General features: G+C 70.6%; 50 protein-coding genes, 1 tRNA gene and 1 pseudogene (2 of these 52 cut by a window edge). 11 read left to right on the forward strand and 41 right to left on the reverse strand.

The features are described 5' to 3' along the window. Positions 1–1153, forward strand: partial view of a DEAD/DEAH box helicase gene (locus WFJ01_RS08715; protein ID WP_336628826.1) — the 3' end only. Its footprint begins 1784 nt before the window's first position; 1153 of the gene's 2937 nt are visible here — the last part of the coding sequence; its start codon lies off the left edge, out of view; it ends in the stop codon at positions 1151–1153. Between the two features lie 87 nt (positions 1154–1240). On the opposite strand, the gene WFJ01_RS08720 is transcribed toward WFJ01_RS08715, so the two are convergent. From WFJ01_RS08720 to WFJ01_RS08730, 3 genes are all read right to left on the reverse strand, one after another. Then, a complete protein-coding gene (locus WFJ01_RS08720) occupies positions 1241–1909 on the reverse strand; it encodes a DedA family protein (protein WP_336628827.1) in 669 nt (222 codons plus the stop codon). Between the two features lie 98 nt (positions 1910–2007). Beyond that, entirely contained in the window at positions 2008–2904 is an 897-nt protein-coding gene (trhO, locus tag WFJ01_RS08725) for an oxygen-dependent tRNA uridine(34) hydroxylase TrhO (protein WP_336628828.1), read from the reverse strand. A gap of 64 nt (positions 2905–2968) precedes the next feature. Beyond that, entirely contained in the window at positions 2969–5299 is a 2331-nt protein-coding gene (locus WFJ01_RS08730; protein WP_295035262.1) for a transketolase-like TK C-terminal-containing protein, read from the reverse strand. A 225-nt stretch (positions 5300–5524) separates the two neighbouring features. On the opposite strand from WFJ01_RS08730, the gene WFJ01_RS08735 reads away from it, so the two are divergent. Continuing rightward, positions 5525–5980 (forward strand): Lrp/AsnC family transcriptional regulator, encoded by a 456-nt coding sequence (locus tag WFJ01_RS08735; RefSeq protein ID WP_292883980.1) that lies wholly within the window; start codon positions 5525–5527, stop codon positions 5978–5980. 31 nt (positions 5981–6011) lie between these two features. On the opposite strand, the gene WFJ01_RS08740 is transcribed toward WFJ01_RS08735, so the two are convergent. Next, entirely contained in the window at positions 6012–7409 is a 1398-nt protein-coding gene (locus tag WFJ01_RS08740) for an LssY C-terminal domain-containing protein (RefSeq protein WP_336628829.1), read from the reverse strand. Between the two features lie 114 nt (positions 7410–7523). On the opposite strand from WFJ01_RS08740, the gene WFJ01_RS08745 reads away from it, so the two are divergent. Continuing rightward, positions 7524–7611, forward strand: a tRNA-Ser gene (locus WFJ01_RS08745). A 124-nt stretch (positions 7612–7735) separates the two neighbouring features. On the opposite strand, the gene WFJ01_RS08750 is transcribed toward WFJ01_RS08745, so the two are convergent. The 5 genes from WFJ01_RS08750 to WFJ01_RS08770 form a co-directional block, all read right to left on the reverse strand. Continuing rightward, a complete protein-coding gene (locus WFJ01_RS08750) occupies positions 7736–8344 on the reverse strand; it encodes a GNAT family N-acetyltransferase (RefSeq protein ID WP_292883976.1) in 609 nt (202 codons plus the stop codon). A 65-nt stretch (positions 8345–8409) separates the two neighbouring features. Then, positions 8410–9057, reverse strand: a complete 648-nt coding sequence (locus tag WFJ01_RS08755; protein ID WP_292883974.1) for a phosphatase PAP2 family protein — start codon at positions 9055–9057, stop codon at positions 8410–8412. Positions 9058–9200: 143 nt separating this feature from the next. Then, the gene (locus WFJ01_RS08760; RefSeq protein WP_251445932.1) at positions 9201–10169 is read right to left on the reverse strand and encodes a carbohydrate ABC transporter permease; all 969 of its coding nucleotides are present in this window, start codon (positions 10167–10169) and stop codon (positions 9201–9203) included. Further along, positions 10169–11512 (reverse strand): carbohydrate ABC transporter permease, encoded by a 1344-nt coding sequence (locus WFJ01_RS08765; protein WP_292883971.1) that lies wholly within the window; start codon positions 11510–11512, stop codon positions 10169–10171. The genes WFJ01_RS08760 and WFJ01_RS08765 overlap by 1 nt, the downstream gene beginning before the upstream one ends. Before the next feature lie 117 nt (positions 11513–11629). After that, positions 11630–12961 (reverse strand): ABC transporter substrate-binding protein, encoded by a 1332-nt coding sequence (locus WFJ01_RS08770; RefSeq protein ID WP_292883969.1) that lies wholly within the window; start codon positions 12959–12961, stop codon positions 11630–11632. Positions 12962–13194: 233 nt separating this feature from the next. On the opposite strand from WFJ01_RS08770, the gene WFJ01_RS08775 reads away from it, so the two are divergent. Further along, positions 13195–14214 (forward strand): LacI family DNA-binding transcriptional regulator, encoded by a 1020-nt coding sequence (locus tag WFJ01_RS08775; RefSeq protein ID WP_336628830.1) that lies wholly within the window; start codon positions 13195–13197, stop codon positions 14212–14214. A 177-nt stretch (positions 14215–14391) separates the two neighbouring features. Here WFJ01_RS08775 and rplL read toward each other — a convergent pair whose 3' ends face one another. The 3 genes from rplL to WFJ01_RS08790 form a co-directional block, all read right to left on the reverse strand. Next, the gene (rplL, locus tag WFJ01_RS08780) at positions 14392–14775 is read right to left on the reverse strand and encodes a 50S ribosomal protein L7/L12 (protein ID WP_251445916.1); all 384 of its coding nucleotides are present in this window, start codon (positions 14773–14775) and stop codon (positions 14392–14394) included. Between the two features lie 49 nt (positions 14776–14824). After that, the gene (gene rplJ / locus WFJ01_RS08785) at positions 14825–15313 is read right to left on the reverse strand and encodes a 50S ribosomal protein L10 (RefSeq protein WP_251445913.1); all 489 of its coding nucleotides are present in this window, start codon (positions 15311–15313) and stop codon (positions 14825–14827) included. 392 nt (positions 15314–15705) lie between these two features. Further along, positions 15706–16746, reverse strand: a complete 1041-nt coding sequence (locus WFJ01_RS08790; protein ID WP_336628831.1) for a hypothetical protein — start codon at positions 16744–16746, stop codon at positions 15706–15708. A gap of 277 nt (positions 16747–17023) precedes the next feature. Here WFJ01_RS08790 and WFJ01_RS08795 point away from each other — a divergent pair, with 277 nt between their 5' ends. Further along, positions 17024–17701: a YqaJ viral recombinase family protein gene (locus WFJ01_RS08795; RefSeq protein ID WP_295035164.1), complete on the forward strand. Its 678-nt coding sequence runs from the start codon at positions 17024–17026 to the stop codon at positions 17699–17701. 25 nt (positions 17702–17726) lie between these two features. Here WFJ01_RS08795 and WFJ01_RS08800 read toward each other — a convergent pair whose 3' ends face one another. From WFJ01_RS08800 to WFJ01_RS08835, 8 genes are all read right to left on the reverse strand, one after another. Continuing rightward, positions 17727–18236, reverse strand: a complete 510-nt coding sequence (locus tag WFJ01_RS08800) for a hypothetical protein (RefSeq protein ID WP_336628832.1) — start codon at positions 18234–18236, stop codon at positions 17727–17729. Next, the gene (locus tag WFJ01_RS08805) at positions 18233–18877 is read right to left on the reverse strand and encodes an LPXTG cell wall anchor domain-containing protein (protein WP_336628833.1); all 645 of its coding nucleotides are present in this window, start codon (positions 18875–18877) and stop codon (positions 18233–18235) included. The genes WFJ01_RS08800 and WFJ01_RS08805 overlap by 4 nt, the downstream gene beginning before the upstream one ends. Beyond that, positions 18864–19613 (reverse strand): signal peptidase I, encoded by a 750-nt coding sequence (locus WFJ01_RS08810; RefSeq protein WP_336628834.1) that lies wholly within the window; start codon positions 19611–19613, stop codon positions 18864–18866. Before WFJ01_RS08810 ends, WFJ01_RS08805 begins: the two co-directional genes overlap by 14 nt. 82 nt (positions 19614–19695) lie before the next feature. Further along, the gene (locus tag WFJ01_RS08815) at positions 19696–20280 is read right to left on the reverse strand and encodes a SipW-dependent-type signal peptide-containing protein (protein WP_336628835.1); all 585 of its coding nucleotides are present in this window, start codon (positions 20278–20280) and stop codon (positions 19696–19698) included. A gap of 52 nt (positions 20281–20332) precedes the next feature. Beyond that, the gene (locus tag WFJ01_RS08820; protein ID WP_295035154.1) at positions 20333–20959 is read right to left on the reverse strand and encodes a SipW-dependent-type signal peptide-containing protein; all 627 of its coding nucleotides are present in this window, start codon (positions 20957–20959) and stop codon (positions 20333–20335) included. Positions 20960–21199: 240 nt separating this feature from the next. After that, a complete protein-coding gene (locus WFJ01_RS08825; RefSeq protein ID WP_336628836.1) occupies positions 21200–22360 on the reverse strand; it encodes an SseB family protein in 1161 nt (386 codons plus the stop codon). A 27-nt stretch (positions 22361–22387) separates the two neighbouring features. Then, entirely contained in the window at positions 22388–24874 is a 2487-nt protein-coding gene (locus WFJ01_RS08830; protein ID WP_251445889.1) for an ATP-dependent helicase, read from the reverse strand. Between the two features lie 52 nt (positions 24875–24926). Then, positions 24927–25949: a glycerophosphodiester phosphodiesterase family protein gene (locus WFJ01_RS08835; protein WP_336628837.1), complete on the reverse strand. Its 1023-nt coding sequence runs from the start codon at positions 25947–25949 to the stop codon at positions 24927–24929. Between the two features lie 87 nt (positions 25950–26036). On the opposite strand from WFJ01_RS08835, the gene WFJ01_RS08840 reads away from it, so the two are divergent. Next, positions 26037–26960 carry a Bax inhibitor-1/YccA family protein gene (locus WFJ01_RS08840; RefSeq protein WP_336628838.1) on the forward strand — a complete coding sequence of 308 codons (924 nt, stop codon included), beginning with the start codon at positions 26037–26039 and terminating at the stop codon, positions 26958–26960. Positions 26961–27061: 101 nt separating this feature from the next. On the opposite strand, the gene WFJ01_RS08845 is transcribed toward WFJ01_RS08840, so the two are convergent. Together WFJ01_RS08845 and WFJ01_RS08850 are read right to left on the reverse strand one after the other, a co-directional pair. Next, entirely contained in the window at positions 27062–28336 is a 1275-nt protein-coding gene (locus WFJ01_RS08845; RefSeq protein ID WP_336628839.1) for an RNA polymerase sigma factor, read from the reverse strand. Positions 28337–28341: 5 nt separating this feature from the next. Then, entirely contained in the window at positions 28342–28767 is a 426-nt protein-coding gene (locus WFJ01_RS08850) for a YciI family protein (protein ID WP_251445877.1), read from the reverse strand. 117 nt (positions 28768–28884) lie between these two features. Between WFJ01_RS08850 and WFJ01_RS08855 the strand changes: the two genes are divergently transcribed. Then, positions 28885–29559 carry a DNA alkylation repair protein gene (locus tag WFJ01_RS08855; protein WP_336628840.1) on the forward strand — a complete coding sequence of 225 codons (675 nt, stop codon included), beginning with the start codon at positions 28885–28887 and terminating at the stop codon, positions 29557–29559. A gap of 107 nt (positions 29560–29666) precedes the next feature. On the opposite strand, the gene WFJ01_RS08860 is transcribed toward WFJ01_RS08855, so the two are convergent. The 4 genes from WFJ01_RS08860 to WFJ01_RS08875 form a co-directional block, all read right to left on the reverse strand. Continuing rightward, the gene (locus tag WFJ01_RS08860; RefSeq protein WP_295035546.1) at positions 29667–30605 is read right to left on the reverse strand and encodes an L-lactate dehydrogenase; all 939 of its coding nucleotides are present in this window, start codon (positions 30603–30605) and stop codon (positions 29667–29669) included. Between the two features lie 219 nt (positions 30606–30824). After that, positions 30825–32411 (reverse strand): glutamine-hydrolyzing GMP synthase, encoded by a 1587-nt coding sequence (gene guaA / locus WFJ01_RS08865; protein ID WP_251445867.1) that lies wholly within the window; start codon positions 32409–32411, stop codon positions 30825–30827. Then, positions 32408–32893, reverse strand: a complete 486-nt coding sequence (locus WFJ01_RS08870) for a DUF3817 domain-containing protein (protein WP_336628841.1) — start codon at positions 32891–32893, stop codon at positions 32408–32410. Before WFJ01_RS08870 ends, guaA begins: the two co-directional genes overlap by 4 nt. A gap of 118 nt (positions 32894–33011) precedes the next feature. Next, positions 33012–36929 (reverse strand): ExeM/NucH family extracellular endonuclease, encoded by a 3918-nt coding sequence (locus WFJ01_RS08875; RefSeq protein WP_336628842.1) that lies wholly within the window; start codon positions 36927–36929, stop codon positions 33012–33014. Positions 36930–37261: 332 nt separating this feature from the next. On the opposite strand from WFJ01_RS08875, the gene WFJ01_RS08880 reads away from it, so the two are divergent. Further along, positions 37262–37516, forward strand: coding sequence for a hypothetical protein (locus WFJ01_RS08880; RefSeq protein WP_336628898.1), 255 nt, complete (start codon positions 37262–37264; stop codon positions 37514–37516). Positions 37517–37641: 125 nt separating this feature from the next. On the opposite strand, the pseudogene WFJ01_RS08885 reads toward WFJ01_RS08880, so the two are convergent. The 5 genes and pseudogenes from WFJ01_RS08885 to WFJ01_RS08905 all read right to left on the reverse strand — a co-directional run. Continuing rightward, positions 37642–38046 (reverse strand): annotated as a pseudogene (locus tag WFJ01_RS08885) (lamin tail domain-containing protein); the annotation flags it as partial. Positions 38047–38404: 358 nt separating this feature from the next. Further along, positions 38405–39169, reverse strand: coding sequence for an SURF1 family cytochrome oxidase biogenesis protein (locus WFJ01_RS08890; protein ID WP_336628897.1), 765 nt, complete (start codon positions 39167–39169; stop codon positions 38405–38407). A 91-nt stretch (positions 39170–39260) separates the two neighbouring features. Then, complete coding sequence (locus WFJ01_RS08895; protein WP_292883936.1) at positions 39261–40382, reverse strand: GuaB3 family IMP dehydrogenase-related protein; 1122 nt, start codon at positions 40380–40382, stop codon at positions 39261–39263. 140 nt (positions 40383–40522) lie between these two features. Next, on the reverse strand, positions 40523–42211 hold the full coding sequence (locus WFJ01_RS08900) for an ABC-F family ATP-binding cassette domain-containing protein (protein ID WP_336628843.1): 1689 nt from the start codon (positions 42209–42211) through the stop codon (positions 40523–40525). 101 nt (positions 42212–42312) lie between these two features. Continuing rightward, positions 42313–42957 carry a TetR/AcrR family transcriptional regulator gene (locus tag WFJ01_RS08905; protein ID WP_292883932.1) on the reverse strand — a complete coding sequence of 215 codons (645 nt, stop codon included), beginning with the start codon at positions 42955–42957 and terminating at the stop codon, positions 42313–42315. 97 nt (positions 42958–43054) lie between these two features. Here WFJ01_RS08905 and WFJ01_RS08910 point away from each other — a divergent pair, with 97 nt between their 5' ends. Continuing rightward, positions 43055–44539, forward strand: a complete 1485-nt coding sequence (locus WFJ01_RS08910) for a DHA2 family efflux MFS transporter permease subunit (RefSeq protein ID WP_292883930.1) — start codon at positions 43055–43057, stop codon at positions 44537–44539. A gap of 101 nt (positions 44540–44640) precedes the next feature. Here WFJ01_RS08910 and guaB read toward each other — a convergent pair whose 3' ends face one another. The 3 genes from guaB to groES form a co-directional block, all read right to left on the reverse strand. Then, a complete protein-coding gene (gene guaB / locus WFJ01_RS08915) occupies positions 44641–46143 on the reverse strand; it encodes an IMP dehydrogenase (protein ID WP_292883928.1) in 1503 nt (500 codons plus the stop codon). Between the two features lie 102 nt (positions 46144–46245). Then, entirely contained in the window at positions 46246–47202 is a 957-nt protein-coding gene (gene rarD, locus WFJ01_RS08920; protein WP_292883926.1) for an EamA family transporter RarD, read from the reverse strand. A gap of 180 nt (positions 47203–47382) precedes the next feature. Next, positions 47383–47679, reverse strand: coding sequence for a co-chaperone GroES (groES, locus tag WFJ01_RS08925; RefSeq protein ID WP_045250571.1), 297 nt, complete (start codon positions 47677–47679; stop codon positions 47383–47385). A gap of 177 nt (positions 47680–47856) precedes the next feature. Here groES and WFJ01_RS08930 point away from each other — a divergent pair, with 177 nt between their 5' ends. Further along, positions 47857–49047 (forward strand): class I SAM-dependent methyltransferase, encoded by a 1191-nt coding sequence (locus tag WFJ01_RS08930; protein ID WP_292883922.1) that lies wholly within the window; start codon positions 47857–47859, stop codon positions 49045–49047. On the opposite strand, the gene WFJ01_RS08935 is transcribed toward WFJ01_RS08930, so the two are convergent. From WFJ01_RS08935 to WFJ01_RS08965, 7 genes are all read right to left on the reverse strand, one after another. Then, complete coding sequence (locus WFJ01_RS08935) at positions 49048–50193, reverse strand: hypothetical protein (RefSeq protein WP_292883920.1); 1146 nt, start codon at positions 50191–50193, stop codon at positions 49048–49050. It lies immediately after the preceding gene. A 4-nt stretch (positions 50194–50197) separates the two neighbouring features. Further along, entirely contained in the window at positions 50198–50638 is a 441-nt protein-coding gene (locus WFJ01_RS08940) for a hypothetical protein (RefSeq protein WP_292883918.1), read from the reverse strand. Between the two features lie 2 nt (positions 50639–50640). Further along, positions 50641–51720 carry a tRNA (adenosine(37)-N6)-threonylcarbamoyltransferase complex transferase subunit TsaD gene (tsaD, locus tag WFJ01_RS08945; protein ID WP_292883916.1) on the reverse strand — a complete coding sequence of 360 codons (1080 nt, stop codon included), beginning with the start codon at positions 51718–51720 and terminating at the stop codon, positions 50641–50643. Beyond that, complete coding sequence (rimI, locus tag WFJ01_RS08950) at positions 51713–52294, reverse strand: ribosomal protein S18-alanine N-acetyltransferase (protein WP_292883914.1); 582 nt, start codon at positions 52292–52294, stop codon at positions 51713–51715. The genes tsaD and rimI overlap by 8 nt, the downstream gene beginning before the upstream one ends. 37 nt (positions 52295–52331) lie before the next feature. Further along, complete coding sequence (tsaB, locus tag WFJ01_RS08955; protein ID WP_292883912.1) at positions 52332–52952, reverse strand: tRNA (adenosine(37)-N6)-threonylcarbamoyltransferase complex dimerization subunit type 1 TsaB; 621 nt, start codon at positions 52950–52952, stop codon at positions 52332–52334. A gap of 112 nt (positions 52953–53064) precedes the next feature. Continuing rightward, on the reverse strand, positions 53065–54516 hold the full coding sequence (locus tag WFJ01_RS08960; protein WP_292883910.1) for a polysaccharide biosynthesis tyrosine autokinase: 1452 nt from the start codon (positions 54514–54516) through the stop codon (positions 53065–53067). Positions 54517–54678: 162 nt separating this feature from the next. Then, complete coding sequence (locus WFJ01_RS08965; RefSeq protein ID WP_292883908.1) at positions 54679–56508, reverse strand: DUF4012 domain-containing protein; 1830 nt, start codon at positions 56506–56508, stop codon at positions 54679–54681. A 367-nt stretch (positions 56509–56875) separates the two neighbouring features. Here WFJ01_RS08965 and WFJ01_RS08970 point away from each other — a divergent pair, with 367 nt between their 5' ends. Next, on the forward strand, positions 56876–57539 hold the 5' portion of the coding sequence (locus WFJ01_RS08970) for an O-antigen polymerase (RefSeq protein WP_292883906.1). 545 nt of this gene lie beyond the right edge of the window; only the first 664 of its 1209 coding nucleotides appear in the window; the start codon lies at positions 56876–56878; the stop codon falls past the right edge of the window.

A 57539-nucleotide genomic window follows, 5' to 3' on the forward strand; every position in this document is an offset into this window, starting at 1 on the left:
CGTGAACACGCTCATCGACCTGACGACCGTGACCACGGCGACCGGCACGCCGCAGCTGCGCGGCCGAACGCTACGCCTGGATCCCGCGTGGACGGAGAAGGTCGCGCACAACTGGTCGGTCACCTGCCTCATCCCGGCCGACGTCGCGCTCGACGATGCGACCGAGCACCGCCGTCTCGTCCGCCGGCAGGGGCGCCTGCTCGGGCTTTCGGCCGACGACGATGCGGAGGGCCGGATCGTGCGCGGCCTGGGCAACGCGCTGAGCCGTGGAGCGCGGGAGCTGCTCGCGGGAGTGCTCGGGAAGGATCCCCGCGCCTCGATCGGCGCGCTGCAGGAGCAGGTGCGCGCCGACCTCCGGCCGCGGTCGCTGACGCGCACGCAGTGGCGGATCGGCGAGCCGTACCGATCCGAGGAGCGCGAGGTGCTCGCGGTGCGGCGCTCGTCGGCGGTGGCGCTGATCCCCACCGGGCGCATCCTCGCGACGGCCGTCCCCGGGGCCGCCCTGTCTGCTCTCGGCGTGGGCGCCGTGATGTCTGCGGCCGTCACGGGTCTCGTCCCGATCGATCCGGTCGGAGCCCTCGTGGCCTTCGGCTGCGCCGGGGTCGCGCTCGTGCTCAGCGGGGCGATCCGGCCGCTGACCGCCGCGCGCCGCCGCCGGGCGGATCCCGCGGGCATGTTCCGGGGAGCGGCGATCGCCGTCGCCCGCACCCTCGCCGATGCCGGGCGGATCCCTCCCATCGATGAGACGGCGATCACGGTCGCTGCGGACGGTGACCGGATGCGGATCGAGCTCGCCGGATCCGGTCGGCGTCTCGTCGCCGAAGCGGTCGAGGAGCTCTTCGCCCCGCCGGTGTCGCCCCGCTTCCTGCTGCGCACCGATCGGGCCGACGTCGGCCGCTCGGCCTCCCTCGTCGCGATGATCGCCTCCCTTCAGGCGCGGGATCTGCGCCGGGCCACGCTCCTCGCGGTGCCCCGGATGATCGCCCGCCGCCGCACCGACGCCGAGACCTTCGCCCGGCACTGGCGGGAGCAGGTCGGGGCGGGGCAGCTCATCGAGCTCGAGGGATCCCGCGGACTCGCGCTGCTCGCCGTGGCACGGCGCACGCCGCGCGTGCTCGACTCCGCCGAGCCGCGCACGACGCTCTGGGGCTGAGCGCGGCCCCGCCGATCGGAGCCGCCCGCGCCGAAGCCGCCGATCGGCGCCGCGAGGCGGGAGGGAAGCCCGTGCCCGGGATCTCGGTCAGGACGCGTCGCGCACCTCGGCGGCGACCGCCTCCCCGTCGTGTCGTGCGGGCGGGACCGGCTCCGCGTCCCCGCGACGACGGTGCCACCAGCGCAGGACATGGTCGATCACGAAGCCGACGACGACGGCGAACACCACCGCGATACCGACGCCCAGCAGCGGGTTGTCGTGCACCCACTGGCCGGCGACGAGGCCGATGACGATCGCATAGGCGACCCAGGTGATGCAGGCGAACAGGTCGAACAGGAAGAACCGCCGGTGCGGGAACCGGGTCTGGCCCGCGACGTAATTCACCGCGACCCGCCCCCAGGGGATGTAGCGGGCGGTGAAGATGAGCGCCGCTCCGCGCTTGTCGAGCTCGAATCGCGCCCACTCGAACATCTTCTGCACGCGCGGCCGGCGCATCCAGCGCCAGCGGTCGGTGCCGATCGTGCGGCCGAGCAGGTACGCCATGTTGTCACCGGCGACCGCACCCACCAGCGCCACGAGCCCGAGCACGATCAGGTTCGGCTGCCCGCTCTGCAGCGAGAGCGCCGACAGCGCGACGAGCGCGGTCTCGCTCGGCAGGATCGTCGCGAAGCCGTCGACGAAGAAGAACACCAGCAGCACCGGGAACAGCCAGAGCTGTCCTGCGGCGTGCAGCAGCCAGGCGTTCAGCAGGTCCATGCGCACCACGCTACGGCGCGGATCCGGCGCCGTCGTCATCCCCGGGAGTGATGTTCCGAACTGTTCACCGGGACCGCGGTACCGGGCCGGATCCCGGATCAGACCGCGGCGGAGTGCTCCCTGCAGGGCACGGCGACGCAGTCCGCGCAGACCACGTCCTGCCGGCGGCACGACGGATCCGGGCAGTTCGCCGTGCGGTTCGTGGCGGCCCCGCAGCCGGCGCACACGCCGATCACGGCGGCGTGGTCGGAGAAGTCCACGGATCCGCGTCCGTCGAACACGTACAGCGAGCCGTCCCACAGCCCGTCGTCGCCGAACCGCTCGCCGTAGCGGACGATCCCGCCCTCCAGCTGATACACCTCTCCGAAGCCGCGCGCCGTCATCAGGCTCGACAGCACCTCGCAGCGGATCCCCCCGGTGCAGTAGGTCACGACCGGGCGTCCCTTGAGGTCGTCGTAGGCGCCGGAGTCCAGCAGCCCCACGAAATCGCGCGTGGTCTCCGCATCCGGCACAACGGCTCCGCGGAACCGGCCGATCCCCGCCTCGAGGGCGTTGCGTCCGTCGAAGAACACCACCTCGTCGCCGCGTTCAGCGACGAGGTCATGCAGTGCATCCGGGCTGAGCCGGGCGCCGCCGCCGACGACCCCGTGCTCGTCGACGCGCAGCTCGCCGGGTGCGCCGAACGAGACGATCTCGTCGCGCACCTTGACGCTGAGCTTCGGGAAGTCCGCGCTATACCCGTCGGCATCGACCGCGGTGCCCTCGCTCCACTTCACGTCGGCCTCGCGGAAGGGGGCGTAGGAGCGGAACGAGCGCAGCCAGGCCTTCACCGCGGGGAGGTCGCCGCCGAGCGTGCCGTTGATGCCGTGCGGCGAGATCAGGATCCTGCCGCGCAGGTGCAGCGCCGCACACAGGTCGCGCTGCCAGAGGCGGAGCGCCTCCGGGTCGGCGAGGGGCGCGAAGGCGTAGAAGAGCACGATCTTCGGTGTGGGCACCAGGAGATTCTAGGCGCGCCCTCGGCGCCCGCGGCGGTGGTCGCGGCGCCGAAGGCGGCCAAGGTCAGTCCGCGAGGTCGAGGGCGGCGCGGACGATGCTGTCGACGTCGATGCCGTGATACCGGTACACGTCGTCCAGATCCCCGGCCTGCCCGAACCGGCTGACGCCCAGGTGCCGCGCCGGCACGCCGCGCACTCCGGCGAGGAAGGCGAGCGCGTGCGGGTGCCCGTCCAGCACGGTCACGAGCGGAACGGCGCGCTCTGAGGGCAGGATCTGCTCGAGGATCCAGCTGTCGGCGTCGCCGTCCCCGTCGCGGGCGCGCAGCGCCTCGAAGAGCAGGCCGGGGCTCGTGACGCACACGACGTCGGCGGCGCACCCCTGGGCCTCGAGCCGCTCCGCCGCGGCGCATGCCTCCGGCACCATCGCCCCCAACGCGGCGATCGTCACGCGCGGCGCCTCGGCCGAGCGCAGCCGGAAGCCGCCCGCGACGACCTGCCGTCGCCGTCGCTCCCGCGCCGCCGGGTCGGCGGGGATCGCGGCGAGCGCCTGATCGACGGGCTTGGTCGACAGGCGGAGATAGGCGGACCGCCCGCCCGGGCGCCCCATCTGCGCCATGGCGGCGAGGAGCGTCCATTCCACGTCCTGCACGAAGGCGGGCTCGTAACTCGTGCATCCCGGCTGCTCCAGGCCGATCGACGGCGTCTTGATGGACTGGTGCGCGCCGCCCTCGCCCGCGAGGCTCACCCCCGACGGCGTGCCCACCAGGATGGACTGCCCGCCCGCGTAGATCCCGTACGACCACGGCTCCAGGGCGCGCTCCACGAACGGGTCGTAGAGCACGCCGATCGGGTAGAGCGGCTGCCCCCAGCGGCTCCACGTCGCGCCCAGCTCGCCGATGAGGCTGACCAGGTTCACCTCCGCGATGCCGAGCTCGATGTGCTGCCCGGTCGGACGCTCGCGCCAGTGCATGATCGTCTCGCCGTCGTCGTCGAACCAGTCCGGCCGGTCGTCGGTCGACCACACCCCGACCTTGTTGAGCCACCCCGCGAGGTTGGTGCTGGAGCTGACATCGGGGCTCGCGGTGACGACGCGGCGCGCCACCTCGGGCGCGGACCGGGTGAGATCGAGCAGGACGCGCCCGAGGGCGGCCTGGGTGGTGCCGGCCCCCGCCGGCGTGCGGCCGAAGTCGACGGGCACCGGGTGCTCCGCGGCCGCCGGCACCGCGGGCCGGCGGAGGCGCTCGGCGCTCTGCGTGCAGAGGGCGCCCTCCGCGGTGCCGGCCGCGAAGCGCCGCCACGGCTCGGCCGGATCCTCGCCCAGACGCTCGGCGAGCTCGGCGTACTGCGCCGCGGTCAGCAGCGAGGAGTGGTTCTGCGGGTGCCCCTCGGTCGGCAGGCCGTTGCCTTTGATCGTGTAGGCGATGATCACGGTCGGCCTCGTGTCGTCGATCCGCGCGAACGCCTCGCGCAGCGCCTCCAGATCGTGGCCGCCGAGGTTGCGGATCGCCGCACGCAGCTCGTCGTCTCCGATCCCGGCCAGCAGCGCACCGATCGCGGCCGCATCGGGCCCCGTGCCCGGCAGGCGCCGGCGCAGTTCGTCGACGGGACAGCGCAGCAGCCGCTGGTACTCCGGATTGGGCATGTCGAGGATCCGGCTGCGCAGCGCCCCGCCACCCTCGCGGGAGAAGAGCTCGTCGAGGAGCCGCCCGAAGGCGACGGTGATCACCTGCCAGCCGACCGCCGCGAACATGCGCTCGAGCTTGCCGGCGGCCATGTCCGGCACCACCCGATCCAGGGACTGCCGGTTGAGATCGACGATCCAGACGATCTCGCCGAGATCGTGCACGTGCGGATCCAGCAGCGCCTCCCAGACCGCGCCCTCGTCGAGCTCCGCATCCCCCACCAGCGAGTACTGCCGACCCCGCGGGGACTCCCCCGACAGCGAGGAGGCGTAGCGGCGGGCGATCGCGCCCCAGATCGGTGCCGTGGCGCCGATCCCGACCGATCCGGTCGAGTAGTCGACGACGTCGGGATCCTTCGTGCGGCTCGGGTAGCTCTGCACGCCCCCGAACTGGCGGAGGGTCGTCATGTGGCGCTCGTCGAGGCCGCCGAGCAGGTAGTTGATGGCGTGCAGAACGGGCGAGGCGTGCGGCTTCACCGAGACGCGGTCCTCAGGATGAAGCTGCTCGAACCACAGCTCGGTCATGATGGTTGCGATCGAGGCGCTCGATGCCTGGTGGCCGCCCACCTTGAGGCCCGAGGGGTTGGGGCGCACGCGGTTCGCGTGGTGCACCATCGAGGTCGCGAGCCACAGCACGCGCTGCTCGATGCGGGTCAGGGCGGCGAGCCGGTCGTCGGTCGCCACGGCGGGCGCGGTCGCGGTGAGCGGGGTCATCGGGATCCTCCTCGGGACGGGTGCGCGGCGTCCTCGCCGCACCGTCGATGCCGGCCCTTGTGGGGTCTCGCACCGGCACATCCGTCGCGGACCGGGGCGAGGCATCTGTTCAGACGCAGATTGTCGCCCCATTGCACCAGCGCGGCATCACGGTGACAATAGATCGACCTGATGTTGATCAGATCAATCAAGATCGACCCACTTCCGAGAGGGGACGTGATCAGGATGACTCCTCGCGCCGACCGCACCGATGCCACCCTCCTGCGCCAGCTGATCCGCTCCCCCGCGGCCACGATCGTCGCTCTGGCCGAGGCGACCGGGCTCGCCCGCAACACGGTGCGGTCGCGCCTGGACCGCTACGAGCGCGACGGGGTGCTGCGCTCGCTGGAACGCCGGATTGACCCGGCCTTCCTCGGCTACCCGCTCGGCGCCTACATCCTCACGCGGGTCACGCAGCGAAAGCTCGACAGCGTGGGCGCGGAGCTCGCCGGCATCCCCGAGGTGATCGAGGTGCTCGGCCTGTCCGGCGTCTCCGATCTGCTCATCCGGGTCGCCGCCCGCGACACCGACGACCTGTACCGCATCGCCGGACGGATCCTCGACGTCGACGGGGTCAAGCGCACCAGCACCGGCCTCGTGATGCGTGAGATGGTCCCCTATCGCGTGGCCCAGCTGCTCTGAGCCCCGGAGGACCCCGGGTGCGCGGCGCGCGTCACTTCTTCCGGTGGGCCGTCGACCGCCGCCGCGCCCATGCCCCGGCGGATTCGCTCGACAGCGCGAGCAGGGCGAGGCACTGCAGGCAGGCCGCCAGCAGCGTGCCGTTGAACCCGAGCGCCGTGCGGCCGCCGAGATAGTCGATGGCGGTCGACAGCACGCCGATCGCGAGCAGGACCATGAGCACCGCCCGGGAACGCCTGCCCCGGCGCAGCACCGACCAGGCCATGAGCAGCTGAGCGATCGAGACGACCGCTCCGAACCCGATCACCACGAGCAGCACCGTCGCCTGGTCGGCCGGGCCATCGGCCAGGAGCCGGCGGATGTCGGCATCCGTCGCCATGCCGATGACGAGGCCGCCGAGGTCGAGCAGCGCCCCGAGCACCACGACGCCCACCGCGAAGAAGGTCGACAGCGGGGCGCGCCGGATCGAGCGCTCGGCCGTGGTGCGCAGCGACTCGCCGTGCCCCTCCCCCGGAAGGACGGCGGACCGGGAGCCGCCGGGAGCGGCGGCCGGATCGGCGTCCTCCGGGACGACCACGCGGGTGACGTCGAGGATGGGCAGGTCGCCGTCGGTGATGAACCGGTCTCCGCCGCCGTTGCGGGAGTGGTAGCCGGTGGTGAAGTCGTGCAGCTCGCGCACCCGCACGGCAGGGTCGGCATCGCGCGCGCTCTGCACCACGAAATCGCGCTCGATGTCGGTGTTCTCGTCGATGCGGTGGGTCACCTGGAGCGTGAAGAGGCTCAGCCCCACGTCGGTGTCGTAGGTTCCCGCACCGAGCCAGTCGGTCTTCGCCCCGCCCGGTAGGAGCCACCCGGGCGGGCAGTGCCAGAAGCGCACGTGATGGCGCTGCTTGGGGTTGCCCGCGACCTCTTGCTGGTAGGCCACGTCATGGCGTCGCCCGAAGAGCATCAGCGGCGAGACGGGCGCGGTCGGGTAACTCCTCCGGGTGAGCGTCGAGACGATGATTCCCCACGTCGACGCGGCGGTGATCTCGTCGGCCCTGTGCCAGCCCGCCCGGGTCATCACGTCGTCGAGCTGGGCCGCGGTGCCGTCCACGCCGAGGTTCACCGGATCCCCGAGCAGCCCGTCGGCGGTGCGGGTGCGCCCGAAGAAGTAGTCCGGCACGTACAGATCGCTCAGCATCCGGTGCAGGCGCGGGAGCACGAGGTAGGCCATGATCGCCCACACCGGGACGAACAGCAGCACCGACCAGGCGTAGCGGAACGTCTGCAGCGAGATGATCACCGCGAGCCAGACGGCCGAGGCGGTGCCGACGAGGAAGGCGAACCGGTCGAAGACCGTGGACGACGGCAGCGGCTGCTGCATCTGCAGGGCCCAGCGCCGTCTCGACGGATGCTCCCCGTCGGCGTGCTGCGAGTCGGTGCCGGTCACCGTCGTTCTCCTTCGCGGTCGTCCTCATCCTGGCACGGGCGCCCGCTCTCCGGGCGCTCCGCCCTGGTCCGGATCACACCCGCGGATCGGATAGACTGATCAGGTTGTCCTCCTGGTGACGTGTCCGAGCGGCCGAAGGAGCACGCTTGGAAAGCGTGTGTTGTGCAAGCAACCGCGGGTTCGAATCCCGCCGTCACCGCCAGATCGAAGGCCCCGACTCCCCAAGAAAGCCGCTGGGGAGGCGGGGCCTTCGTCATGAGCCGGACGCGCCTCGGGGCGGCCGCCTTCGTCAGGCGACCGTTCCGGGTCGGACGACACGCACCGCGTCAGGCCGAGGGGATCCGGATCCCGTAGGTGGTGCTGCCCTCGGCCGAGGCGAGCTCGGTGAAGCCGAGTCGTTCGTAGAAGGCGCCGGCCGAATGGTTGTCGGCGTTCATCCCGAGGTGCAGCCCGGGCACGCCCCGACGTCCGAGCTCGGCGAGCAGGGTGTCGATGAGCCGGCGGCCGAGCCCCTGCCCCTGGGTCTCGGGCAGCAGGTCGATGTGGAGGTGCGCGGGGTACTCCCGCACGATCGCATCCTCACTCGGCGCCTGCCGGTCGCCGTACGCGATGAAGCGGTCCTGAGCGGTGGGCTCCTGTGCACCGGAGCGGCGATAGCGGTCGCGGCGCGACGGCCACCACTCGTCGCGGAACCAGCCGGCGAAGGCGTTCGTGTCGTCCGTGGCGACCACGTAACCGATCACCCGCGCGTCGTCGGACTCGACCACCCAGCACAGCCCGGGATCGCGGCGCGCGTAAGGCACCGCGAAGAGGTCGCCCCAGAGGGCGTCGTCCTCGAGCATGCCGGTGGCGTCGGCGCCCACGTCCGCGGTCCTCACGCACACGTCGTACAGCCCGTCGACGTCGTCGGAACGGAACGGTCGGATGCGTGCCACGGAGTGCCCTTCGATCGGCGTCCCGGACGCGCTGCGGCGCCCGGAGACCAGCGGATCCTCTCAGCCTAGCGAGGCGGATCCGCGCTCCGGCCGTCTCCCGCCTGGAGCATCGACGGCAGGCGGACCCAGCGCCACAGCGCGGCTGCGAGGAGCAGGGCCGCACCCGCGCCGATCAGCGCGCCGCCGACCGTGTCGCTGAACCAGTGCACGCTGAGCACGGTGCGGGAGAAGCCCATCGCGACCGCCCAGAGGGCGCCGCCGATCGCGACCCACAGCGACGGGAACAGGAACCAGAGCACCACGGCGAGCGTCGCGGCATTCGAGGTGTGCCCGGAGGGGAAGGATCCGAAATCCGAGGCGATCAGCAGATCCTGCGGCCGGTCCCGGCCCAGCGCCCTCTTCACGAGCTGGACGATCCCGGCGCTGAATGCGAAGGCCGCGATCGCGAACACGGCGCCGCGCCAGCCGCGCACGATCCACGCGAGGAGCGCGATCAGGAGCGGGGTGAGGATCGTCGCGACCCAGCCCCCTCCGAGCACGTTCATGACCAGCGCCCAGCCGGTCAGCGCGGGGTTGCGCCACTCGACCATCTCGAGGTTCCAGGCGTCGTCGAGCGAGACGATGAGGCCCGGTGCGGTCGCCAGGACGACCGCCGTCGCCAGGGTCACCGCGACCCCGACGAGACCGAGGACGAGAGCCAGCCGACGCGTCATCCGCCCATTCTCCCCTGATCCGCTCCCGGAACCGCGCCGGCCGTTCCGAGAGCCCGCCGAAAGGCCGGATCCCGGACGCGGGTGGCACGGACGAGGCCGGCGCCCGCGACGTGCGGGCACCGGCCTCGGCGATGGTGCGGTGATCAGCCCTTCGTCGCGCCGGCCAGCAGACCGCGCACGAAAAAGCGCTGCAGGGCGAAGAACACGATCAGCGGGACGATGATCGAGATGAACGTTCCCGCCGACTGCAGGTACCACTGATTGCCCCAGGTGCCGGACAGCGAGTTCAGCGTCTGGGTCAACGGCAGTGACGATTCCGGCGCGAAGATCGTCGCCACCAGCAGGTCGTTCCACACCCACAGGAACTGGAAGATCGCGAACGACGCGATGGCCGGCATCGCGAGCGGCAGGATGATCCGGAAGAAGATCTGCCCGTGCCCGGCGCCGTCCACGCGGGCCGCCTCGACGACCTCACCGGGGATCTCCGAGATGAAGTTGTGCAGCATGAAGATCGCCAGCGGCATCGCGAAGATCGCGTGTGCGATCCACACCGTGGCGAAGCTGTGGTCCACATCGCGCAGGGTGAAGCCGGGGAAGATCTGCGTGCCGAACAGCGTGAGCCCGCGGGAGAACAGCGACAGCAGCGGCACCAGGGCCATCTGGATGGGCACGATCTGCAGCGCGAACACGAGCACGAACACGAGGTTCTTGCCCTTGAAGTTCATCCACGCGAAGCCGTAGGCGGCGAGCGATGCGATGAAGATCGGAATCACCGTGGCCGGGATCGTGATGGCGAGCGAGTTCACGAACGAGGCCCCGAGCGTCAGCGCGGTGCCTCCCGAGTTCAGCGCGTCGGCGTAGTTGCTCAGCGTGAACGACGGGTTCACGAACACGGTCCACCAGCCGGTGCTGTTCGAGTCGGCTCCGGGGCGGAACGACGTCACGAAGAGCCCCAGCGTGGGGATGGTCCAGAAGATCGCGATGATCACCGCCGCGATCGTGGCGCCGCGCGACGTGAGCCGCTTCTGCGCGGTGGCCTCGTTGCGGCGGGTGTCGCGTGCGACCTGGCGCGCGCTGCGGTTGTCGGTGACGACTGCCTGCGTCGCACTCATCAGCGGATCTCCCTCTGCTTGGCCATCTGCCGGGCGTTGTAGATGATCAGCGGCAGCACGAACAGGAACAGCACGACGGCCAGCGCCGAGGAGTGCCCGTAACTCTGGAAGCGCTGCTGCTGGTTGACCATCTCGAAGCCGAGCACGGTGCTGTTCGCCCGGCCGCCGGTCATCACGGCGACGATGTCGTAGACCTTCAGCGAGGCGATGGTGATCGTGGTGAGCACCACGATCAGGGAGGAGCGGATCCCCGGAACCGTGACGTTGCGGAACCTCTCCCAGGCGTTCGCGCCGTCCAGGGACGCCGCCTCGATCTGCTCGGTCGGAACCGCCTTGATCGCCGCCGACAGGATCACCATCGCGAACCCGGTCTGCGTCCAGATGAAGACGATGAGCAGGCAGACGGTGTTGACGAGCGGGGTCGTGTCGAGCCAGGAGACCGGCTTGCCGCCGAACAGCGTCACGATCGCGTTCAGCAGGCCGATCTGGTCGCCCTGCCGGAAGTCGTAGATGAACTTCCAGATGATGCCGGCGCCGACGAACGAGATCGCGACGGGCATGAACACGAACACCTTCAGGATCTTCTCGCCCCGCGCGCGGTCGATGAACACCGCGTACGCGAGCCCGAAGATCGTCGACACGATCGGCGCGATGAGCGCCCAGATCAGCGTGTTGATCACGGACCAGAACCCCTCCGGGTTCGTGAACACCCACTGGTAGTTCTCGAGGGCGACGAAGTCCTTGCCCGTCTTGTCGAAGAAGGACTGGATGATCGTCGAGACGGCCGGGTAGATGAGGCCGATGATCAGCAGCAGGGTGGCCGGGGCCATGAACAGCGTGAGCTGGAACAGGTAGCCGGATCCCTCGCGCGCACGGTAGTCGGCGAAGAACAGCAGGCCGCCGGCGACCAGGGCGATGATCATGACGTACACGACCGCGTTCTGATACGGACGCAGCATCATGAACGCCAGCACCGGAATGGCGAAACAGGCCACGAGACGCAGCCAGAAATAGCCCTTGCCGTGCCTCGGCGCGTACTCGATGAGCACCAGCAGCACCCCGGCCACGATGCCGAAGACGACCAGCACCAAGGGAATCTGCAGCAGCGGGTTCAGACCGCCGAGCCAGACGAAGAAGCTGTTCAGGGAGAAGCCGAGCGAGGTCGGCTTCGGGCTCTCCGCCGGACCGCCGGCGATGAGAGCGATGAAGATCCCGACGATCAGGATCGCGCCGACGATGTAGGCGCCGACCGTGACGGATCGGGAAGCGGTGGTGCGGCCGGAGCGCACGGACTCGGTCTTGCGATCGGATCTCGCGGTCTCGGTCGCTGTGGTCTGCGACATGTGGAGCCCCTTCCGGGTTCGACGATGAACTCTGTCAGGAATCTGCCCGATGACGACTGCGGGGCCGTCCGCGATGATGCGGACGAGCCCCGCAGCCCTACGGGGGTGCTGCTCAGGCTAGTTCTTGTAACCGGCCTGGATGTCGCTCAGCACCTGATCGGTCGGCTTGCCGTCGATCCAGCTGACCATGCCCTTCCAGAACGAGCCGGAGCCGACGGTGGCCGGCATCAGGTCGCTCGCGTCGAAACGCAGCGTGGTCTTCGGATCCTGCAGCGTCTTCATCGCGTCCTGAAGGAACTCGCTGGAGGCGAGCGAGGCGTCCGCGTTCTTGTTGGCGGAGATGACGCCGCCCAGCTTCACGCGGGCGTTCGCGAACTCGGGCGACGACATGAACTCCAGGACCTTCTTGGTCGCGGTGTTGTCGCTGAAGCCCGCGACGAACTCGCCGCCGCCCTCGATGGTGGTCTCGCCTTCCTTCATGCCGGGAAGCACGAACGCGTACACGTCGCCGTCGGGCGCCACGGTCGGCGCCTTGCCGTCCTTGGTCTTCACGTCGAGGAAGTTCGACGAGAGGAACGAGGCCTGGTGCGTCATGAGGCAGGTGCCGTCGGCGACCTTGGCCGCGACGTCGGCGAAGGCGGTCGAGTTGATGCTCTTCACGTCGCCGAAGCCGGCGTTGACGTACTTCGGGTCGAGCAGGATCGTGCCGAGGGCGTCGAAGGCCTGCTTGATCTGCGGGTCGGTGAACTTCACGTCGCCCGCGACCCACTTGTCGTAGACGTCGGTGCCGCTCTGGCGGAGGACCAGGTCCTCGATCCAGTCGGTGCCGGGCCAGCCGGAGGCGTCGCCCGAGGCGAAGCCCGCGCACCACGGTGCGGCGCCGCTCTTCTCCTGGAGCGTCTTGGTGAGCGCCAGCAGGTCGTCCCAGGTCTTCGGCACCTCGACGCCGAGCTCCTTGAACTTGGCGGGCGAGTACCAGACGTAGCCCTTGACATTGGCCAGCATCGGAGCGGCGTAGAACTTGCCGTCGATCGTGCCGTAGGTCTTCCAGTCCTTGGACCAGTTCTTGTCGACGTTCGCCGAGACCTCGGAGGGGGCCTCCTTGACCTGGCCGGTGCCGACGAGGCTCTTCAGCAGACCCGGCTGCGGCACGATCGCGATGTCGGGGGCGCTGCCGCCGGACACCTTGGTGACGATGTTGCCCTCGAAGCCCTTGTCGCCCGTGTAGACGACCTTGATCCCGGTGTCCTTGGTGAACTGGTCGAAGGACTTGTTCAGCAGATCCGCCTCGGATCCCGTGATGCCGCCGGAGATCTTGACGGTCTCACCCTTGCCGGACGAGTCCCCGCCCCCGGACGAGCCGCCTTCGGCACATCCCGCGAGCGCGAGTCCGGACACCGCAAGCAACGCCAGAGGCGCGATCAGGCGACGTCGCTGAGACATTCCCATACGTTTTCTCCTTCGAATTCGCGGGGTGGATTTCCCCAGCACTGGGGGCTCCTTCAGGAACCGCTTCCAGGCGACACTAGTGGGCTCTCCGTTACTTCCGCAATGCGGATTCGATCACAACTGGATAACCAGGCGTTTGCGCGGTGGTTCCGGTGAGAACGATGAAAGAAACCGGTTCCATAGAAGCTGGGATATCGCTATGGTGAGGGCATCCGTTTCGAGGAGGATGCGCCGTGACCGGGATCATCGATGTCGCACTGCGCGCGGGCGTGGCGAAGTCCACGGCCAGTCGCGCGCTCAGCGGCAACGGCTACGTCTCCGCCGAGACCCGGGAGCGCGTGGAGCGCGCCGCCCGCGAGCTGGCCTACGCCGCGCACTCCAGCGCATCGAGCCTCGCCACGGGGCGCACCTCGACCATCGGCGTCATCATGCCCATGGCCGACCGCTGGTACTTCGCCGAGCTGCTCGCGGGTCTCCAGCAGGCCCTCATCGACGACGGACTCGACCTCGCCCTGTACGGAGCGGCCGAGGGCAGCGCCGAACGCGCCCGCATGCTGGATCACGCCCTGGCGGGCCGCCGCTTCGACGGCATCATCGCCGTGTGCCTGCAGCCCGGCGCGCATGAGCTGGAACGGCTCGCGGGGATCGGACTGCCGCTCGTGTCCGTCGGTCCCTTCACCCAGGGCGCCGACACCGTCTCGATCGACGACGTGGTGGCCGCGCGCGTGGCGACGGAGCACCTGATCGACCTCGGCCATGAGAACATCGCGTTCCTCGGGGACGAGCCGGATGCCGACCAGTTCAGCTTCGGGGAGCGCAAGCGGCTCGACGGCTACCGGCAGGCGATGATCGCCGCGGGCCTGGAGGAACACATCAGGGCCGTGCCCACGCAGTCCACGATCCCCGAGGCGTTCGCCACCGCCGCCGCCCTCCTCGCCGACCGGCGCAGCCGCCCCACGGCGATCGCGGCGGTGTGCGACGAGGCGGCCGTGGGGGCGATCATCGCGGCGCAGCGGCTCGGCATCGGCGTGCCCAGCGAACTCAGCGTGACCGGCATCGACGACCACCGCTACGCCGAGATGTTCAGTCTCACCACCATCCGGCAGAACCCCCGGGAGCAGGGCATCGAGGCGGTGCGCCTGCTGCGCGCGCGGATGCAGGATCCCGAGGCCGCACTCGAGCACGTGGTCTCTCCCGCGACCCTCGTGGCCCGCCAGTCGACGGCCCCGCCGCGAGCGGAGACCGCCCGCTGACGCACGAAGGCCCCGGGAGAACCCGGGGCCTTCGCAGCGTCGGAACGCAGGTTTCGTCTCGGGCGCGCTACGCGCGTCCTCGCTCAACCTGAGTCGCAGGCGGGGGCACCCGGGGGGGCCGCGGGGTCCCCCCCCGCCCCACATGGGGGGGGCCCGGGCCCCCCCCCCCCCCTCGACTCACTTGAGGGTGACCGTAGCGCCGGCCTCCTCCAGGGAAGCCTTGGCCTTCTCGGCGGCCTCCTTGTTGGCGCCCTCGAGGACGGCCTTCGGGGCACCGTCGACGACGGCCTTGGCCTCGCCGAGGCCGAGCGAGGTGAGCTCGCGGACGACCTTGATGACCTGGATCTTCTTGTCACCGGCGGCCTCGAGGATGACGTCGAACGAGTCCTTCTCCTCCTCGGCCTCGGCGCCGGCAGCGCCACCCGCAGCGCCGGCGACGGCGACGGGAGCGGCAGCGGTGACGTCGAACTTCTCCTCGAACGCCTTCACGAACTCGCTGAGCTCGACAAGGGTCAGACCAGCGAACTGGTCGAGCAGCTCCTCGGTGGTGAGCTTCGCCATGATGTATCTCCTAGATAGATGGGGGTTTGGGGGGTGAAGACCTGGAGGCTCAGGCGGCCTCGGCGGTCTCCAGCTTCTCGCGAAGAGCATCGATGGTGGCCGCGGCCTTGCCCATCGTCGCCTTCATCATGCCCGCAGCCTTCGCCAGCAGAACCTCGCGGCTCTCCAGGGAGGCGTACTTGTTGACCTCGTCGGCACTCAGGGCGTTGCCCTCGAAGATGCCGCCCTTGATCACGAGAAGCGGGTTGGCCTTGGCGAAGTCACGCAGAGCCTTGGCGGTGGCGACGAAGTCGCCGTGCACGAACGCGACGGCCGACGGACCCTTGAGGTCGTCGTCCAGCGCCGTGATCCCCGCGTTGTTCGCGGCGATCTTGGTCAGCGTGTTCTTCACCACGGCGTAGTTCGCGTCCTGACGGATGTTGTTGCGCAGCTGCTTGAGCTGGGCAACCGTCAGACCGCGGTACTCGGTCAGCAGGACGGCGTTCGAGTTCTCGAAATTCTTCGTGAGCTCGGCGACCGATGCATCCTTCTGCGCCATGGTCACTCCTTGATGAGTACGGGATGCTCCACGGCGGTGGAGCACCGGCCTCGACCGCCGCGCTCTGCAGGCAAACAAAAACGCTCCGGCGCAAGCGCACGGAGCGTGGTCCAGGATCTGGAGTTCGTTCGTGTCACCTGCGCGGGCCTCTGCTGTTCGGATCCAGGATCCGGCAGTGCTTCGATCGCCTCGTGCTCGCGCACACGACGATGACCAGCGGTCTTCGGTTGGTCCCAGACTACGGCATCGGCGCCCCTCCCCCAAATCGGCGCCGCTCTCGCCGCCGCGTCGCCCGCTCTCGCCGCGAGCGCACGGGAACCCGCCGACTGCACGGGAACTTCGCGCTAACAGCCCGTGCACTCGGCAACCACCCGTGCATTCGGCGCGGGGCATCATCGGCGACCCTGCGCACCGGCATCCGGCGGACGCACGCCGAACGAGGCGAGTCGGCGGCCGAGGGCGGCCGGTGTGCCGATGTGCTCCATCCCCCAGCGGGCGAAACGGTTCTGCGAGGCACCGCGGATCCAGTCCTCCCGGCGCTTCTCGTCGAAGATCACCTGCTCCACGGTGCGCCCCGAGCGCATCGCCTCGTCGAAGTACTTCTCCTTGCCGTCGAACTCACCGAAGCAGCGCACATCGCCGAGCTCGAAGTCCACGAAGAAGGTCCGCCCGTCCGGTCCCGCCACCGGAACCTGGAGCTCGGGCGCCGCGAACCCGAGCCGATGCAGCTGCAGTCGGCTGACGCTCTCACCGGGAAGCTGCGCCCGTCCGTCCGCGAACGCCGCGACCCATCGCGCCTGACGGACGCCCCTCCTCCCGTCGGCCTCGGCGAGGCGTCGGCCGAGCTCGAGGCGCCAGGCCGCGACCGCATCCAGATCCCACTCGCGCAGGCGCCGCGCCATCTGACGCTCCGCGGCATCCGCGACCGACACGGCCGCTTCCCGAGGCAGGACGCACAGGAGATCGAACACCGTGCGTGACAGCGAGGTGCATCGGATCCCGTCGACGATCACGACATCGGCGGCGGGCAACGGCCCCGCATGCCGCCGTACGTCGGGGCTGCTCGACACCCGCCGGGCGGCGGGCATCGTCATGTGCACGGCCGCGCAGCGGATCCGGTACAGCGGCAGCCGCCAGAGCACGGCGGCGGACGTGTGCGACATGACTGCGCCCCCGGTGCTGTCCCGCGCGACCGCGATGACGTGCGCCCGATGACGCTCCTCGGGGTGGAGCGCCGCACGTTCTGCGCCGTCGATGTACCAGCCGCGCCGGAGGTGGAAGAGCTCGCCTCGCGCAACGGCAGCCGCGAGGCACCGATCCGTCCACCCGTTCAGGATCAGATCGTCGCGCGAGCGCACCTCGTGCTCGAGGGGCGGATGCGAGGCTCCGACGAGCGGATCCGGATGAGCCGGAAGGGAATCGAACGAGATCATGCCTGATGCTGGCGCCGTGCCCAGGCATCGTGGACGGCGCCTCACGCGAAAGGTGCGGGACCCGGCGGGTTCGCCCGTTGTGCGGAACGAAGGGCCACCCGGCGTCGTCGGCCGCGACCGCACGGGAACCCGCCGACGGCACGGGAACTTCGCGCGAACGACCCGTGCGCTCGGCAACCACCCGTGCATTCGGCGCCGGGCGTTACCGGCGGACGCGGACTCCGTGCCCGCGGCGTGCCAGGGCGCCGGAGTCGGCGGCCGGAGGTAGCCTCGGTGGGTGACCCCGGAACTCGAAGCGCGCATCGTCGCCGACTCGCGCGACCGGGTGGCGTGGCTGCGCGCGCGGGCCCGCGGGATCACCGCGACCGACGTCGCCGGGCTCACCAGCGAGACCTCGATCGCCCGCGCGGCCGACGCCAAGCTCGGCGCGGGACCCCGCTTCGGCGGCAACGTCTACACCGACCACGGCCGGCGTCGCGAGCCGGAGATCGCCGCCTGGGTCGCCGCGACCCACGGCATCCTGCCCTCGTCGGCCCTGTTCTGCGCCGAGGTCGAGAAGCGCCACCTGGCCACCCCCGACGGCATCGTGCAGGAGCCGGGCGGTCGCGTGCTGCTCGCGGAGATCAAGACCACCAACAAGTCGTGGCGCTCCATCCCCCGCACCTACCTGCGACAGGTGTGGTGGCAGCAGCATGTGCTCGGCGCCGAGCGCACGCTGTTCGTGTGGGAGGAGCACGACGACTTCCGCCCGATCCACGACGAGCCCAAGTCGGTGTGGATCGACCGCGACGACCGCGAGATCGGGCGCCTGGTCGGCCTCGCCACGCGCCTGATCGACGAGCTCTACCACCGCACGACGGGCCATACGCCTCCGCGTCCCGCGCCGGCCGCGCCGAGCAACCGGGACGCGCTGCGCGAGCGCGACATGTTCCGCGCCCTCGCCCTCGCGGAGTGACGCGCTCGCGCCGGGACCAGGCCGATCACGTGCACTTGGGATTCAACCCGAGCGCGCCCGTCGTCAAGGTCTTGGTGATGCTGGCCGACTGCCAGTTCGTCCCCGCCTGATTGACGACGGTGAAGGTGACCGTGCTGCCGAGCGCGTTGCCGAGGATGCCGCCGAGCAGCCCCTCGTTGAGAGTCATCGTGTAGGTGAACGGGCCCGTCCCGGAGGAGCTGATCGTGCTCACGTAGCTCGACGGGTTGGCGGTGAGCTTCGAGGTCGGAACCGTCGTCGGCGTCAGCGGATACGCCGACTGCCACGTGACCGTCACTCCGGTGATGATCCCGAGGGCCTTCGTCGGAGTGCACGTCATGTTCGTCGGATTCGAGAGCGACCCGGCAGAGATGGTGCCGCTCGCGACGTACTCGGCATCCGTGTACGCCGCGTCCGTCAGAGCCGGCCGCGGCCACGCCAGCAGCGCCGCACAGGCTCCGATCACGAGCAGGGCGATCGCGACGCGACGGCGCGGACCGCGCTCGGCGACGCTCATGAGTCCTCACCGCCGCGGCGTCGTCGGCCGACGAGCAGGAGCACGGCCGCCGCGACGAGCAGCGCGGCCCCGCCCGCGATCGCCACGACCGGCACGGATCCCCCGGTCGCGGGGAGGGCCGGCGTCGGACCGGTCTGGATCCGGTCGCCGAACCCCTCCGCCTGCACGCGGAGCTGTGTGACCGCCGGGTCTTCCCGCGCATCGAGGCGCACATCCAGCCGGAGATGCGCGACCGCGTCGGCGGGGATCTCGTCGAGCGCGACGGTCCGGCCGTCGCGCGGGACGGTCCACGCGGAACGCAGCAGGCGCTCCCCCTCGGTGCACGTCTCGCCCTGCCACGCCGTGGGGCAGAGCCGCGCGTCGACGGTGATCGAGGCGTCCCCGGTGGCGCTGAGCCCGAGCCGCAGCGTGCCGGGCTCCGGCGCGGCCGCACTCACCACGAGGTCCCAGCGCACGCTGGCACCCGGTCCCATCGCCGCCGCAGCATCCCAGTCGGCGCTCGACACGATGCGCACGTACCGGCCCTGGACGGTCTCGGTCGTCGGCGCGGCGTCTGCTGTCGGCATCGCGGCGATGAGCAGCACCGCGGACGCCGCCAGAGCGGTGAGGATCCCGGCGGGGCCTCGGTCAGGGCGATACACGGTTCTCCGTTCCCGCGCCCCGGCGACGCGGCCCCGCGTCCGCGGGACGGTCCGCCGGACCGCCGTGCCCCTCATCGGAGCCGTCCTGTCCCTGCGGGCGGCGGCCGCGCGGCCAGAACGCCCAGATCACCAGGCCGGCGACGCCGACCGTGATCCCGCCGAGCACGAGCGGGTTGCTGAACGCGACGATCACGGGGGCGATCCCGGGGACCGAGAAGCGCACGATCCGCACGGTCGAGACCGGATACGGCGCCAGGTCGTCGTGCGCGTTCGCGTCGCCGCGCAGCGTGAGGAGGCGCTCGCCGGGCTGCGGGCCGTCCGCGACCACGCGCACCCGGTGCGTGATGGGGAGCTCGCCGGGGCGGTCCACGGTGACCACGTCTCCGACGTGCACCTGCGACGCGGGGATCTGCTGCACGATCGCGACGGATCCGGCGGGGATCGTGGGGGCCATCGAGCCGGTGCGGAACATGATGAGCGTGATGTGCGCGGTGAACGCGAGGACCACCAGCACGATACAGACGAGCCCCGCCAGGGCCAGGACCCAGAGCAGGACCTCGCCGAGCACACCTCGAAGAGAGGTGCGGCGCGACCGTCCGCCCTCCGCGGCCGGTCGCTCGTCACGGGACTCCGCCGCTGTCGTGCGGGGAGTCTCGGCGTGCTCGCCGCGGGTGCCGTCCGCCGCCGCGTTCTCGCGTGCGGCACGGCGGGTGAGGGGCTGCGTCGTCTCGGTCATGCCGTCCTTCTCTCTGTGTGATCCGCGGCGAGCGGATCGCGATCACGTGGATCCTTCGGTGCCGCCGCCGCGTGCGCCCGGCTCAGCCGGAGGTCGCGACGAACTGCCACGACTGCGCCCTCGACTGGGACTGCATCCCGTTCGAGGCCCCCACGGGCAACGAAATCGCGAAGCAGTAGTACACCGGGGTGCGGTCGGCGGCCAGCGTCTGCGAGACGGCGGCCGACGTGTCCAAGGTCGAGTTGTCCGGGATCACGGAGGTCCCGCCGGAGTAGCCGGAGGCGTTGCACGCCGATGCGCTGCCCACCGTCCGCACGCCGTAGCGGAGTTCGGTGAGCGTGCCGGTCGGCGTTCCGGCGGTGAGCCGGACCGAGCCGGCGATCGATCCGCTGGTGGCCCGCACCGAGAACGCCGCATACCCGGTGACCCCGGGATACAGACCGGTCACGGCGGGGGTGAACCCCAGCACTGCCGCATTGGAACCGGTGTGCTTGCCGTAGTCGGTCTCGGTGGGCAGCTTGCCCTCGATGCCGAATCGGGCGGCCGTGAACGAACCGGTGGCGTACTCACCGTCGTTCCAGCTCGCCAGGGTGGATGTCGCTCCCGTGCCGAGCACGAGCCCGCCGACGAGCAGCGCCCGGATCCGCAGCAGACGGATCCTTCGCACCTCAGCGCGCGGCGCTGCTCGCCTCCCCCGGTGGGCTCGCATCATGACGTCCTCAGTTCGAGGTCGCGGTGAACTTCCAGACGGCCGTTCCGCTCTGTCCCTGCTGCAGGACCGCCTGGGTTCCGGCGGTCGCGACGAAGCACAGCTTCTGCGCGGCGCCGGCGGTGGTCGGCGGGGTGCCCTTGGCCAGCGAGAAGGTCGTCGCACCGGTGGCGGTGCTGAGGTTCGCGCCGGAGAGGATCAGGGTGCCGGTCGTGGCCACGTTCGCGTCGCACACGGTCGCGCTGGGCACCGTGTAGACCTTGTACGAGATGGCCGATGCGTTGCTGCCCGTGCCGGACGTGGCGTCGAGCGCGGGCGTGACGGTCGCCGGGCTGGTCGTGTTCTTGTCGAGCTGCAGCCAGTACGACGCGTAGACGCTGTCACCGGGCGTGAGGTTGCCGAAGTTGGCGCTGAACGTCAGCGGAGCGCCGGGAGCGGTCGTGTGCTCGCCGTAGGTGGTGCCGTCCGTGGACCCCTGCAGGTTGAAGGAGCCGGCGGTGAACGTGCCGGTCGCGAACTCGGAGTCGTTCCAGGCCGCGAGGGTGATCGCGGCGCCCACGCCGAGGACGAGGCCTCCGGCGAGGACGGCGAGAACCTTGCGACGTGTGCGGGTGGATGAAGGGGCTGTGCTGGTCATGATCGTCCTCGTGGTCGGGGTTGTTGACCTCATCCTTCATTTCGGAATACTGGCATGCAAGAGCGTTCACATGTTCTTGAGGTTGGCTTCACGGATCCTTGAGGGTGCCCTTGAGGATGCCCTCCCAGAGCCACTCGACGGGGCTCCGCCGGGCCGATTCCGCGCCGGACCGACGGCTTCCTCGGCCGATTCCGCGCCGGACCGACGGCCTCCTCGGCCGGCTCCAGCCGGGCCGGCGGCCTACTCGGCCGACTCCTCCGCAGCGGGAGCGAGCGCGATCACAGGACCGAGGGCGTCCCGCCCGACCGCGATCGCGGGGCCCGCGGCGTCGACCAGCACGCCGCTCATCTCGGGCTGCTGAACGAGCACGGCGCCGATCTGCTCGGCGGTGAAGGGCAGGGGCTGGTCGCCGCGGCCGAGCGCGATGACCTCGAGCGGGTGGCTGAACAGCTGCAGGTAGCGTGCCCCTTCGGCCGTGTGCGCCTCCGCCACGCCGTACTGGCCGTCGCCGTCGACATCGCTGACCGCCACCCAGAGCCGGGCCGTGGTCAGCGCCTCGGCCACACGGGCCTCGGAGTCCGCCGCACGGGGCGCCGCGAGCAGGGCCTTGACCGCGAAGGTCGGATCCGCCTCCTCCAGCGCCTTCTGCAGGATCTCCGACGGGAACACGACACGGTGCGGCTCGGAGGCGTTGTCGATGATGAGCCCCGCGAAAGGTCCCTCGATCACGTTCTGGTAGACGGCCTGAACGGGCTGCACCACGGCGGAGGTCTCCGATGGGTCCTCATCGCCCTGCTGCACGGAGTCGCGCACGGCGGCGGCCGAGCTGAAAGCGAGCATGAAGGAGTTCTCGCCGTCGTTGACGACGGCGACGGCGAGCGGCCGGCCCTCCTTGATCTGCTCGCCGGCATCGCCGCTCACGCGCAGGAAGAGGTTGCCCTGCAGCGACTGGCGGAGCACGCCGAGCAGCTCCGCCTGGCTCGCGTCGTCGCCGAGCATGGCAAGCGCCTCGCGCAGCAGCACGTTGTCGGGCATTCCGGGGATCGACTCGGTCGGCTCCGGCGGATCCGCCGGAGCCAGCGGGAGCGGCGGACGCCCGGAAGGAGCCTGCGCCTGAGTAGGCGGCACGGGCGCCTCGTCCACGACGGGGTCGATCAGGTCATGACCGGGCTCGGGCGCCTCGGTCGGCGCGTCGACGACGGGGCCGGACGGCGAGCCCAGCCCGCGAAAGGCCTGCACCGCGATGTTCACGACCGGCACATCGGCGTCGGCCGCGCCGGCGCCGCCCTCGGCGACGGAGACCGATGCCCGGTCGGCGTCGGCGGCCTCCTCGGCGGTGGCAGGAGCGGACTCCGGCGTGACGGCATCGTCCTGCTTGCTACGGCGCGAGAAAAGACCCATTGCCCCAGCCTAACCGCGCCCTTCGCGTCAGAGCTTCTGGATCGGCGCGATCTTGACGAGCAGCTTCTTCTGACCTGCGGAATCGAAGCGCACATGCGCGATCCGCTTGGCCCCCTCGCCCGTGATCGCCTCGACCCGCCCCTCACCGAAGTCGTCGTGGCGGATCCGGTCGCCGGCGTTCAGCTCGAGATCGCCGTTGTCGCGCACCTTCGCCGTCACCCGGTTCGGGAACTTGTCCATCGCCGTGGACAGGGGCGTGAGGCCCTCGCGCTTCGGCAGCGCCCGCGCGGCGAACCGGTCGCCGGAGCCGCTGCCGGAACCGCCGAAGCCGCCCGGCCGGCGGGCGTTGAGGGCTCGGGACTGCGTGCCGCCGCGGGAGTTCACGTCGCCCGGCGACTGCCGCCAGTCGATGAGGTCGCCCGGGATCTCCTGCAGGAACCGGCTCGGCATCGCGACCGACACCTCGCCGAACTGGGCGCGGGTCATCGCCAGCGACAGGTGCAGGCGCTTGCGGGCCCGGGTGATGCCGACGTAGAAGAGGCGCCGCTCCTCCTGCGGACCGCCCGGCTCGTTCGCCGAGATCCGGTGCGGGATGAGATCCTCTTCGACGCCCGTCACGAACACGGCGTCGAACTCGAGACCCTTCGCCGTGTGCATCGTCATGAGCGAGACCACCCCGGACTCGTCGTCGAGGTCATCGGCGTCCGAGACGAGCGCGACCTCCGTGAGGAAGTCGGCGATCGTGCCCTCGGGATTGTTCCGGGCGAAGTCGCGGGTCACCGCGATGAGCTCGTCGAGGTTCTCCAGACGGGCCTCGTCCTGCGGGTCGCGGCTCGCGCGCAGCGCGTCCAGGTAGCCGCTCTTCTGCAGCAGCACCGTGAGGCCCTCCGCGACCGCGGTGGGCGGTGCGATCTCGCCGCTGGCCGGCAGCATGATCTCGGTCGCCTCGCGCAGCACGGCGTCCAGCTGCGCGATCGCGCCCTGGATCTTCGGCCCGACGCCGAGCTGGGTCGGGTGCGCGAGGGCATCGCGGAAGCTCAGCCCGTGCTCCTCCGCGAATCGCGCGATCGACGTCTCCGTCACGTCTCCGATCCCGCGGCGCGGCTTGTTCAGGATCCGCCGCACCGCCATCTCGTCGGCGGGGTTCGCGACCGCGACGAGGTAGGCGAGGGCGTCCTTGATCTCGGCGCGCTCGTAGAACTTGGTGCCGCCCATGATCTTGTAGGGCACGGCGGAGCGGATGAGGATCTCCTCGAGTGCACGCGACTGCGAGTTGGTGCGGTAGAACACCGCCATCTCCCCGTACGGCATGCCCGCCCGGCGCAGCGCCTCGACCTCGTCCGCGACGAACTGGGCCTCGTCGTGCTGCGAGTAGCCGGTGAACCCGACGATCGCGTCACCGGATCCCTTGTCGCTCCAGAGCTTCTTCTCCTTGCGGTCGAAGTTGTTGCTGATCACGGCGTTCGCGGCGGAGAGGATGTTCTGCGTCGAGCGGTAGTTCTGCTCGAGCAGCACCACCTTGGCGCCCGGAAAGTCGCGCTCGAACTCGCTGATGTTGCGGATGTCGGCGCCGCGGAACGCGTAGATGGACTGGTCGGAGTCGCCGACCACGGTGAGGGCGGCGCCCGGTTCGGCGCCGGCGGCCTCCTGCGGATCCGGCTCGAAGATCATCATGCCGTTCGAGGCATACGGCTCGGGCGCGCTCCCCTGCACCGGGCGGGTGAGCTCGTGGATGAGCGCGTACTGCGCGGCGTTCGTGTCCTGGTACTCGTCGACGAGGATGTGGCGGAAGCGGCGCCGGTAGACGTCGGCCACCTGCGGGAACGCGCGGAACAGGTAGACGGTCTGCCCGATCAGGTCGTCGAAGTCGAAGGCGTTGGCCTTCTGCAGCTGACGCTGGTAGTCGGCGAACACCTCCGCGAACACGCGCTCCGCCGGATCCGACATGTTCGCCTGCCGGGCGAAGGACTCGGCATCCTGCAACTCGTTCTTGAGCTTCGAGATGCGCGACTGCATCGCGGCCGGGGTGTAGCCGAACGCGTCGGCCTCGTGCTCCTTGACGAGCCTCTTGATGAGCGCGCGCGAGTCGCCGGAGTCGTAGATCGTGAACGACTTGGTGAACCCGAACTGCTCGGCCTCGCGACGCAGGATGCGCACGCAGGCCGAGTGGAACGTCGAGATCCACATGCCGCGGGCCGTGTCTCCGACGAGCTGTGCGACGCGCTCGCGCATCTCGCCCGCGGCCTTGTTGGTGAAGGTGATCGCGAGGATCTGGCTCGGCCAGGCCTCCCGCTGACGCAGCAGCAGCGCGATGCGCCGGGTCAGCACGCTCGTCTTGCCCGACCCCGCACCCGCCACGATGAGCAGGGCCTGCCCGCGGTAGGTGACCGCGTCGAGCTGCTGCGGGTTGAGGCCCGCGAGCAGGTCGTCCGCGGGGGCCCCCGCGGACGGTCCCGCACCCGTTCGAGGGGCGGTTCCGGGCGGGAGGATGACGGGAGAGGGGGCTTCGCTCATGACCTTCCCAGTCTAGGTCGAGCAGCGGACATCGACTCCGGCGCGGAGGGCGTCAGCGGAGCACCGCGGCGCCCAGGTCCGGATGGTCGACGAAGACCCCGTCCACCCCGGTCGCCGCGATCGACTCCCACTCCGCCCGGTAGTCGCCGAACGCGGCCTTGCGCGCTCCCCGGCGGAAGCGGTGGTCGAGGAACGCGTTCTCCGGACGACAGGTCCAGGTGAACACGTCCAGCCCGCGTGCGTGCGCCGCCCGGACCAGGTCCGCTCCGTGGTCGCGCAGCAGGATCGCCTTGTCCACGCTGATGCCGTCGACCTCGCCGGCCAGCCGGTCGAGCCCCTCCGGGGCGAGCGCCTCCGCATAGGTCTGCGCGTCGGCGCCGTCCCGCGCGACGAGATCCGCCGGCGCACCGGTCGCCTCCAGCAGGTACACGAACCTCCCGCGGACGCCGCGCCCGCGCAGCTCCGCCAGGACGGTCTGCTCGAACGACTCGATCCAGAGCGGGTGCTCCCCCGACGCCCATCCGGCCGCGCGCAGGTCGCGCTCGACCAGTGCCGCGAGATCGTGCCCGATCCGGGCGAAGAAGGTCGCATGCTTGATCTCCAGCACGATGCCGAGCTCGCGACCGCGCTCGGCCGAGGCGTCGGCGACGAGCGCCAGCAGATCGGTCAGCCGCAGGATCGGCTCGGTGCCGTCGAACTCCGCGGATCCGGGACGCAGGGCGGGGATCCGCTCCCGACAGCGCAGGGTGGCGAGCTCGGCCCAGGTGAAGTCCTCGGTGAACCACCCGGTGAGACGCTCCCCGTCGACGCGCTTCGTCGTGCGGCGATCCGCGAACTCGGGATGGTCGGCCACGTCGGTGGTGCCCGAGATCTCGTTCTCGTGACGGATCACCAGTACCCCGTCGGCGGTCGCGACGACGTCGGGTTCGACGGCGTCCGCCCCCATCGCGAAGGCGAGACGATAGGACGATGCGGTGTGCTCCGGCCGATGACCGGGGGCGCCGCGGTGGCCGATCAGGAGCGGACGGACGGACGGATCCGTCGGCGAGACGTCGGGCGGGATCCGTCGGGTCACGCTCTCAGCGTACGGCAGTGCTCCTCACGGGTTCCGCCGGTACTGTAGAGGGAAGATGACCACCACTTCTGAGGAGTGAGGCCGACCATGAGCAACTTCGCCTTCAACAACCCGGCGTTCAAGGAGCGGGATCCGCGTGCCGTCGCGACCTATCCCGGGGGCGCGCAGGCGGGTGGCCAGTACGCGCCGCCGCCGCCCGCGACGCAGCTCGCCGCGGCCCAGCAGGCCGCCGTCAACGCGAACCTCGAGGGCATGTATGCCGCGCCGTCCGCCGGCGCCATCGAGACCGACCGGATGACCGTCGAGGACACGGTCTGGAAGACCGCGGGCCTGTTCGGGATCCTGCTCGTCTTCGCCGCGGTCGGCTGGTTCTTCACCCTCGGCGGGGTGGCCGTGCCGCGCACGCCGACCGCCGTCGCGATCTGGCCGTGGGCCGTGGGCGCGCTCGGCGGCTTCGTGCTCGCGATGGTCGTCAGCTTCACCTCGCGCAAGAAGGTGCGCCCGGCGCTGATCTTCGCGTACGCCGCGTTCGAGGGCCTCTTCATCGGAGGCATCTCGGCGTTCTTCGAGGTGCTCTGGCCCGGCATCGTGCTGCAGGCGACCCTCGCCACGGCGGCCGTGGTCGCCGTCACCCTCGCGCTGTTCGCGAGCGGCAAGGTCCGCGCCTCCGCGAAGATGACCAAGATCGTGATGATCGCGATGCTCGGCTACCTGCTGTTCTCGCTGCTCAACGTCGTGCTGATGGTCTTCAACGTGCTGCCGGCGAACCAGATGTTCGGCCTGTACAGCGCCAAGGTCGCCGGCATCCCGCTCGGCCTGATCATCGGCGTGCTCGTCGTCTTCCTCGCCGCGTACTCGCTGGTCATGGACTTCGACCAGATCCAGCAGGGCGTGCGCAACGGCGCCCCGCGTCAGTACGGCTGGCTCGGCGGCTTCGGCATCATGGTCACCGTCGTCTGGCTCTACGTCGAGATCCTGCGCATGATCGCGATCGCCCGCGGCAACAATTGACGCGGCTCTGATCCGCACGAAGGCCGCTCTCCTCGGAGGGCGGCCTTCGTCGTTCTCGTCGGGGCCGGAGTCCGGTCCCGCCGAGAACGGGGCTGGATCCGTCAGCCGCGGGCCTTCTGCTCGAGCAGCGCACGCTCCCGGTCGTTGCCGGCCAGCGCCGCGGCGACCGCGAACTCCGAGCGCGCCTCCTCCGCCCGCCCGAGGCGCAGCAGCAGCTCGCCGCGCGTCGCCGGCAGCAGGTGGTAGCCGCGCAGGGCCCCGCCCGCGACGAGCCCGTCGACGATCCGCAGCGCCGACGCCGGGCCCGTCGCCATCGCGACGGCTGCGGCGCGGTTGAGCTCCACGACCGGCGAGGGCGCGAGACGCCCGAGCGCCTCGTACAGCAGCACGATGCGCTCCCAGTCGGTCTCCTCGACCGATGGCGCGACGGCATGGTATTCGGCGATCGCCGCCTGCAGGGCGTACGCCCCGCGCCCGCGGCCGAAGGCGTCCGCCCGGGCCAGGGCGGCGCGTCCGCGCGCGATGCGACCGCGGTCCCACAGACGGCGGTCCTGGTCGGCGAGCAGCACCGGGTCGCCGTGCGCATCGACGCGCGCCGGGAAGCGCGCGGCGGTGAGCTCGAGGAGCGCGAGCAGCGCGTGCACGTCCGGCTCGGCCGGCATCAGCGCGGTCAGGACCCGGGCGAGCCGGATCGCCTCGCGTCCCAGATCCGGACGGAGCAGGTCCTCCCCCGCCGACGCCGCATGCGCCTCGTTGAACACCAGGTAGAGCACGCCGAGCACGGCTCCGAGCCGGGCGGGGAACTCGTCGCGCCCCGGCACCTCGAAGGGAGCCCTGGCGACCGAGAGCGTCTTCTTCGCCCGCACGATGCGCTGCTGCACGGTGGCCGTGGGCACCAGGAACGCGCGCGCGATCTGCTCCGTGCTCAGACCGCCGACCACGCGCAGGGTGAGGGCCACGCGCGCCTCCCGCGAGAGCGCCGGGTGGCAGGCGATGAAGACCAGTCGCAGCACGTCGTCGTCGATCGCGTCGGGATCCCAGGGCGGCGCGTCCAGGGCGGCGTCCTGCTCCCGCTCGAGATCGTGCGCGATCACGGCGAGGCGATCGTCATAGCGCTCCCTTCGCCGCCACCCGTCGATGGCGCGGCGCTTGGCCACGGCCGTCAGCCAGGCGGCGGGGTTCGCGGGCACCCCGTCGCGCGGCCACTGCGCGAGGGCCTCCAGCAGGGCATCCTGCGCGAGGTCCTCGGCGAGGCCGAAGTCCCCGGTGAAACGCGTCAGCGTGGCGATGATCCGCGCCGACTCGATGCGCCACACCGCGGCGACGGCGCGCTCTGTCTCAGCGCCCTCCGTCGCCGCGGAATCGGATCCGGCCATCGCCGTCACTCGGCCGCGCGGGCGGCGGCCTCCTCGCGCCAGCCGGCCTCCTTCTGGATCCACTCGTTGTCGGCCGGGAAGTCCTCCAGCTCGGTGACGCGACGCACCTCGAGGAACGCACCCGGTCCGAGCGGCGCACGCTTGGCCCACTCCGCCGCCTCCTCGCGCGTGGACGTCTCGATGATCCAGAAGCCGTTGAACAGCTCCTTCGTCTCGCCGTAGGGGCCGTCGGTGACCAGCGGCGCCTCGCCGGAGAAGTCGACGACGAAACCCTCCGCGGCGTCGGTGAGGCCCTCTCCGGCCAGCAGCACGCCCGCCTTGATCATCGACTCGTTGTACCGGCCCATCGCCTCGATGACCTGCTCGAACGGCATGTCCTCGTACGCCCGCACGCCCTGCTCGTCCGCGCGCATGATCAGCATGAACTTCATGATGTCTGTCTCCTCATCGGGGGTCGTCCTTCGACCCTCTCACTCAAGACGTCGAACGAGAAGACGCGGGATCGACAGCTCGTCGAGAATCCTTCGAAGTTTTTCTAGACTCCGGATGTGACGTCCTCCTCCCGCCTGGCCGCCGAGATCCGCGAGACCCTGCGTGCGGCCGCGGATCCCGCTCTCGCACCGGGCCAGCAGGCCTACATGAAGTCGGCCATGCCGTTCCTCGGAGTGCGCGTGCCGGAGGCGCGGCGGCTGGCCACACAGGCGGCGCGCGGTGTCGCCGACGTCGATGAGCTGCGGGAGGCGGCCCTCGACCTGTGGCGGGAGGCCGAGTACCGCGAGGAGCGCTACGCCGCCCAGGCCCTGATGGCGCTGCGGCCCCTGCGCGGGCTGCTGGACCTGCTCGACGTGCACGAGGAGATGATCCGCACCGGAGCCTGGTGGGACCACGTCGACGAGGTCGCGCACCGGCTCGCCGATCTGCTCGACGCGCACCCGGTCGAGCTGGCCGTGGAGCTGCGCGTGTGGGCGGACGACGAGGACTTCTGGATCCGCCGCGCGGCGATCATCGCCCAGCTGCAGCGCAAGGACCGCGTCGATCACGCCCTGCTCTCCGACGTGATCGAGGCGAACCTCGGCGACGGCGAGTTCTTCATCCGCAAGGCGATCGGCTGGGCTCTGCGCGACCACGCGAGGGCGGATCCGGACTGGGTGCGGGCCTTCGTCGACGCGCACCCCGGCCTCTCCCCGCTGAGCCGCCGCGAGGCCCTCAAGCACCTGGGCTGAGCCGTTCCAGGGGCCGGCGCGGCCGGCGCGTGAGAAGCCGGATCCTGCATGGGACATCACGGCACACGGGGCGTCTCATGCGAGAAGCGGCTTCTCGCGGATCGACGTCAGCCGAGCTCGTCCAGCGCCGCGCGGATCGCCGCCGCCGACGCCGCGAGCCTCGCCTCCTCGTCGGCGGTCATCGGCGTCTCGCCGAGCGCTTCGGCCCCGGCGGCGCTCACCACCGACGGCACCGAGAGCGCGACCCCGCTGATGCCGTGCACGTCGTCCAGCACGGTCGCGACGGGGAGCACGGCGTGCTCGTCGTTCAGCACGGCCTCCGCGATGCGGGCCGCGCTCACCCCGATCGCGAGGTTCGTGGCGCCCTTGCCCCGGATCACCGCATACGCCGCGTCGCGCACCTCGATCGCGATGCGGTCGAGCTCCGCCGGGGTGAACGGGTCGTCCGAGGGCCAGTCCAGGATCGGGACGGGCCCGATCGTCGCGTTCGACCAGAGCGGGAACTGGGTGTCGCCGTGCTCGCCCACGATGTCGGCGTGCACGCTGGCGGTGCTCACCCCCGCGCGTTCGGCGATCCGCCAGCGCAGGCGCGAGGTGTCCAGCACGGTGCCGGATCCGAACACCCGCTGCGGCGGGAGCCCGGAGATCCGCTGCGCGACGACGGTCATCACATCGGCCGGGTTCGTGACGATGATGTAGACCGCGTCGGGGGCCCGCTCGACGAGCGCGGGCATGAGGGCCTGCAGGATGCGCACATTGGTGCCGGCCAGCTCCATGCGGGTCTGCCCCGGCTGCTGCTTCGCGCCGGCCGTCACGACGATCACGTCACTGCCGTCGACCACGGAGAGATCGGATCCGCCGCTCACCGACGATGCCGTGAACTGCGTGCCGTGTGCGAGGTCGAGCACCTCGGCGTCGACCTTCTCCGTCGCGACGTCGTAGAGCGCGACCTCCGAGGCGCTCCCCCGGATGAGGGCCGCATACGCGACCGCCACCCCGACCCCGCCCGCTCCGATCACCGACAGCTTCGTGCGTCCGTTCGCCATGACTCCATCCTGCCCGCACCGGCCGGTGACCACAGCTTCGGTCGCAGCAGAAAGCGAAACACCACTTTCTGCACGAGACGTCACGACACGCGTGGTGTCTCGTGCGGAAAGTGGTGTCTCACGGATCAGCGGCGAAGCGGGAGCGACCGCGTCACTCCCACTCGACCGCTGGCGCGGCCGAGTGCCACCGGCGCCTTTCGTCGAGTGGGAGCTCCTTCGTCACTCCCACTCGATGGTTGCCGGCGGCTTCGACGTCACGTCGAGGACCACGCGGTTGACGTCGCGCACCTCGTTCGTGATGCGGTTCGAGATCTTCGCCAGCACGTCGTACGGCAGACGGGTCCAGTCCGCGGTCATCGCGTCCTCGGACGACACCGGGCGCAGCACGACCGGGTGACCGTAGGTGCGGCCGTCGCCCTGCACGCCCACCGACCGCACGTCGGCGAGCAGCACCACCGGGCACTGCCAGATGGTCTGGTCGAGGCCGGCGAGCGTGAGCTCCTCCCGGGCGATCGCATCGGCCTCGCGCAGGATGTCGAGGCGCTCGCGGGTGACCTCGCCGATGATGCGGATGCCGAGGCCAGGGCCGGGGAACGGCTGACGGCCGACGATGGCCTCGGGGATCCCGAGCTCACGGCCGATCGCGCGCACCTCGTCCTTGAAGAGGGTGCGCAGCGGCTCGATGAGGTCGAAGTCGAGGTCGTCGGGGAGACCGCCGACGTTGTGGTGCGACTTGATGTTCGCGGTGCCCGCGCCGCCGCCGGACTCGACGACGTCGGGGTACAGGGTGCCCTGCACGAGGAACCGGACCTTCTCGCCCGAGGCCTTCGCCTCCTCGACGAGATCGCGCTGCACCTGCTCGAAGGTGCGGATGAACTCGCGGCCGATGATCTTGCGCTTGGTCTCGGGATCCGTCACGCCGGCCAGGTGACCGAGGAACGTGTCGGCCGCGTCGACCGTGATGAGGCGCACGCCGGTCGAGGCGACGTAGTCGCGCTCGACCTGCTCGCGCTCGCCCTTGCGCAGCAGACCGTGGTCGACGAACACCGCGGTGAGCTGGTCGCCGATGGCCTTGTGCACCAGCGCGGTCGACACGGCGGAGTCGACGCCGCCGGACATCGCGGAGATCACGCGGGCGTCGCCGACCTGCGCGCGGATCCGCTCGACCTGCTCGGCGATGACGTTGTCGCTGTTCCAGTCGGCGGGGAGCCCGGCGCCCTTGTGCAGGAAGTTCTCGATGATCTCCTGGCCGTGGTCGGAGTGCTTGACCTCGGGGTGCCACTGCACGCCGTAGAGCTTGCGTTCCTCGTCCGCGAACGCGGCCACGGGGGTGGCCGGCGTCGAGGCGAGCACCTGGAACCCGTCGGGCGCCTGGGCGACCTGGTCGCCGTGGCTCATCCACACGTTCTGCTCCGCGGGCTGACCGCCGAGCAGCGTGGAGTCGTTGATCGGGATCATCGCGTCGGTCGCGCCGTACTCGCGCAGGCCGGTGTTGGCCACCTCGCCGCCGAGGGTGCGCGCCATGTACTGGAAGCCGTAGCAGATGCCGAGCGTCGGCACGCCGAGGTCGAACACCGCCGGATCCAGCTGCGGGGCGCCCTCTTCGTACACCGAGGACGGACCGCCGGACAGGATCAGCGCGACCGGGTTCTTCGCCGCGATCTCGGCGGCCGTCGCGGTGTGCGGCACGATCTCGCTGTAGACGCCGGCCTCGCGGACGCGGCGGGCGATCAGCTGCGCGTACTGCGCACCGAAGTCGACGACGAGGGCGGGGCGCTGCTCGGTGTCGGGAGTGTTGTCGGTCAACGGGCACCTTCCGTGGCGGGAGTGGTCGAGGAGTTCTGGTCGGAGGAGGCTTCCCGCGCGGCGAGATACGCCTTCACCTCGTGGGCGACGCGGGTCTCCATGATGAAGGAGAGGAAGGGCACGACGCCGCCGAGGGCGAGCATGATGAAGCGGAGGAACGGCCAGCGCATCAGGCTCCACACGCGGAAGCAGGCGAAGAGGTACACGACGTAGAACCAGCCGTGCGCGACCAGGATCCCCATCGAGAGGTTCAGGCCGTTGCCGGTGGACTCGAGGCCGCCGTGCACGCCTTCGACGACCGGGGCGAACCAGAGGAAGCCGCCGGATCCGCCCGCGAAGAGCTCGAGGTGGATCGGGGTGTACTTGAGGATCATCTCCGTGACCAGGAGCAGGAGCATGACGCCGGTGATCACAGAAGCGATCTGGTAGAACTTCAGCGCCCCGCGGATGGCCGGGAAGCTCGCGGCTTTCGGTTCGGGCATGCCTCCAGTCTAAGCGCCGGACCTGTGCGCGATTCCCGGACCAGGGGGACGCGGCGCCGCACGACGAAGGCCGCCGGATCCGGAGATCCGACGGCCTTCGCAGGTCAGCGCGAGAGGATCACTCCACGCGCAGGCGACGACGGGCGACGACCAGCCCCAGCCCGAGTGCCAGCAGCACCAGGGCAAGGAGGAGGAACGAGCCCGAGTCCGCACCGGTCAGCGCGAGGCCTCCCCCGGATCCGGCCGCGACGACCGTGATCTCCACGGAGATCTGCGAGCCGTCCGACAGGATCGCCACCACGTGGTGCTGCCCTGCGGCGGTGCCGGCGGGGATCGTGACGGTGGCCGTGAAGGCGCCGTCCGCGTCCGCCGTCGCCGAGCCGAGCGAGACCGGGGTGGAGTGCAGCTCGAGAGCCACCTTCTCGTTCTCCTCGAGACCCGATCCGGAGATCGTGACCGTGCCGCCCGCGGCGACCGAGGAGGCGCCGAGCTTGAGCTGGCCCTTGCCGCGGACCACGGTGACGGCGGCGGTCGCCTCGTCCCCGTCCGCCTGCGTCGCGGCGACGAGGTAGTCGCCGCCCTTCACGGAGCGCGGCACCACCGGTGCGGCGGTGAACGATCCGTCGCCGCCGACCTTGACGGTGCCGAGGTCGATGACCGTGCCCTTCTTGCCCTGGTCGCGCAGCTGCAGCGTCAGCGTCTCGCCCGGCTCGAAGTCCGTGCCGGTCAGCGTCAGCTTCTCCCCCGCGAGGACCTTGGCCGCACCGACCGAGATCGTGCCGTTGAAGGATCCGGTGTCGGATCCCGCGACCGTGATCGGCAGCCGGAGCGACGTCCCCGTGACCGCGACGTCGACCTGCAGCGCCTGCGCGCCGGTCACGCCCTCGGGGATCGTGAAGGTCAGGGTCGCGGTGCCCGCCTCGTCGAAGGCGTCCACCGTGACCGCCGCGTTCACGGCCGTCGTGGCGAGCGGGGTACCGCCGAGCGAGACCGTGACGTCTCCCGGAGCCTTCTCGCCCGCGCTGAACGCGAGCGAGCTGAGGTTCAGCGTGACGCTCTCCCCGGCCTTGTAGCCGGCCGCGTCGGCGGGAGCGGAGAGCACCGCGCCGACCGCGCGCTGAGCGAGGTCGGGGGATGCCGTCTTGTTCGCCGCGAACCAGTCGACCATCGACTGCAGGTCCACCTTGCCGGTGTCCTTCTTGTCGGTGCCCTGCTGGAACGCGGTAAACGCGTCGCCGCCGGCTGCGAGGAAGGCGTTCGCCCCCACGGTGTAGGTCGCGGCCGGGTCGATCGGCGTGCCGTTCACCAGGATGCCCGTGATGTGCGACCCCGCCGGAGCGGCCGGGTCGTACGTGTAGGTCAGCTCCTTGGAGACGCCGAGCTTCAGGAACGGACGCGCCGAACCCGCCGGCTGCCACTGCTGCTCGAGCACCTGCTTCACCTGCGCGCCGGTGAGCTTCACCGTCATCAGCGTGTTCGCGAACGGCTGGACCGTCGCGGCCTCCCGGTAGCTGACGCTGCCGTCCGCATCCCCCGCGCCGCTCGACGCGTAGGTGAGGTTGGCACGCAGACCGCCCGGGTTCATCACGGCGAAGTCGGCGCCGGTCGACCACTTCTGGACGTCGGCGACGAAGTTGCCCAGGGTGGACTCGCCACCGCGGTTCTCCGTCTTGCCGTCGCTCTGGCGCGCGCGGTTGAAGTCGGCGGTGATGTCGCCGAGCTTGACCGCGCCCAGCTCATCGGCCTTCTTCTTCGCCGCGTCCACGATGGCCTGCACCGCCGGGACCGCGGGGTAGTTGCCCACCCAGATCTTCTTGGTCGGATCCTTCGGGTCGGTGATCTGCTTCGCGAGCGGCTTGATCTCGTTGGTGATCGAGAGCAGCTTCTTCGTGGTCGGGTCGACCTTCAGATCCATGAGGCCCATGTTCTCGCCGTACTGGCCGGCGGAGACCACCGGACGCCCGTCGATCACGTGGTTGTAGGCGAGGTGCGTGTGCGCGGAGACGATCGCGTTCACGCTCTTGTCGACGCCGTTGACGATCTCGCCCAGGCGCGACTCCGGGGTGATGCTGGCCACGTCGGTCGTGGTCGCGCCCTCGTGCACGAGCAGGATGATCACGTCGGCCTCGCCGTTGGACGGGTCGCCGTCCTTGAGCGCTGCGGCGACCTTGTTCACCGACGTGGGGATGTCGCGCACCTCCAGGCCCTTCATGCCGTCGGGCGAGACGAGGGTCGGCAGATCCTCGGTCACCGCGCCGATGAAGCCCACCTTGACGCCCTGCACGTCCTTCACCCACGACGGGGTGAGAGCCGGCTTGCCGTCCGCGGTGAGGAACACGTTGGAGCTGAGGTAGGTCCAGTCCGCACGCGGGATGACCCGGTCGCGGAGATCGGCGTACCCCTGGTCGAACTCGTGGTTGCCCGCCGCGCTCACATCGAGACCGGCCGCGTTCAGCGCGTCGATCGTCGGGTTGTCCTGCTGGATGAAGGACGTGAACGTGGAGGCGCCGATGAGGTCGCCCGCGGCCGCGAAGATCGTGTTCGGGTTCTGCGCCCGGAACTCCTGGACCGCACCGGCCACGACCGCGGCGCCGGCGGCGGCGCTGTCGGCCTCGATGCGTCCGTGGAAGTCGTTGATCGTCGCGATGTTGATGTCGATCGGATCCGCCGCGCCCTTGAGTCCCACGACGATCGGGTCGTGGTCGCTGGAGCGGTACGGGGTGCCCGTCTCGGTGGCCGCGAACGCGTAGCCGCGGTCGCTCCACTCCGGCGAGTTGATGTTCCACACCCCGGCTCCCGTGATCGCCTTCGCCGCGGACGGCGATGCGATCACGTGGTCGAGGGATCCGAGCTCACCGTCGAAGGAGTAGGTGTACTGCCCCGTGGCGAAGGTCGGCTCGACGTCGGTCCACCCGGCCTGGGAGAACACGTCGATCGGGTCCTCCTTGCCGTAGGCGTTGAAGTCGCCGACGAGGAACACATCGTCGCTTCCGGAGCTCTTCTGCACCTGCTGCGCGAACGCGAGCTCGGCCTTGGCCTGGGCGACACGGTCGGCGTTGAAGAAGCCCTGCCCGTCGGCGGGCTCGGGGCCGGCGTTCTGCGGCGGAGACTTCGACTTCAGGTGCGTCGTGATGACCGAGAGCACGCGGCCCTGGCTGGTCTGGAACGTCTGCGCGATCGGCTCGCGGGCGTTGCCGAAGACCGTCTCATCCACGATGGTCGACGCGTCGCCCTTCAGGGTGACGGACGCCTTCTTGTAGATGATCGCCGTCGTGATCACGTCGGTGATCGACGTGTCGTTCAGCGCCGCGGGCGTGCGGACGTAGTCCCACACCTCGGCTCCGGCCGCATCGTTCAGCCCCTGCACGAGGTTCTGCAGCGGAGCGTCGAGCGCCAGACCGAACTTCGGGCCGTTCTCGACCTCCATCAGGCCGACGACGTCGGCGCCCAGCCCGTTGATCGCCGAGACGATCTTGGACCGCTGGATCTGGAACTGCGCGTCGGTCTTGGCGCCGCGGGCGTTCGCGTCCTGGCTCGAGAGGGTGGTGAAGAAGTTGTACACGTTGAAGGACGCGACCTTCACATCGCCGCCCACAGCCGGCGGTGCCGTCGTGCGCGCGTTCTCGTTGCCGAAGGTCGGCTTGTGCGACGCGGCGGAGGTGCCGTCGATCGGCACCACCGGCTGCAGCCGCCAGTCGTCGAAGCCGTACTGCAGGATCTCGCCCTCGGCGGGGAAGTTCACGGTGTCGCCGTTGCGGACCACCGTGTCCTTGGTGAAGTACGGCTGGCCGCCGGTGTGCCCGCCCTTGCCGATCTGCGAGGACCAGCCGTCGTCGAGCAGGATCCGGTTCGCACGGTTCGCGGCCGTGATCGCGTCGCGCATCGGCGCCCGGACGGGCGAGCTCCGTCGCCTTGACGTTGAGCTTGTCACCCGCGTTGAGCCACAGCGCGCCGTAGTTGTAGAGCTGGTGGCTGGAGGCGAGCTTGTACGTGCCGGTCGGTGCCACGAGCATGTTCTCGTACGCCTCGCGATCACCTCCGCGCACGCTGTCGGGCAGCGCGACCGGCTGCGGGACGCCCACGCCGGCCGTCACGACCGAGACGTCGCCCAGCGCGGCCGGGGTGATCTGCGTCTGACCGAAGTACTCCGACACCTTGCCCGTGACGGACACGAGGTCGCCGCGCGCCACGGAGGGGGTGAGCGCGTTCAGGAACACGAAGATGCCGTCCGAGGCGCCAGCGGTCTTGGTGTCGCCGCCCGTGCCCTGGGTCTGGATCGTGATGCCCTTGTAGCCGCCGACGCGGTAGTCGCCGGTGACGACGCCCCGCACGGTGACCGTCTGGTCGACGTAGGGCGAGGCGTCCGTCGTGCCCTGGACCTCGGCGATCGTCTTGCTCGCGCCCGGCGCGGACGTGTCGGTCGGAGTGGGGGTCGGCGTCGGCTCGGGGCCGGGGTCCGTCGCGTTGTTCTTCGAGTTCGTCGGCGTGATCGTCGCCGAGAGCGAGAAGTCGGCGTTGTTCGCGTCAGTGTCGGCACCCTGGGCGCGGTTCAGCGACCGCACGTCGGTGTTGCCCGTGGGGGCGCCGGCGACGGCGCCCTCGTACGTGTTGGACGTGCCGTAGCCGAGCAGATCGATCACGTCGGGGTTGCCGACGAGGGATCCGGTCGGCAGCGCCACCGCGGACGCGCTGTTGACGAGCGCGATCGTGCCGCTGCTGCCGCTCGGGTTCAGACCACCGGTCGCGTCCGGCGTGGGAAGGTCCGCGCCGTTCGTGGCGTTGCTGCCGCCCTGGATCAGGTAGTAGCCGTGCGCGGGGATGGATCCGGCGAGCGGGACCACGCCGCTGGAGTTCGTGGTGCCGGTCGCGGAGCGGTACTGCACCGAGGTGCCGTCGAGCGAGATCGCCGCGTCCGTGGGGTTGTAGAGCTCGACGAACTTGTTCGTGAACGCCGCCCCCGCGCTTCCGCCGGAGAGATACGCCTCGTTGATCACCACCCCCTTCCCAGACGTGTTGGCGAAGGCCGGAAGCGCCACCAGGCTGCCGAAGCCCACGGCGCTGACGGTGGTCACGGCGAGCGCGCACAGACGCGCCCGCCTTCTGCGATTCACGGCGGGAACCGCGCGGTTCTCGCCGGTGGGGACGGACGTCATCGGTGCTGTCTCCTCGGGAAGTGGAACGCCGGCTCCCTCGCGGGACCGCCGACGGCGCCGCCTGGGGGACGGCGCATACGTCCCGACCCTAAGCGAGGCTATGCACGGGCTTCAAGGACCATAAGGACGCGCTGAAAGGAGTTCACTGTAAGGACAACGGATCTTCACCCACGCCCGCGCGAAGGCGCACGACGGACGCGCTCCTTGCTCGTACGAGCGCGGAGTTCACGAACACCTCTTTCGGAGATGTACGCGATCCTCGGACCGGATCCGGCAGATCCTCCGAGCGAAGCGCACATCTCCGAGCGAGAGGTCGGGACACGGCCGAGCGAGGGGTCAGGACGCAGCCGGCGAGGGGTCAGGACGCGGCGGTGCGGCGCTCCTCGAACTCCTCGAGCTCGCGCTCCCAGGCATCCTTCGCCAGGCGGTACCAGAGGTAGAAGGCGAAGCCCGCGAAGATCGCCCATTCCACGGCGTAGAAGATGTTCAGCCAGTTGATCGAGGAGTGCTCCTCCGGCGCCGGCGAGGAGATGGCCTCGAGGCCGCCCAGGGGCGCGGTCGAGGTCAGGAACGGCCGGTAGACGTTCAGCTCGGCGGTGTCGTGCCAGAACCCGAGCAGCGCCGCCGGCGACATCCGGTCCATCCGCGTGGGCTGGTCCTGCGGCGGCGCGACGGGCCCCTCATCCGAGATCAGCCGTCCGCTCACGGTGACCACGGATCCGTCCGCCGTCTCCTCGAGTCGCTGCGCGGCCGCCTTCGCCTTCTCCTCGTCCGCGGTCCAGCCGACCGCGACGGCGAGCGAGGTGGGCTTCGCGGTGCCGGCGATGCGCAGCTGCCCCGTGACCCAGTACCCCTCGACTCCGCCGTTGAACCGCGAGGAGACCACCAGGAAGTCGCCCGGGACCCAGGATCCGCTGGTCTCGGCGCGCTGCCCCACGAGCGGCGCATCCAGATAGGCCCCCGGCTTGACGACCTGATCGATCGGCAGCACCTTCTCGGTCGCACCCGGAGCCGGCGGACTCGTGTCGATCGCGCGACCGAGCTGCCACTGGCCGAGCCAGGCGAACACGCCGGCCACCACCAGGCACAGCAGCAGCATCCCGATCCAACGCCCGCGCAGCATCACCTCGCGCAGGGTCGGCGGGAACTCGGGAGCCGATGCGGCGGCATCCGGAAGCGGTGAGGACACGGGAAGGTTCAACGACAGAGGGGGATCAGGACTCGTACGGGGAGAGCACGACCTCGACGCGCTGGAACTCCTTGAGATCGGAGTACCCGGTGGTCGCCATCGACTTGCGCAGCGCCCCGATGAGGTTCGCCGTGCCGTCGGCCACGGGAGCCGGACCGTACAGGATCTCCTCCAGGGTCGCGACGCCGTCGACCGCGACGCGGCGTCCGCGCGGAAGCTTCGGGTGATGCGCCTCGGGGCCCCAGTGGAAGCCCTGACCGGGCGCGTCGGTGGCGCGGGCGAGCGCGACCCCCAGCATGACCGCGTCGGCGCCCATGGCGAGCGCCTTGACGATGTCGCCGGAGGTGCCCACGCCGCCGTCGGCGATCACGTGCACGTACCGACCGCCCGACTCGTCGAGGTAGTCGCGGCGTGCCGCGGCGACGTCGGAGACCGCGGTCGCCATCGGGGCGTGGATGCCGAGGGTGGCGCGGGTGGTGGAGGCCGCTCCCCCGCCGAAGCCGACGAGGACGCCCGCGGCGCCCGTGCGCATGAGGTGCAGGGCGGCGGTGTAGGTGGCGGCGCCGCCGACGATCACCGGGACGTCGAGGTCGTAGATGAACTTCTTCAGGTTGAGCGGCTCCGCGACGCTCGAGACGTGCTCGGCGGAGACCGTCGTGCCGCGGATGACGAACAGGTCGACACCGGCCTCGACCACGGTCTGGTAGAGCTCCTGGGTGCGCTGCGGGGTGAGGGATCCGGCGACGGTGACCCCGGCCTCGCGGATCTCGGCCAGGCGCGCCTTGATCAGCTCGGGTTTGATCGCCTCGGCGTACAGCTCCTGCATCCGGGTGGTCGCGGTCGCCTCGTCGAGGCCGGCGATCTCGGCGAGCAGCGGCTCCGGATCCTCGTACCGGGTCCACAGGCCCTCGAGGTCGAGCACGCCCAGCCCGCCGAGCCGCCCCAGCATGATCGCGGTGCGGGGGCTGATCACGGAGTCCATCGGCGCGCCGAGCACGGGGATCGCGAACGGGAACGCGTCGATCGTCCACGCGGTGGAGACGTCCTCCGGATTGCGGGTGCGCCGCGAGGGCACCACGGCGATGTCGTCGAACGTGTATGCGCGACGCGCGCGCTTGGCTCGGCCGAGCTCGATCTCCTGGGTCACCCCCTCAGACTACCGGGCCCACCTTCAGCCCGCTGAGACCGGACGCCTGCAGGACCCCGCCACGGATGCCGAAGCGGAACGGCGATTCCGTCCGGCAGGCGCGGCAGGATCCTGCATCCGTCGCGGGTTCGGGAGCGTCCTCAGCGTGCGCGAGCGACGCGGCGCTCGTCCCAGACCGGGGCGTCCGACTCGTAGACGGCGCCGTCCTCGCCGAACACGAGGAAGCGGTCGAACGAGCGGGCGAACCAGCGATCGTGCGTGACCGCGACGACGGTGCCCTCGAATCGCGCGATCGCATCCTCCAGCGCCTCGGCCGACTCGAGGTCGAGGTTGTCGGTCGGCTCGTCGAGCAGCAGCAGCGTCGCGCCGGACAGCTCGAGCAGCAGCACCTGGAATCGGGCCTGCTGCCCGCCGGAGAGCTGGCCGAACTCCTGCTGCGCCTGGCGCACGAGCCCGTAGCGGTCCAGCGCCGAGCTCGCCGCGTCGCGGGGCATCCCCGTCCGGCGGTCGTCACCGCGGTGCAGGATCTCCAGCAGCGTGCGTCCGACGAACTCCGGATGCGCATGGGTCTGCGCGAACAGTCCGGGCACGACGCGCGCGCCCAGCGCCGCCGCGCCGGTGTGCGCGACCTCGTCGAGCCGCTCGCCCGCGCCGGTGAGGTGTCCGAGGGTCGGATCCGGATCGCTGCCGCCCCGCGCCAGCAGCCGCAGGAAGTGCGACTTCCCGGATCCGTTCGAGCCGAGCACGGCCACGCGGTCGCCGAACCAGACCTCGGTGGTGAACGGCCGCATGAGACCGGCCAGCTCGAGGTCGGTGCAGACGATCGCCCGCTTGCCCGTGCGCGCGCCGCGCAGCCGCATGTCGAAGTCCTGCGCCGGCGGGCGCTCCTCGGGCGGACCCGCCTGCTCGAACTTGCGCAGCCGCGTCTGCGCCGCTTGATAGCGCGAGGCGAAGCCGTCGTTGGCGGAGGCCTTGACCTTGAGGTTCGCGACCAGGGTCTTCAGCTTCTCGTGCTGCTCGTCCCAGCGCCGGCGCAGTTCGTCGAGCCGGTCCATGCGATCGATCCGCGCCTGGTGGTAGGTGGCGAACCCGCCGCCGTGGACCCACGCGGTCGCACCGGCGCCACCCGGTTCGAGCGTGACGATGCGGTCGGCGGCCCTGGCCAGCAGTTCGCGGTCGTGCGAGACCAGCAGCACGGTCTTCGGCGTCTCGCGCAGCCGTTCCTCGAGCCAGCGCTTGCCCGGAACGTCGAGGTAGTTGTCCGGCTCGTCGAGCAGCAGCACGTCATCGGGTCCGCGCAGAAGCGCCTCGAGCGCGAGCCGCTTCTGCTCGCCGCCCGAGAGCGTCGCGAGATCGCGGAACCGCGCGCGCTCGAACGGGACGCCCAGCGCGGCGATCGTGCACTGGTCCCACACGGTCTCGTGCTCGTACCCGCCGGCGTCCGCGTACTCCGCGATCGCCGTCGCGTACCGCATCTGCGTGGGCTCCGTGTCGTCCTCGATGAGGGCGTTCTCCGCCGCGTCCAGCGCCTCCGCGGCCGCCCGGATGCGCGCCGGAGCGACCGCGATGAGCAGCTCGTGCACGGTCTGCCCCTCGCGACCGTGGCCGACGAACTGATCCATCACTCCGAGAGATCCGTCGATCGTCACGACCCCGGCGTCCGGCGCCTGTGCGCCGCGGATGATCCGCAGGATCGTGGACTTGCCCGCCCCGTTGGGGCCAACCAGGGCGCTGGTGGATCCGGCGCCGACGCGGAACGAGGCCTCGTCGAGCAGCGGGCGGCCGTCCGGCAGGGTGAGCGAGACGCCGGCGACATCGATGTATCCCACGGTGGTGGTCCTTCCGCCCGCGCGCGTGTGCGCGATAGCGAGCCGACCAGGCTACCAGGAGGAGCGGAGCCACGCAGGCCGGGCCCGTGACGCGGCGCGCCCTACAGCCGGTGCTCGCTGCGCGGGAGCACCTCGAGCACGTGCGGCAGCTTGTTCGGGAAGCAGGCGTGGAACAGCTCCGTGATCTGCGGGTCGGATCCGTAGTCGTCGACGATCCGCAGGCCGATCATGGTGCTGATCAGCATGCCCTCGGCGAGGAAGGTGCGCGCTTCGTCGGCGTCGAGCCCCATCTCGTCGCGGAAGAAGCGCCACACCTTCGCGAATCCCTGGCGCGCGGCGGCGCCGATCGCGGGGTTGCTGCCGAGCAGGTAGGCGTGCGCAAGGGTCTGATGCAGGCCGCGCACCTCGATGAGGTCGACGTAGGCCTCTCCGATGCGCTTGCCGACGGGCCGCTCTCCCCCGTCGTCCGAGGCGGCGAGCGCTGTGCGGAACGCGGAGAGCAGGCGATCGAGCGCGAACTCGATGGTGGCGAGGAAGAGGTTCTCCTTCGTGCCGAACAGGCGCACCACGTAGGGCTGGCTGACCCCTGCGGCACGGGCGACCTGATCGGTGGTGGCCCCCTCGTACCCGCGGGAGCCGAAGATCGTGAGGGCGGCGAGGATGATCTGCGCGCGCCGCTCGTCCGACGACAGGCGACGTCCCGGATCCTCGGTCGCGCCGGGTGCGGAGGTCGTTGCGGAGGTCATGCCGAAAGGTTATCAGTGAATGACTTGACTTTGTAATCATCTGATTACTACATTGTCTCCAGCACTAGTGATCATCCAATTACAACTGGAGCTTCCCATGACTGTTCCCCCGCCCGCCCCGGCAGCTCGCCGGAGCCGCACCGCCGCGATGGCCCGGCGATCGCGCCCGGTCGCGCTCGTCATCGCCGCCGCCTCCCTGCCGATGTTCATGGCGACCCTCGACAACCTCGTCATGACCAATGCCCTCCCCGTGCTGCATCGCGAGATGGGAGCCACGATCGAGCAGCTGCAGTGGTTCGTGAACGCTTACACGCTGGCATTCGCCGGAGCGATCCTCGTCGCCTCCGCGCTCGGCGACCGGTTCGGCCGCCGCACGGTGTTCGCGCTCGGCATCGCCCTGTTCGGTGCGGGCTCGCTGTTCGCCGCGCTCAGCGCGGATCCGGGCCAGCTCATCGCTGCGCGAGCCGTGCAGGGACTGGGAGCGGCGGCCGTCATGCCGCTGTCGCTCGCCCTGCTCACCGGCGCCGTGCCCGCGGCGAGGCGAGCGCTCGCGATCGGCATCTGGGGCGGCGTCTCCGGTCTGGGCGTCGCGGTCGGCCCGCTCGTCGGCGGGGCCATCATGGAGGGCTGGAGCTGGCAGGCGATCTTCTGGATCAACGTGCCCATCGCGGTGATCGCGATCCCGCTGGCCCTGATCGTGCTGAGCAACGACTTCGGCGCCCGGGTGCGCATCGATGTGCCGGGCGCGGTGCTCGCGGCCGGCGGCGTGCTGGCCCTCGTCCACGCGATCGTGCGGGGCAACGACGACGGCTGGGACACGATCGGCGTGATCGCCGAGCTCACCCTCGGTGGCGCGCTCGTGATCGCGTTCCTCGTCTGGCAGCTGCGCTCCGCCGCGCCGCTGATGCCGCTGCGGCTGTTCCGGGACCGGTCGTTCTCGATCACGAACGTCGTCGGCTTCGCGTTCAGTTTCGGCACCTTCGGATCCGTGTTCATCCTGATCCAGTTCCTGCAGGTCGTGCAGGGGGCCACACCGCTCGAGGCCGCCGTGCAGACGACGCCCTGGACGCTCGCACCGATGTTCGTGGCGCCGCTGGCGGGGCTGATCGCACCGCGCGTGGGCACCAGGGCGCTGCTCGTCACCGGGCTCCTGCTGCAGGGGGTGGCCCTGGGCTGGCTCGCCGCGCTGCTCGCCACGGACGTGCCGTACGCCGCCCTCGTCGCGCCCTTCGTCCTCGCCGGCATCGGCATGGGGCTCGTGTTCGCCCCCTCGGCCACGGCGCTGCTCGCCACGCTCGGCCTGATCGATCACGCCAAGGCGTCGGGCGTCAACTCCACGCTCCGCGAGTTGGGCGTCGCACTCGGCACGGCCGTGATGACCGCGATCTTCGTCGGCGCAGGCGGACAGCTCCTGCCCGACCACTACGTGGACGCCGCCCGGCCGGCCGTTTTCACGGGAGCCGCGGTGCTGTTCGTCGCCGCCGTGATCGCCCTCTGGCTGCCGTCGGGGAAGGGCGGCCACACGGAGGCCGCGGACGAGGGGGCGACCGCTTCGGCCGCACCGGAGCCCGTCGCCGCCTGAGCCGGGGTCCTGGACCGGTCGCTCCGTGCCGCCGAGTCGCCTCCCCACAGACCACGAAGGTCCCGGATCCGATCAGGATCCGGGACCTTCGTGAATCACGCTCAGCGCCGGTAGTTGGGCGCCTCGACCACGATCTGCACGTCGTGCGGGTGCGACTCCTTGAGCCCGGCGGCCGTGATGCGGACGAACTTGCCGCGGGTCTTCAGCTCCTCGATCGTGCGCGCACCGACGTAGAACATCGACTGGCGGAGCCCGCCGACGAGCTGGTACGCGACGGCGGAGAGCGGGCCGCGGTAGGGCACCTGCCCCTCGATGCCCTCGGGGATCAGCTTGTCGTCGCTGGGCACGTCGGCCTGGAAGTAGCGGTCCTTCGAGTAGGACGTCTGCTTGCCCCGCGTCTGCATCGCGCCGAGCGAGCCCATGCCACGGTACAGCTTGAACTGCTTGCCGCCCTGGAAGACGATCTCTCCCGGGGACTCCTCGGTGCCGGCGAGCAGGGATCCGAGCATCACGGCGTCGGCGCCGGCGACGAGCGCCTTGGCGATGTCGCCCGAGTACTGCAGACCGCCGTCGGCGATCACCGGGATCCCCGCGGGGCGCGCGGCCAGCGACGCCTCGTAGACCGCGGTGACCTGCGGCACGCCGACACCGGCGACGATGCGCGTGGTGCAGATCGAGCCAGGACCGACACCGACCTTGACGGCGTCGACGCCCGCGTCCACGAGCGCCTGCGCGCCCTCGCGGGTGGCGACGTTGCCGCCGATGATGTCGATGTGATCGAACGAGGAATCCGCCTTGAGCCGCTTGACGAGGTCGATCACGCCCTGCGACTGGCCGTTCGCGGTGTCGACGACCAGCACGTCGACGCCCTTGTCGCGCAGCGCCTCGGCGCGCTCCCAGGCGTCGCCGAAGAAGCCGATCGCGGCGCCGACGCGGAGGCGGCCCTGGTCGTCCTTGGTGGCGAGCGGGTACTTCTCGCTCTTGTCGAAGTCCTTGATGGTGATGAGGCCCGCGAGCCTGCCGTCCTCGTCGATGAGCGGGAGCTTCTCCACGCGGTGTTTCGCGAAGAGCGCGATGACCTGCTCGGCCGGGACGCCGACCGGAGCCGTGACGAGGTTTTCGCTCGTCATCACGTCGCGGGCACGCGTGGTCTGCTTGGCGGATCCGGACACGAAGCGCATGTCGCGGTTGGTGACGATGCCCAGCAGACGCCCGTCGGGGTCGACCACGGGCAGGCCGGAGATGCGGTACTTGGCGCACATCGCATCGACCTCGGCGATCGTCGCGTCGGGGGTCGTCGTGATCGGATCCGTGATCATGCCCGACTCGCTGCGCTTGACGCGGTCGACCTGCGCGGCCTGATCGGCGATCGACAGGTTGCGGTGCAGGATGCCCAGGCCACCCTCGCGCGCCATGGCGATCGCCATGCGCGCCTCGGTCACGGTATCCATGGCGCTGGAGAGCAGGGGCGTCGCGACGGAGATACGGCGCGTCACGCGCGACGAGGTGTCCGCCTCGCTCGGGATCACGTCGGTGTGCCCCGGAAGGAGCAGGACGTCATCGTAGGTCAATCCGATAAAACCGAACGGGTCGTGCTGCTCCATGGGTTGCGGGGCTCCTCTTTCTCGCGCGCGTGCATCGATTCTAAGCGCCGCAGGAGGGCCGGTATTCCCAGGAACGGCACGTGCCGAGGCGGCGCTCGGGGATCAGGGCACGGGGATCGAGTCGGTCCCGGGATCCGGCTCTCCCGCCGTGGCCCGACCGGACCTCAGCCGCCGGGCGGCGAGACCGAGATCGATGAGGAAGACCGCGATCGCCACCCACACGATCGCGAAGCCGATCCACCGCTCGACCGGCATCGGCTCGTGCATCACGAGCACCCCGACGAGGAACTGCATGATCGGGGTGATGAACTGGATCATGCCGATGACGGTCAGCCCGATCCGGCGCGTCCCGGCCGCGAACAGCAGGAGCGGCACAGCGGTTGCGACGCCGGCGAACGCGAGCAGGCCCGCATGCAGCGCACCGTTCTGGCCCATCGTGATCCCCGTGGTGAGCCCCACCGCGATCAGCTGCACGACGGCGATCGGCAGCACCCAGAACGACTCCAGCGTGAGGCCGCTGAGCGCATCGACGGAGGGTCCGATCTTCTTCTTCACGAGCCCGTAGATGCCGAAGGAGGCCGTGAGGGACAGCGCGATCCAGGGGAACGTGCCGTGCGCGAAGACGATCACGAGCACGGCGATCGTCGCGATGCCGATCGCGACCCACTGCAGCCGGCGCAGCCTCTCCTTCAGCACGAAGACGCCGAGCAGCATGGTGCCGATCGGATTGATGAAGTAGCCGAGGCTGGTCTCGACGATCTCGCCGTTCAGCGTCGCGAGGACGAACACCTGCCAGTTGATGTAGATCAGCACCCCGGCGAGCGCCGTGAGTGCGAGCAGCCGCGGCTGGCGGATGATCGCCCGCAGCGGCCTCCAGCCTCGGGTGATCGCCAGCAGGACGAGGCAGAACACGAAGGAGAGCGCGACCCGCCACGCCACGAGCTCCCAGGGGCCGGTGGGCGCGAGCAGGAGGAAGTACAGCGGAAGCACGCCCCACAGGAGATACGCGCCGATCGCGTAGGCGACGCCTGCGGTCTGGGCGCTGCGTGTGGAGGTCACCGGTCAACCCTATTGCGGCTGATTGCCTCCCCTTCCGCGTTCGAGGAGCAATGTTCGTCGCTTCCGGGCCGGATCGGGAGCGAACATTGCTCCTCGAAACCGGATCCGCGGATCGGGGTCGCCGCACACGACGAAGGCCCGGACGCACGGGGCGTCCGGGCCTTCGTCGTGGGTGCGGACTCAGCGCACCACGACGGCGAGCACGTCGCGCGCCGAGAGCACGAGGTACTCCTCGACGCCGAACTTCACCTCGGTGCCGCCGTACTTGCTGTAGAGCACGCGGTCGCCGACGTTGACGTCGAGCGGAACGCGGTTGCCGTTGTCATCGATGCGACCGGGGCCGACGGCCACGACCTCGCCCTCCTGGGGCTTCTCCTTGGCGGTGTCGGGGATGACCAGGCCACTCGCGGTGGTCTGCTCGGCCTCGACCTGCTTGATGACGATGCGGTCCTCGAGCGGCTTGATGGAAACCGACACGGTCTACCTCTTTCTTGACGGTTCAAGACTTCGTTAGCACCCTCAACCCGAGAGTGCTAACGCCAGTCTAGGCGCATCGTTGGCACTCCCGCAATCAGAGTGCCAGTCGATGACGGATCCGACCCCCTGCTCGCGCGGTCCGGCGCAGGGGCGCGCGACGTCGATAGCCTGGACCGCGTGGATATGAGCGAACTGCGGACCGTGCTGACGCCGGAGGCACTGCGGGCGATCGACGAGCTCGGCGAGATCGGATCCACGGATGCGGCCGCACGGGCCGTGATGCGGCTGCGGGGCGAGGGCCGCTCGCCCGACTTCGTCTCGGCCGTGGTCGGCCAGGCACGGCTGCGCACGAAGGCCAGGGCGAAGTTCGGCGCCTTCGCCGATCGGATGCTGTTCACCCGTGCCGGCCTCGAGCAGGCCACCCGGCTCGGCGTCGCCGCACGTCATGCCGGCCGGATGCGCGCTGCCGGGATCGCGCACGTGTCCGACCTCGGCTGCGGGATCGGCGGCGATGCGCTCGCCTTCGCCGGCGCGGGCTTGCGGGTGACCGCGGTCGACGCCGACGAGGTCACCGCCGCGCTGGCGGCGTACAACCTGGCGCCGTTCGGATCCGACGTCGAGGTGCGGCACGGGTTCGCCGAGGATCATGCACCCGCGGGCAGGACGGAGGCGGTGTGGCTGGATCCGGCCCGGCGCACCGCCGGTCACTCCGAGACGCGTCGCGTATCCGCCGACGACTACTCGCCCTCCCTGGAGTGGGCGTTCGCGCTCGCCGATCGCGTGCCGACCGGGATCAAGCTCGGCCCCGCCCATGACCGGGACGCGATCCCCGCCGGCGCCGAGGCCCAGTGGGTCAGCGCGGACGGCGACGTCGTCGAACTCGTGCTGTGGTCGGGTGTGCTGGCCCGCCCCGGCGTGCGGCGGGCGGCCCTCGTGATCCGCGGCGACCGTGCGCACGAGCTCACGGCCCCCGCCGACACCGAGGACGCCGAGGTGCGCGAGCTCGGCGCCTATGTGCACGAGCCGGACGGGGCCGTCATCCGCGCCCGCCTCATCGGCGACCTCGCCCGCGCTCTCGACGCGGGCATGCTGGATCCGCACATCGCGTATCTGACGTCCGATGCGCCTGCCGAAAGCCCGTTCGCCGCGTCGTTCCGCGTGCGCGAGGTGCTGCCGATGAACCCGAAGGCGATCGGCGCCGTCCTCAAGAAGGCGGGCATCGGACGCCTGGAGATCAAGAAGCGCGGCGTCGATGTGGATCCGGCCGCGTTCCGCAAGAAGCTGAACCTGCACGGGCCCGGCGAGGCGACACTGATCCTGGTGCGCATCGGCGACAAGCGGCACGCGATCCTCGCCGACCGCGTCTGACTAGTCCGCGGCGCGGTCGCCGAAGTGGAAGAGAGCGTCGTCCTGCGTGATGACGAGGTACTGACCGGCGTTCGCGGGGGTCCAGAACTCGATCCGCAGGGCCGGGTGCGACGCTGTCTCCGGCAGGCGCAGTGCAAGCGTCGGCCGCTCCTGTCCCGAGGCTTCGCGCGCGGCGAAGTCCAGCGTCACCGTTCCGACGTCGCAAGCCTTCCGCGGATCCGGATCCTCCACGATGAGACACCTGTTTCCCGCGCCGTCGTCTCCCAGCCAGACCGGGACGTCCCCCACCCGGCCGACGACCATCGCGTGGATGAAGCCGTTGTCCGCGACGATCCGGTTCATCGCGGCCTGTTCCCGGAGATCCTGCGGCGCCGACATCGTGTACGTCATCTGGTAGCTCTGCAGCACCCCCATCGGCGCCCCGGTCCCCGCGATCGCCAGGGTCGCCGCGTAGCCGTCGCGCTGACCGGGGATCGGCTGAGGCAGGGAGACCATCAGCGGCCGCTCCCGCACCTGCTCCGCCGTCTGGCACTCCCGTTGCGCCGATGCCCCGCGCACGTCGAGGATGGCGCAGTGCAGCCGGCCGCCCGCCTGCGTCGCATACCAGAGCAGGCCGTCGTGATCGCGGGCGAGCAGGAGCAGGGTTCCGGGATCGAGGTCGTCGCTCTGCTTCAGGACCGCCGCCTCGCGCTCCCCCTCCCCGGCCCGTAGCGCGAGCCCGACATCCGGCGGGCGCGGGATCGCCCAGCCGACCACCAGGCCGGCCAGCAGGACCAGGGCGAGACCTCCGACGACGTACCGCGGGCGATTCCAGGCACCGGTGGCGAGCCAGGTCCGGAGCCGGGTCCCGGTCCCGGTCTGGTCTGCCCCGATCGGCCGACGCGGTCCCGCGTCGCCGAGGTCATCGCCGGATCCGTCCGCAGAACGGGACGACGTCGGCGAAACGGGCGCGGTCGACGGGAGGCTTTCGTCTCGCTGCGCCTGTTCAGGGCCCGGGACGACCGGCAGCGCATCGGTGAGCGGGGCGTCGGCCCGCCGCAGCGCGGACAGCCGAGCGGCTTCGGCCTCGCTCAGACCGGATCCGTCGCGGGCGAAGGCGCGACGCTCCAGCTCGCGACGCTCGCCGTCGAGGTCCGGATCCGCCATGCGGTTAGCCGACCCAGCCGAACCGGTAAGCGGCCCAGACCAACCAGCCCGCGCTGTACAACGTCGCGACGAGCCCAAGCACGAGCGCCCAGACCGAGAGCGCGCGGCTCTCGTCGGGCCGGCGCAGCGACATGATCGCCGCGACCACCGACACGATCGCGACCGGGATCCCCCATCCGACGAACATCGAGGCGAAGAGCGCGACGATGGCGGAGAGCAGGGCCCAGGGCGCGAGCCGCGGCTCGGCGGCCACGGGCTCCGGGACGTCGGCGCTGTCCGTGGGGTGCCACTCCTCGTGCGCCACGGTCGTGCCGTCCCGGTCGAGTTCCCACTCCTCGGGGGCGAGCCCGCCATCCAGCTGCGGTCCGCTCTCGACGCCCATCGGCACGGGCGCGGTCGGCAGCCGGGTGTACCGCTCCGGATCGTTCCCGCCCGTCTCCGCCACGATCAGACCCCGGCCACGGCCGCGCGTTCGGCCATCTGGATCTCGGTCACCGGCAGGGTCGAGTCGGCCCCGAACGCGAGCGTCGACGGCCGCCGGCCCGAGGAGATCAGCTCGGCCGCGAGGCCGGCGATCATCGCGCCGTTGTCGGTGCACAGCGAAAGCGGCGGGATGCGCACGGTGACCCCCGCCTCGGAGGCACGGGCGAGGGCGACTTCGCGCAGCCGGCGGTTCGCGATCACACCGCCGCCGAGCAGCAGACGAGGGACACCGCGATCGGCGCAGGCGGCGAGCGCCTTCGTCACCAGCACATCGACGACCGCCTCGCGGAAGCTCGCAGCGACGTCGGCGACGGGGATCGTGTTCCCCGCCGCGTCCTCCCGCTCGATCCACCGGGCGACGGCGGTCTTCAGGCCCGAGAAGGAGAAGTCGTAGCGGTGCTTCTCCAGATCCGATGCCCGCGACAGCCCCCGCGGGAACCGGATCGCGGCGGGATCCCCGCCCACGGCGGCGCGGTCGATCTCGGGTCCGCCGGGGTAGGGCAGGCCGAGAAGACGGGCGACCTTGTCGAATGCCTCGCCCGCGGCGTCGTCGACGGTCTCGCCGAGCATCTCGACATCGGTCGTGAGATCGCGTACGTGCAGCAGGGACGTGTGCCCGCCCGAGACGAGCAGCGCGATCGTCGGGTACTCCAGGGGCACCGAGTCCGGCGTCAGGATGTCGGCGGCGATGTGGCCCACGAGGTGGTTCACGGCGTAGAGCGGCTTGCCGAGCGACACCGCCAGCCCCTTCGCCGCGCCGATGCCGACCATGAGCGCGCCGGCGAGGCCGGGCCCGCTGGTCACGGCGACGGCATCGAGGTCCTGCAGCCGCACCTGCGCCTCGGCGAGGGCGCGTTCGATCGCCGGCTGCAGCTCCTCGAGGTGCGCGCGGGCGGCGACCTCGGGCACCACGCCGCCGTAGCGGGCGTGCTCGTCCATGCTCGACGCGATCGTGTTGGACAACAGTGTGCGCCCGCGGACGATCCCGATCCCGGTCTCGTCGCAGCTCGTCTCGATCCCGAGCACGAGGGGCTGGTCAGTCATGGGATCCCTTCCCGTCCTCAGGATCATCTCGCGAGTCTTCGACGGATCCGTCCGATTCGTGTGGATCTCGGGAATCCGTCCGGAGAGCGGAGGCGGCGCCTGCCGCCAGGTCGAGCTTCATGATCACGGCGTCGACGTCGTCGGGCTGGTAGTAGCCGGCACGCCGGCCGATCTCGACGAACCCCTCGGAGACGTACAGCCCCTGGGCGACCGGGTTGTCGGCGCGCACCTCGAGGAACACCTCGCGGGCGCCGCGTTCGGCGGCTTCGGCGAGCAGAGCGCGCAGCAGCGCCCTCCCCCGGCCCGCCCCGCGGTGCTCCGCGTCGAGGGCGATGGTCTGGATGTCGCTGTCGGCGGATCCGCGCAGCGCGCGCACTCCGCCGTAGCCGACCACGACCTCATCACCGACCACGACCTCATCACCGGGGGCGGGCTCGACATCGACGAGGTAGCGGCCGTGCGGGCTCGCCAGCTCGGCCGCCATCATCTCGGCGCTCCAGGCATCGGTCGGGAACGAGCGCCGTTCGATGAGCATGATCGCGTCGAGGTCGGCCGTGGTCGCGGCGCGGATCACGAGGCGACCCCGCTCCCGCGATGCTCCCCGCGCGGCTTCACAGGCCGACCCTCTTGGGCGCGGCCGGCACACGGGCGTCCGGCGGGCGCAGATACAGCGGCTCGGATCCGGTCAGCGTGCGCCCGGCAGCGACCGCGCGGCGGGCCACTCGGGCGACCGCGGCACCCGAGATCTCGGCGACCTCGATGCGGCGAAGCGCACCGAGCTTGCGATCGACGTCGGCCTGCGGCACGAGCACCGTGTCGACCACGACGTGCGGGATCCCGTCGACGTCGATGCCCTCGTACACGGTCACCGCGGTCTCGCGGCGGCGTGCGTCGGTGAGGATCGCGAACGGGTGCTGCGGCGGATGCTCCCCCTCGATCACGGCGAGCGCGGCGGCGTGGTGGCTGGGCACGGCGATCACGGGCACGGCTCGGCCGAGCGCGAAGGCGCGTGCCGCGGCGATCCCGATGCGCAGTCCGGTGAACGGGCCGGGGCCCATGCCCGCGGCGACGTGCGTGAGCGGATCCTCGTCTTCGGACCCGGCCCTGAGCACCTGCTCGAGCAGGGTTCCGATCGCCTCGGCGTGCCCGAGGTGCCCGCCCTGGGATACCTCGGCCAGGGTGCGGCTGTCGCGGCCGATGAGGCCCACGGCCGAGCCGAGAGAGGTGTCCACGCCGAGAATCACCCCTCCAGGTTAGTCGCGGCCTCCGCCGATGTGCGCGCCGCGCTCGCCGCTGCGGGCACTCACCGTTCCCCGGCCCCGCCGGCCGGGATGCGGGGGACGGTCAGCGCGTCGGTGCGGTCTCGCGCGGTCCCGTCGGGTCGGGCGCGTCCTGGCGGTAGTGCTTGCCCTGATACCGGTAGCCGTAGTACGCCGATCCGCGGCCTCGGGTCGGCACCCTGTTGAGCACGACGCCGAGGGCACGAGCCCCGGCGCGCTCGAGGTTGAGGAGCGCCTTGTTGAGCGCATCGTACGTGGTGCTGCCCACGGTGCTCACGATGATCGCCCCATCCGCGCTGTGCGCGAGCACGGCGGCGTCGGTTACCGGGATGAGCGGAGGCGCGTCGATGACGACCACCGCCTCGCGCGCGATCGAGTCGAGCAGTTCGCGCATGCGGGCCGACCCCAGCATCTCGCTCGGGTTCGGCGGCACCTTGCCCGCCGTGATGACGAGCAGCTGCTCCGTTCCGAAGCGCTGAGCCACATCCGCGATCGTCGCACGCCCGGCGAGCACGTCGGAGAGCCCCGCACCCCTCGGAAGGCCGAACACCGCGTCGACCATCGGGCGGCGCAGATCGCCGTCGATGAGCACGACCGGCTGCCCGTTGGACGCGAGGGTGACCGCGAGGTTCGTCGCGATGGTCGTCTTCCCGTCCCCGGGGAGCGGGCTGGTGACCACGATCACCCGCGGCGGATTGTCGACGTCCATGTACTGCAGGTTGGTCCGCAGCTCGCGCAGGGACTCCCCGAACAGGTGCAGGTCGGCGCCGTCGTGGAGACGGACGTCGCCGCCGTCCAGCGGCAGCAGCCGGTTCTCGCTCGTCAGAGCGCTCTCGTCCGGAATCGTGCCCACGACCGCCTTGCCCGTCTCCCGCTCCACCTGCTCGACGGTGCGCAGCCGCCGGTCGAGCGTGTACCGCAGCAGCCCGTAGCCGATCGCGATGGCCAGGCCGACGAGACCGCCGAGAGCGAGGGCGAGGCTCGTGTTGGGCGACGAGGGGGCCTCCGGGAGCACGGCAGAGTCGATCGGAGTCAGGTAGACGGCGCCCTTGGTGTTCGCATCGCCGCTCTCGATGCGGTTGACCTCGGCCGACATCGATCCGACCCAGGCCTCGGCGAGCGCCCGGGCCTTCTCCGGAGTGGAAGCACCCGCCGTGACCTTGAGCGTGAGCGTGTCGACGGCGTTGCTCACGGTCACCTGCCGCACGAGGTCGGCCGCTGAGATCTGCAGACCGAGCTGGGCGATCACCCGCTCGGCGACCGGACGCGATACGCCCACCACGGCGTAGGTCTTGACCCGCCCCGTGGCGAGGTTGTTGCCCGACACCGCATTGCTGACCTCGGTGCCGGTGTCGACCGCGCCGACCGACGCCTGCACGATCGCGGACGCGTCGGCCGAGTACACCTTGGGCTGCAACAGGGTCCAGCCGAACGCGGCGATCACGCCGAGCACCGTGATGCTCACGATCCCGAGCCAATGGGCGCGGAAGACCCGCAGATACTCGCGCAGTTCCATGAGGCAAGACCCTCTCGCTCGATTCACAGGGCGCAGGGCGATTCATATTCCCTCGACATGCCTTCCTCGACATGCCGGAGGCCACTTCTGCGGAAGTCCAGTATACCGGTGCCTTCTGGACTCGATCCTGAAACCCGGTCGGCGGGCCTCGACGCCGCTCTGCTATCGACAGGTCGGTTCGACGGTCGTCGGGGTCGCCCGCGGCATCGGCGTCGTCCAGATCGTGAGCGGCCCCCCGGGTCCCGGCGCGGCGAACTCGACGTTCACGGTGTGCGTGTCGGCGAAATGGTTGAGCACTTCGATCTTGACCGCCGGGCGTCCGAGATGCTCGCCCTGGCTGAGGATGTTCGCCGGCTGTCCGTCGATCGTGATGCGGGACAGCGACCCGCCTGCCGGGCCGTAGAAGACCGCGAAACTGCTGATGTCGCCGGGCGCGAAGTACGGACCCTTGATGTAGGTCGGCAGCTGAGCTGCCACCTCCTCCGTCACGTCCGAGGTGAGCGTCATCGTGCCCTTGACCACCTGGTCCGTGCGGCACGCATCGATCTTCATGTCGAGGTAGTAGCTCTTCTTCGAGCCGGTGTTGTCGTTCAGGTAGACGCCCAGGACGCTCTGCGCCTTGTCGTCCGTCGGCATGATCCCGCTCATCCGCGACCTGTCGATGAGCTTGGTCTGCTGCGGATCGGTGCTCACGTAGAGCAGGCGACCCTCATCGGTCGCGCGGAACAGCGCCTGGATCAGCTTCGCCGGCGGTGCCTTGCCCGAGGTGACGGCGGAGAAGATCGTGTCCGCGGCGGACGCGAAGAACGCATCCTGCTCGGGTCCGGTCGGGTAGGTGAAGTACACCGTGTTCAGCAGCAGCGAGACCGCGTTCTGCGCGTTCAGCTGATCGCCGGTCGACAACGTCACCGGTCCCGTCGCCTCGAGGATGTACGACAGCGCGACCGGATCGATCGACAGCACCGCGTCGATGTTCGTGCCGATGTCCTCAGCCCACCAGGCGCGAAGGATCCGCACCGCCTCGGGAAAGTCGGGCACCATCGTGAAGTCGGGCGTGTAGCGCCCGATCTTGTCGCCGAAGATGGCGACGGCCTGAGGATCCAGCGCCACGACGGGATCGGACCGCCCCTGCCGCGCGAAGTCCGCGCTGCTCACCACCGCGCCCGGGGTGATCGTGCCGTTGTCGACGGTGATGGGCAGGAACTGCGCCGCGTTGCCGCCGAGACTGCGCGCCTCGGAGTTCCCCTGGAACATCAGCAGATAGGTGCGCGGACCCTTCGCGCCGAGCGCATCCGGCAGCACGCTCAACACCTCGCGGGCCGTGCTCATGGTCGGCTTCAGCTTCGTGAGCTCTGCGTCCAGCGTGCGGACGCCATCGGCGACCGGCCCGACGAGCTGAGCCCGCTCGACCTTGCGCAGGTCCGCCACCGCCCTCTGCATCCCCGCATCCACCGAATCGAAGGTCTTTGCGAGCGCGGCGATCGAGGCCGGATCGATGCGGCCGCCGGCGATGTTCAGATCGCTCAGCTTCACGCTCGCCGCGGGTCGCACGACGTCGGTCGCGAGTGCGTCCGTCACGCCGGCGACCGTGCGGACGGCCGAGAGATTGGCCCCGACGACCGGGACGCTCTGCGCGACGTCCCACTGCCACCCCCGGGTCGCGGCGACCGCGGCAGCGGTCTGCGCCGACACGTCACTCGAGCCCTTCGCCGCGGCGTCGAGGTCGCCGGCGAGCACGGCCTTCTGCACCTGCTGCACGCCGGCCATCGCCGCCGCGAGGTGACTGCGGGCCGACATCGCCTGGTCGTAGACCTGCTTACCGATCACGCCGCCGATCATCGCCAGCACGACGATGACGACGAACACGCCTCCGACGATCCACGGCCGGATCCGGCGGCGGCGACGAACGGATCCGTCCTGATCCGTCTTCCGCGTCGCCTGCCTCACCACGGTGCGTTCGCGGCGTGCCCGGCGCGAGGACGGCGTGCTCATGGGTGTCCATCCAATCAGCGGCGTGCCCCTGAGGAGACGCACAGAGAATCAGTATCCGTGACGGGCAGCCTGTGTGGCGCCCCGCAGGAGAGGTGGTCTGACTGGTATATTGTGACAGGCGTCAGCACGCCTGACCGACGTGGGCCCCTGAACCGATACCTGAACACCACGAACGTCCGGAACGGAAGTGACTTCGGTGCATACCGCGCGATCGAGCGATGCTCTCCGCTCTCGTTCGGGCTCCGGCGTCCTCCGGGATTCTCCTGATGCGGGCGGACCGACGACGATCAGGCTCTCGTACGACGCAGACCGCTCGCGGCCGAAGCGACCACCGGCGGGCGAGCTGCGATCCCCTTCCGATGGCAGAGTGCTGAGCCCACGTTGGGTGTTCCTCGGCTACTGGGCCGTCATCATGCTCGCGACCGTGCTCTTCCATCAGACCAGCACGTTCGACTCCCGCGCAGCCGTGATGATCGCCGCCCTCGTGTCGGCGTTCACATTCGGGGTGGTCGTCGCGACGTGGGGCATGGACAGGAGCACGCCCAGCGGTTTCTCTCGTCCCGCCCTGAGAGCCTCGGTCCTGGTGGCGGTTTCGCTGGTCGGAGCGATCGCCAATGTGGGCGCGGCGCTTCTCGCGATCCAGACGAGCAGCCTGTCGCTGACCGAGATCCTCACTCTCCAGGGCCTCGCAGAGTCCGCGAACTCCCTGGCGGTCGCGCGATACGCGTTTCAAGGAACCGGTCAAATCATCCCTCTCCTGCTGGGCATGGGATACACCGCAGCGGCAGTGGCACCGTTCGTCCGTCTGACGGAGGCGAGGTTCAAGACACTGATCACCCTGCTCCCGGTGATCACATCCCTCCTTTACGCTTCGGTCACCTCAGCTCGGCTCGGTTTCCTGATCGCGGCATCGATGACCGCAGGAAGCATCCTGGCGGCACACGTGTGCAAGACCGGCCGCTTTCCTGTGATTCGCCCGCGGGTCGTCATCCCCGCCGCTGTGGCTGCCACGCTGATCGCCGTGGTGTTCG

The sequence above is a fragment of the Microbacterium sp. MMO-35 genome (assembly GCF_037147555.1).
Taxonomy (GTDB): Bacteria; Actinomycetota; Actinomycetes; order Actinomycetales; family Microbacteriaceae; genus Microbacterium.

Coding starts and splice junctions, on each gene's coding strand:
- WFJ01_RS08720 (WP_336628827.1), bottom strand. CDS start 1,909: ATGGACCTGCTGAACGCCTGGCTGCTGCACGCCGCAGGACAGCTCTGG.
- WFJ01_RS08730 (WP_295035262.1), bottom strand. CDS start 5,299: ATGACCCCGCTCACCGCGACCGCGCCCGCCGTGGCGACCGACGACCGG.
- WFJ01_RS08735 (WP_292883980.1), top strand. CDS start 5,525: ATGACTCCTCGCGCCGACCGCACCGATGCCACCCTCCTGCGCCAGCTG.
- WFJ01_RS08755 (WP_292883974.1), bottom strand. CDS start 9,057: ATGACGCGTCGGCTGGCTCTCGTCCTCGGTCTCGTCGGGGTCGCGGTG.
- WFJ01_RS08760 (WP_251445932.1), bottom strand. CDS start 10,169: ATGAGTGCGACGCAGGCAGTCGTCACCGACAACCGCAGCGCGCGCCAG.
- WFJ01_RS08765 (WP_292883971.1), bottom strand. CDS start 11,512: ATGTCGCAGACCACAGCGACCGAGACCGCGAGATCCGATCGCAAGACC.
- WFJ01_RS08770 (WP_292883969.1), bottom strand. CDS start 12,961: ATGGGAATGTCTCAGCGACGTCGCCTGATCGCGCCTCTGGCGTTGCTT.
- rplL (WP_251445916.1), bottom strand. CDS start 14,775: ATGGCGAAGCTCACCACCGAGGAGCTGCTCGACCAGTTCGCTGGTCTG.
- rplJ (WP_251445913.1), bottom strand. CDS start 15,313: ATGGCGCAGAAGGATGCATCGGTCGCCGAGCTCACGAAGAATTTCGAG.
- WFJ01_RS08790 (WP_336628831.1), bottom strand. CDS start 16,746: ATGATCTCGTTCGATTCCCTTCCGGCTCATCCGGATCCGCTCGTCGGA.
- WFJ01_RS08800 (WP_336628832.1), bottom strand. CDS start 18,236: ATGAGCGTCGCCGAGCGCGGTCCGCGCCGTCGCGTCGCGATCGCCCTG.
- WFJ01_RS08810 (WP_336628834.1), bottom strand. CDS start 19,613: ATGACCGAGACGACGCAGCCCCTCACCCGCCGTGCCGCACGCGAGAAC.
- WFJ01_RS08820 (WP_295035154.1), bottom strand. CDS start 20,959: ATGACCAGCACAGCCCCTTCATCCACCCGCACACGTCGCAAGGTTCTC.
- WFJ01_RS08825 (WP_336628836.1), bottom strand. CDS start 22,360: ATGGGTCTTTTCTCGCGCCGTAGCAAGCAGGACGATGCCGTCACGCCG.
- WFJ01_RS08830 (WP_251445889.1), bottom strand. CDS start 24,874: ATGAGCGAAGCCCCCTCTCCCGTCATCCTCCCGCCCGGAACCGCCCCT.
- WFJ01_RS08840 (WP_336628838.1), top strand. CDS start 26,037: ATGAGCAACTTCGCCTTCAACAACCCGGCGTTCAAGGAGCGGGATCCG.
- WFJ01_RS08845 (WP_336628839.1), bottom strand. CDS start 28,336: ATGGCCGGATCCGATTCCGCGGCGACGGAGGGCGCTGAGACAGAGCGC.
- WFJ01_RS08850 (WP_251445877.1), bottom strand. CDS start 28,767: ATGAAGTTCATGCTGATCATGCGCGCGGACGAGCAGGGCGTGCGGGCG.
- WFJ01_RS08860 (WP_295035546.1), bottom strand. CDS start 30,605: ATGGCGAACGGACGCACGAAGCTGTCGGTGATCGGAGCGGGCGGGGTC.
- WFJ01_RS08870 (WP_336628841.1), bottom strand. CDS start 32,893: ATGCCCGAACCGAAAGCCGCGAGCTTCCCGGCCATCCGCGGGGCGCTG.
- WFJ01_RS08890 (WP_336628897.1), bottom strand. CDS start 39,169: ATGCTGCGCGGGCGTTGGATCGGGATGCTGCTGCTGTGCCTGGTGGTG.
- WFJ01_RS08905 (WP_292883932.1), bottom strand. CDS start 42,957: ATGACCTCCGCAACGACCTCCGCACCCGGCGCGACCGAGGATCCGGGA.
- WFJ01_RS08910 (WP_292883930.1), top strand. CDS start 43,055: ATGACTGTTCCCCCGCCCGCCCCGGCAGCTCGCCGGAGCCGCACCGCC.
- guaB (WP_292883928.1), bottom strand. CDS start 46,143: ATGGAGCAGCACGACCCGTTCGGTTTTATCGGATTGACCTACGATGAC.
- WFJ01_RS08935 (WP_292883920.1), bottom strand. CDS start 50,193: ATGGCGGATCCGGACCTCGACGGCGAGCGTCGCGAGCTGGAGCGTCGC.
- tsaD (WP_292883916.1), bottom strand. CDS start 51,720: ATGACTGACCAGCCCCTCGTGCTCGGGATCGAGACGAGCTGCGACGAG.
- WFJ01_RS08960 (WP_292883910.1), bottom strand. CDS start 54,516: ATGGAACTGCGCGAGTATCTGCGGGTCTTCCGCGCCCATTGGCTCGGG.
- WFJ01_RS08965 (WP_292883908.1), bottom strand. CDS start 56,508: ATGAGCACGCCGTCCTCGCGCCGGGCACGCCGCGAACGCACCGTGGTG.